General features: G+C 35.0%; 48 protein-coding genes and 2 tRNA genes (2 of these 50 cut by a window edge). 20 read left to right on the top strand and 30 right to left on the bottom strand.

Annotation, left to right across the window (positions count from 1 at the left end; all coding sequences use genetic code 11):
- Together htpG and NBX25_RS12850 are read left to right on the top strand one after the other, a co-directional pair.
- Positions 1-426: the 3' portion of a molecular chaperone HtpG gene (htpG, locus tag NBX25_RS12855; RefSeq protein WP_123910081.1), read on the top strand. The gene continues 1,467 nt to the left of window position 1, outside the view; only the last 426 of its 1,893 coding nucleotides appear in the window; its start codon lies off the left edge, out of view; it ends in the stop codon at positions 424-426.
- 427 nt (positions 427-853) lie between these two features.
- Positions 854-1,255: a helix-turn-helix transcriptional regulator gene (locus NBX25_RS12850; RefSeq protein WP_250253894.1), complete on the top strand. Its 402-nt coding sequence runs from the start codon at positions 854-856 to the stop codon at positions 1,253-1,255.
- A gap of 522 nt (positions 1,256-1,777) precedes the next feature.
- Here NBX25_RS12850 and NBX25_RS12845 read toward each other — a convergent pair.
- Positions 1,778-2,074: an MGMT family protein gene (locus NBX25_RS12845; protein ID WP_068944649.1), complete on the bottom strand. Its 297-nt coding sequence runs from the start codon at positions 2,072-2,074 to the stop codon at positions 1,778-1,780.
- Positions 2,075-2,160: 86 nt separating this feature from the next.
- Here NBX25_RS12845 and NBX25_RS12840 point away from each other — a divergent pair, with 86 nt between their 5' ends.
- Entirely contained in the window at positions 2,161-2,307 is a 147-nt protein-coding gene (locus NBX25_RS12840; RefSeq protein ID WP_250253893.1) for a hypothetical protein, read from the top strand.
- A gap of 504 nt (positions 2,308-2,811) precedes the next feature.
- Here NBX25_RS12840 and NBX25_RS12835 read toward each other — a convergent pair.
- The 5 genes from NBX25_RS12835 to NBX25_RS12815 all read right to left on the bottom strand — a co-directional run bounded on the left by NBX25_RS12835 (position 2,812) and on the right by NBX25_RS12815 (position 7,574).
- Positions 2,812-3,786, bottom strand: coding sequence for a deoxyhypusine synthase family protein (locus tag NBX25_RS12835; RefSeq protein ID WP_045500886.1), 975 nt, complete (start codon positions 3,784-3,786; stop codon positions 2,812-2,814).
- Between the two features lie 941 nt (positions 3,787-4,727).
- Positions 4,728-5,108, bottom strand: coding sequence for a GreA/GreB family elongation factor (locus NBX25_RS12830; protein ID WP_123910079.1), 381 nt, complete (start codon positions 5,106-5,108; stop codon positions 4,728-4,730).
- A gap of 298 nt (positions 5,109-5,406) precedes the next feature.
- On the bottom strand, positions 5,407-6,045 hold the full coding sequence (locus tag NBX25_RS12825; protein ID WP_250253892.1) for an outer membrane beta-barrel protein: 639 nt from the start codon (positions 6,043-6,045) through the stop codon (positions 5,407-5,409).
- Between the two features lie 50 nt (positions 6,046-6,095).
- Positions 6,096-6,488 (bottom strand): alternative ribosome rescue aminoacyl-tRNA hydrolase ArfB, encoded by a 393-nt coding sequence (gene arfB, locus NBX25_RS12820; protein WP_250253891.1) that lies wholly within the window; start codon positions 6,486-6,488, stop codon positions 6,096-6,098.
- A 57-nt stretch (positions 6,489-6,545) separates the two neighbouring features.
- Positions 6,546-7,574, bottom strand: coding sequence for an AMP-binding protein (locus NBX25_RS12815; protein WP_250253890.1), 1,029 nt, complete (start codon positions 7,572-7,574; stop codon positions 6,546-6,548).
- Between the two features lie 99 nt (positions 7,575-7,673).
- Here NBX25_RS12815 and NBX25_RS12810 point away from each other — a divergent pair.
- Together NBX25_RS12810 and NBX25_RS12805 are read left to right on the top strand one after the other, a co-directional pair.
- A tRNA-Gln gene (locus NBX25_RS12810) sits at positions 7,674-7,744 on the top strand.
- 152 nt (positions 7,745-7,896) lie between these two features.
- A tRNA-Gln gene (locus NBX25_RS12805) sits at positions 7,897-7,967 on the top strand.
- 105 nt (positions 7,968-8,072) lie between these two features.
- Here the strand turns inward: NBX25_RS12805 and NBX25_RS12800 are convergent.
- The 12 genes from NBX25_RS12800 to NBX25_RS12745 form a co-directional block, all read right to left on the bottom strand.
- Positions 8,073-8,279 carry a hypothetical protein gene (locus tag NBX25_RS12800; RefSeq protein ID WP_250253889.1) on the bottom strand — a complete coding sequence of 69 codons (207 nt, stop codon included), beginning with the start codon at positions 8,277-8,279 and terminating at the stop codon, positions 8,073-8,075.
- 146 nt (positions 8,280-8,425) lie between these two features.
- Complete coding sequence (locus NBX25_RS12795) at positions 8,426-8,626, bottom strand: hypothetical protein (RefSeq protein WP_123857683.1); 201 nt, start codon at positions 8,624-8,626, stop codon at positions 8,426-8,428.
- Between the two features lie 67 nt (positions 8,627-8,693).
- Complete coding sequence (locus tag NBX25_RS12790) at positions 8,694-9,008, bottom strand: hypothetical protein (RefSeq protein ID WP_250253888.1); 315 nt, start codon at positions 9,006-9,008, stop codon at positions 8,694-8,696.
- A gap of 52 nt (positions 9,009-9,060) precedes the next feature.
- A complete protein-coding gene (locus NBX25_RS12785; protein ID WP_250253887.1) occupies positions 9,061-9,348 on the bottom strand; it encodes a hypothetical protein in 288 nt (95 codons plus the stop codon).
- Positions 9,349-9,468: 120 nt separating this feature from the next.
- The gene (locus NBX25_RS12780; RefSeq protein ID WP_250253886.1) at positions 9,469-9,915 is read right to left on the bottom strand and encodes a hypothetical protein; all 447 of its coding nucleotides are present in this window, start codon (positions 9,913-9,915) and stop codon (positions 9,469-9,471) included.
- Positions 9,916-10,202: 287 nt separating this feature from the next.
- Entirely contained in the window at positions 10,203-10,835 is a 633-nt protein-coding gene (locus NBX25_RS12775) for an HdeD family acid-resistance protein (protein WP_250253885.1), read from the bottom strand.
- Positions 10,836-11,199: 364 nt separating this feature from the next.
- Entirely contained in the window at positions 11,200-12,303 is a 1,104-nt protein-coding gene (locus NBX25_RS12770; RefSeq protein ID WP_250253884.1) for an agmatine deiminase family protein, read from the bottom strand.
- Positions 12,304-12,307: 4 nt separating this feature from the next.
- Complete coding sequence (locus NBX25_RS12765; RefSeq protein ID WP_250253883.1) at positions 12,308-12,922, bottom strand: hypothetical protein; 615 nt, start codon at positions 12,920-12,922, stop codon at positions 12,308-12,310.
- Between the two features lie 102 nt (positions 12,923-13,024).
- Positions 13,025-13,813: an AraC family transcriptional regulator gene (locus NBX25_RS12760; protein WP_250253882.1), complete on the bottom strand. Its 789-nt coding sequence runs from the start codon at positions 13,811-13,813 to the stop codon at positions 13,025-13,027.
- A 126-nt stretch (positions 13,814-13,939) separates the two neighbouring features.
- On the bottom strand, positions 13,940-14,899 hold the full coding sequence (locus NBX25_RS12755; RefSeq protein WP_250253881.1) for a gliding motility protein GldB-related protein: 960 nt from the start codon (positions 14,897-14,899) through the stop codon (positions 13,940-13,942).
- Between the two features lie 85 nt (positions 14,900-14,984).
- Entirely contained in the window at positions 14,985-16,403 is a 1,419-nt protein-coding gene (locus tag NBX25_RS12750; RefSeq protein WP_123910068.1) for an amino acid permease, read from the bottom strand.
- 228 nt (positions 16,404-16,631) lie between these two features.
- Positions 16,632-16,931, bottom strand: coding sequence for a helix-turn-helix domain-containing protein (locus NBX25_RS12745; protein WP_228412743.1), 300 nt, complete (start codon positions 16,929-16,931; stop codon positions 16,632-16,634).
- A gap of 180 nt (positions 16,932-17,111) precedes the next feature.
- Between NBX25_RS12745 and ccoN the strand changes: the two genes are divergently transcribed.
- The 5 genes from ccoN (at position 17,112) to NBX25_RS12720 (ending at position 28,880) form a co-directional block, all read left to right on the top strand.
- Positions 17,112-19,391 carry a cytochrome-c oxidase, cbb3-type subunit I gene (ccoN, locus tag NBX25_RS12740; protein ID WP_250253880.1) on the top strand — a complete coding sequence of 760 codons (2,280 nt, stop codon included), beginning with the start codon at positions 17,112-17,114 and terminating at the stop codon, positions 19,389-19,391.
- A gap of 18 nt (positions 19,392-19,409) precedes the next feature.
- Positions 19,410-20,297: a cbb3-type cytochrome c oxidase N-terminal domain-containing protein gene (locus NBX25_RS12735; protein ID WP_123910066.1), complete on the top strand. Its 888-nt coding sequence runs from the start codon at positions 19,410-19,412 to the stop codon at positions 20,295-20,297.
- A gap of 291 nt (positions 20,298-20,588) precedes the next feature.
- Positions 20,589-25,616 (top strand): translocation/assembly module TamB domain-containing protein, encoded by a 5,028-nt coding sequence (locus NBX25_RS12730; protein ID WP_250253879.1) that lies wholly within the window; start codon positions 20,589-20,591, stop codon positions 25,614-25,616.
- Positions 25,616-27,943 (top strand): translocation and assembly module lipoprotein TamL, encoded by a 2,328-nt coding sequence (gene tamL, locus NBX25_RS12725; RefSeq protein ID WP_250253878.1) that lies wholly within the window; start codon positions 25,616-25,618, stop codon positions 27,941-27,943. Before NBX25_RS12730 ends, tamL begins: the two co-directional genes overlap by 1 nt.
- Position 27,944: 1 nt before the next feature.
- Positions 27,945-28,880: a YihY/virulence factor BrkB family protein gene (locus NBX25_RS12720; RefSeq protein ID WP_250253877.1), complete on the top strand. Its 936-nt coding sequence runs from the start codon at positions 27,945-27,947 to the stop codon at positions 28,878-28,880.
- Positions 28,881-28,937: 57 nt separating this feature from the next.
- Here the strand turns inward: NBX25_RS12720 and argS are convergent, their stop codons facing one another.
- On the bottom strand, positions 28,938-30,698 hold the full coding sequence (argS, locus tag NBX25_RS12715) for an arginine--tRNA ligase (protein WP_250253876.1): 1,761 nt from the start codon (positions 30,696-30,698) through the stop codon (positions 28,938-28,940).
- Positions 30,699-30,861: 163 nt separating this feature from the next.
- Between argS and NBX25_RS12710 the strand changes: the two genes are divergently transcribed.
- Positions 30,862-31,017 (top strand): bacteriocin-like protein, encoded by a 156-nt coding sequence (locus NBX25_RS12710; RefSeq protein ID WP_165602249.1) that lies wholly within the window; start codon positions 30,862-30,864, stop codon positions 31,015-31,017.
- Positions 31,018-31,102: 85 nt separating this feature from the next.
- On the opposite strand, the gene NBX25_RS12705 is transcribed toward NBX25_RS12710, so the two are convergent.
- The 3 genes from NBX25_RS12705 to NBX25_RS12695 are packed head-to-tail and all read right to left on the bottom strand — an operon-like array spanning position 31,103 to position 36,032.
- A complete protein-coding gene (locus NBX25_RS12705) occupies positions 31,103-31,546 on the bottom strand; it encodes a lipocalin-like domain-containing protein (RefSeq protein WP_250253875.1) in 444 nt (147 codons plus the stop codon).
- A gap of 60 nt (positions 31,547-31,606) precedes the next feature.
- On the bottom strand, positions 31,607-33,067 hold the full coding sequence (locus NBX25_RS12700; RefSeq protein WP_250253874.1) for a SusD/RagB family nutrient-binding outer membrane lipoprotein: 1,461 nt from the start codon (positions 33,065-33,067) through the stop codon (positions 31,607-31,609).
- Between the two features lie 4 nt (positions 33,068-33,071).
- The gene (locus NBX25_RS12695) at positions 33,072-36,032 is read right to left on the bottom strand and encodes a SusC/RagA family TonB-linked outer membrane protein (RefSeq protein ID WP_250253873.1); all 2,961 of its coding nucleotides are present in this window, start codon (positions 36,030-36,032) and stop codon (positions 33,072-33,074) included.
- 622 nt (positions 36,033-36,654) lie between these two features.
- On the opposite strand from NBX25_RS12695, the gene rnhB reads away from it, so the two are divergent.
- Complete coding sequence (gene rnhB, locus NBX25_RS12690) at positions 36,655-37,239, top strand: ribonuclease HII (protein ID WP_123910059.1); 585 nt, start codon at positions 36,655-36,657, stop codon at positions 37,237-37,239.
- 79 nt (positions 37,240-37,318) lie between these two features.
- On the opposite strand, the gene yidC is transcribed toward rnhB, so the two are convergent.
- From yidC to NBX25_RS12670, 4 genes are all read right to left on the bottom strand, one after another.
- On the bottom strand, positions 37,319-39,112 hold the full coding sequence (gene yidC / locus NBX25_RS12685; RefSeq protein ID WP_123910058.1) for a membrane protein insertase YidC: 1,794 nt from the start codon (positions 39,110-39,112) through the stop codon (positions 37,319-37,321).
- 255 nt (positions 39,113-39,367) lie between these two features.
- The gene (gene pyrG, locus NBX25_RS12680; RefSeq protein ID WP_123910057.1) at positions 39,368-40,978 is read right to left on the bottom strand and encodes a CTP synthase; all 1,611 of its coding nucleotides are present in this window, start codon (positions 40,976-40,978) and stop codon (positions 39,368-39,370) included.
- Between the two features lie 190 nt (positions 40,979-41,168).
- On the bottom strand, positions 41,169-42,821 hold the full coding sequence (locus NBX25_RS12675; RefSeq protein WP_250253872.1) for a right-handed parallel beta-helix repeat-containing protein: 1,653 nt from the start codon (positions 42,819-42,821) through the stop codon (positions 41,169-41,171).
- Between the two features lie 163 nt (positions 42,822-42,984).
- Positions 42,985-43,554 (bottom strand): YceI family protein, encoded by a 570-nt coding sequence (locus tag NBX25_RS12670; protein WP_250253871.1) that lies wholly within the window; start codon positions 43,552-43,554, stop codon positions 42,985-42,987.
- Positions 43,555-43,695: 141 nt separating this feature from the next.
- Between NBX25_RS12670 and radA the strand changes: the two genes are divergently transcribed.
- The 5 genes from radA to NBX25_RS12645 all read left to right on the top strand — a co-directional run bounded on the left by radA (position 43,696) and on the right by NBX25_RS12645 (position 48,214).
- On the top strand, positions 43,696-45,045 hold the full coding sequence (radA, locus tag NBX25_RS12665; protein WP_123857706.1) for a DNA repair protein RadA: 1,350 nt from the start codon (positions 43,696-43,698) through the stop codon (positions 45,043-45,045).
- Between the two features lie 12 nt (positions 45,046-45,057).
- On the top strand, positions 45,058-46,164 hold the full coding sequence (locus tag NBX25_RS12660) for an AraC family transcriptional regulator (RefSeq protein ID WP_123910054.1): 1,107 nt from the start codon (positions 45,058-45,060) through the stop codon (positions 46,162-46,164).
- A gap of 87 nt (positions 46,165-46,251) precedes the next feature.
- Positions 46,252-46,920: a class I SAM-dependent methyltransferase gene (locus NBX25_RS12655; protein WP_250253870.1), complete on the top strand. Its 669-nt coding sequence runs from the start codon at positions 46,252-46,254 to the stop codon at positions 46,918-46,920.
- Positions 46,917-47,624 carry a VanW family protein gene (locus tag NBX25_RS12650; protein ID WP_250253869.1) on the top strand — a complete coding sequence of 236 codons (708 nt, stop codon included), beginning with the start codon at positions 46,917-46,919 and terminating at the stop codon, positions 47,622-47,624. The genes NBX25_RS12655 and NBX25_RS12650 overlap by 4 nt, the downstream gene beginning before the upstream one ends.
- On the top strand, positions 47,621-48,214 hold the full coding sequence (locus NBX25_RS12645; RefSeq protein WP_250253868.1) for an acyl carrier protein phosphodiesterase: 594 nt from the start codon (positions 47,621-47,623) through the stop codon (positions 48,212-48,214). The genes NBX25_RS12650 and NBX25_RS12645 overlap by 4 nt, the downstream gene beginning before the upstream one ends.
- Here the strand turns inward: NBX25_RS12645 and NBX25_RS12640 are convergent.
- Positions 48,211-48,732: a DUF6702 family protein gene (locus NBX25_RS12640; protein ID WP_250253867.1), complete on the bottom strand. Its 522-nt coding sequence runs from the start codon at positions 48,730-48,732 to the stop codon at positions 48,211-48,213. The genes NBX25_RS12645 and NBX25_RS12640 overlap by 4 nt on opposite strands.
- An 84-nt stretch (positions 48,733-48,816) precedes the next feature.
- Positions 48,817-52,050, bottom strand: coding sequence for a S8/S53 family peptidase (locus NBX25_RS12635; RefSeq protein ID WP_250253866.1), 3,234 nt, complete (start codon positions 52,048-52,050; stop codon positions 48,817-48,819).
- 150 nt (positions 52,051-52,200) lie between these two features.
- Here NBX25_RS12635 and NBX25_RS12630 point away from each other — a divergent pair, with 150 nt between their 5' ends.
- Both NBX25_RS12630 and NBX25_RS12625 read left to right on the top strand, forming a co-directional pair.
- On the top strand, positions 52,201-52,779 hold the full coding sequence (locus NBX25_RS12630; protein WP_123910048.1) for a HupE/UreJ family protein: 579 nt from the start codon (positions 52,201-52,203) through the stop codon (positions 52,777-52,779).
- Positions 52,780-52,846: 67 nt separating this feature from the next.
- The gene (locus NBX25_RS12625) at positions 52,847-55,231 is read left to right on the top strand and encodes a M1 family metallopeptidase (RefSeq protein ID WP_250253865.1); all 2,385 of its coding nucleotides are present in this window, start codon (positions 52,847-52,849) and stop codon (positions 55,229-55,231) included.
- A 112-nt stretch (positions 55,232-55,343) separates the two neighbouring features.
- Here the strand turns inward: NBX25_RS12625 and NBX25_RS12620 are convergent, their stop codons facing one another.
- Together NBX25_RS12620 and NBX25_RS12615 are read right to left on the bottom strand one after the other, a co-directional pair.
- Positions 55,344-56,042, bottom strand: a complete 699-nt coding sequence (locus tag NBX25_RS12620; RefSeq protein WP_123910046.1) for a LytR/AlgR family response regulator transcription factor — start codon at positions 56,040-56,042, stop codon at positions 55,344-55,346.
- Positions 56,042-57,070 carry a sensor histidine kinase gene (locus tag NBX25_RS12615; RefSeq protein WP_250253864.1) on the bottom strand — a complete coding sequence of 343 codons (1,029 nt, stop codon included), beginning with the start codon at positions 57,068-57,070 and terminating at the stop codon, positions 56,042-56,044. Before NBX25_RS12615 ends, NBX25_RS12620 begins: the two co-directional genes overlap by 1 nt.
- A 229-nt stretch (positions 57,071-57,299) precedes the next feature.
- Here NBX25_RS12615 and NBX25_RS12610 point away from each other — a divergent pair, with 229 nt between their 5' ends.
- Positions 57,300-57,671, top strand: partial view of a DUF2490 domain-containing protein gene (locus tag NBX25_RS12610; RefSeq protein WP_250253863.1) — the 5' portion only. Its footprint extends 321 nt past the window's final position; the window shows 372 of its 693 coding nt (coding positions 1-372); the start codon lies at positions 57,300-57,302; its stop codon lies off the right edge, out of view.

Here is a 57,671-nt window from a genome sequence, read left to right as displayed (position 1 = left end):
ATCAACAATCTGATCAAGAAAGATGAGCCCGTTATTTCAAAACTGAATGAAACTGAAAAAGAATCTTTGAAAAAGAATGTAGAAGAAGCCATTCAGGATTCTAAATTCACGGTTCAGCTTGAAGACCTTGACAGCAATGATGCTCCATTTACCATTACTCAACCCGAATTCATGAGAAGAATGAAAGAAATGCAGGCAACTGGTGGTGGCGGCATGTTCGGAATGGGTGGGTTCCCGGAAATGTACAACTTAGTTGTAAATTCCAACAGTGAACTTTCTAATCAGATTTTAAAAACTGAGAATGCTGAAGAGAAACAAAGCTTAATCAAATACGCTTTAGATCTTGCTAAACTTTCTCAAAATCTACTGAAAGGAAAAGACCTGACTGATTTTATACAGAGAAGCTATAAGCAACTTGAAAAATAATTTACTGAAGACTGTTTCGAATGAAGCAGTCTTTTTTTTGTATTAAATGTTGGAAAACGCTAAGGCGCAAGTTTTTTTCATACAGGATACTTTAAGGCGCAAAGATTTTTTCTACGATAAAATTGTATACTGCTGAAGACTGCCACTAATGCACGAATAATTTTAATTACACTTATAACCTATGTATCTATGTGGTAAAAAGATTTGAAACCACATAGGTACATAGAATATAATGTTTCATATCTGAGCATTAAAAAAAAATCGAGTGTTTGTAGCAAAAAAATCAATGTAATTTTTGTTAAAGACGTGTTTTATCATAAAACTTTTGTGGTTTATCTTCCCACAATAGTGAAACTTCATTAGTATTTTTTCAGTTTTTTATTGTATACATTGTGCTTTTTTGCCATTTTTGTATAAAATGTAGGTCATGCAAAAAGAAAAATTACGTATCATCAGAAAGCAAAAAGGCTATACCCAGCAGCAGGTAGCTGACTACATCGCTACGGATGTATCTAATTACAGCAGAAAAGAAAGTGGTGATGTAAGAATCGTCCAGGATGAATGGGACAAACTTGCCCGTTTCTTAGACGTTCCAGTTGAAGATATTTATGAAGATGAGACAGCTGCAGTAGTTGTTAATTATGACCATCCTGTCTTTAACGATAAATCTATTTCTGCAGGGGCCATCACTAACCAGAATAACTATGATAATATTCCAGGGGCTGTTATTGAAAACCTGCAAGGATATATTACTCTATTAAAAGAAGAAAACGAAAGGCTTAAAGAGGAACTAAAGAATTCTCAAGCTCCTACAAGAGCTAAGAAATAATACGGTTTTAAGCTGTAAAAATATTTGTGTCACTCATATCAATGATATGAGTGATTTTTTTTACTTATTTTTTCATGCAAAGAATTAGCGATTCGAATGTTTTATTTTAGAAAACTAAGAGAGTTCAACTTTGTTGCTAATTAAGCTTTATAGTTATGCGTTCGCTTAATAAGAATCAATTCCATTGATTCCCTCTTTGCTTTCTCAAAATATTGCGGGATAAAAATAGAAACTTTGCGTTACAATAGGCACTTATTTTTGACCACGAATGCACAAATCTATTTTGTATCTGATAGTGTTATGAAAAACTTATTATAAAGCCTGATTAAACTTAACCAAAGATTCCACAGATATACACAGATGATTGAGAATCATTTTTTACCCGCCGATCAATACTCAGACAAAAAATCTTTGATTTTTTAACTTAAGTGCTCTTCTCAACATTTAGTTTGTCACTAAAATAGACTAAAGTGTCTAAAATCTTTTGTGCCTTTTGTGGTTTTATAAAAAGTTTAAGCAGCTTTATAGTTCGTTCATCGGGTCCCAAAATAATTTCTTGAAACCTTTTATTCTTAAGTTTTCTACAGTAATTCCTTCCGCTTCCAACTTCTTCTGGAACTCCGGAACAGATAATGTTCCTGAGCTGGAAATGACGCGGTGAGCTGGAACATCTTCAGGACAACCTCCCATCGCTTTTCCTACATGGCGGGAATGATTGGGATAACCTACAGCTTTTGCTATAGCTCCATAGGTAGAAACTCTTCCTTTTGGGATAAGTCTGGCTACTTCGTATACCTGTTGTTTGAAAATTTCGTCCATATCTTAAGATCTTTGGGGAATATTTAATTTTTGCATCATTTTTGAACTCTTACCCCCTCAATGATGTTTCATTAAAAGATAAAGATATGAAAAAATCATTTTTCCGTTTACTGAATGTAATTAATAAAAAGGTTCTTCCGAAGCTGAGTAATAAGGACCCAAACACACTGACAAAGGTTGAAAAGGGAATTCTGGCGTACCGATATTTTGTACTGGTTAATTCTTTGGATTGATTTTATTTCAATCAATTTTCACAGATCTTGATTAGAATAAATCTATTGACTCGCAGATTTAGCAGATAATGCTGAGTTTATTTTATATTAATCTCAGTTTGTTGGAAATCGCTAAGACGCAATTTTTTTTTTACCTACATAATGCTTTAAGGCGCAAGGATTTTATCTACGATAAAATTGTATAATGTCGAATATTGCCACGAATACACGAATAATAATACTTATTACCTATGTGGTTCAATTTTTTTAAACCACATAGGCACATAGAATATTACACTTCATATATTCGTGCATCCGTGGCAAAAATATCTACGTGGTCATTGCTGACATTAATTCTTATACTACTGATAAGATATTTGTGTCTTACAGTTTATAACTTATTAAAGAGAATCTGCTTCATCTGCAAAAGCTGCAAAAGCTAAAAGAGCATCAGAGGTTTAAATAAAAAAAGCGCTCCAAAAAAAATGAAGCGCTCCTATCGTGATCTCGTAAAGAGTTTATTTATTAAGCATTCTCTAGGATATAAGAGAACATTAGTGGTGCACAAATTGTTGCATCACTTTCAACGATAAATTTCGGTGTAGTGATATCTAATTTACCCCAAGTGATTTTCTCATTTGGAACTGCTCCTGAATAAGAACCGTAAGATGTAGTAGAATCAGAGATCTGGCAGAAATAAGACCAGAAAGGAATGTCATGCATTTCCATATCCTGATATAACATTGGAACTACACAGATAGGGAAATCTCCTGCAATACCACCACCAATCTGGAAGAACCCAACTCCTTTTCCAGCTGAATTTTTAGTATACCAATCAGCAAGGTAAGTCATATATTCGATACCTGATTTCATTGTCGTAGCCTTAAGCTCTCCTTTGATACAGTATGACGCAAAAATGTTACCCATTGTAGAATCTTCCCATCCAGGAACTACGATTGGCAAATTAGCTTCTGCTGCAGCAATCATCCAAGAATTTTCTCTAGGAATTTCATAATACTGCTCCAATACTCCTGAAAGAATCATTTTATACATGAATTCGTGTGGGAAATATCTTTCTCCTTTAGCTTCGGCATCTTTCCAGATTTCTACGATGTGCTTTTGTAATCTTCTGAAAGCTTCTTCTTCAGGAATACAAGTATCTGTAACTCTGTTTAGACCTCTTTCTAAAAGATCCCACTCGTCCTGAGCAGTCAAATCTCTGTAATGAGGAACTCTTTCATAGTGAGAGTGTGCTACAAGGTTCATTAAATCTTCTTCAAGATTGGCACCTGTACAAGAGATAAAATCTACTTTCCCCTGACGGATCATTTCAGCAAGAATCTTTCCTAGCTCAGCAGTAGACATAGCTCCTGCCAAAGTAATCATCATTTTTCCGCCATCTTTAAGATGTGCAACATATCCTTTAGAAGCATCCACCAATGCAGCTGCGTTGAAGTGCAGGTAATACTTTTCTATGAATTCAGTTATCGGTTTGCTCATTTTTTTAATTTTTGCAAAGATAAAACTTAAAAACGGAATGCAGCCCAAGCACTTGAAGAAAGTCTCATAGAGGAGTGCTTTTTTATCATTTGTTAAATATTAAAGTTCTTTTATAATATTATGAATGATAAAAAGTCTAATAGAATACAGTAAATAGAGAGATAAAATAATAAAAAATGTTTTTTATCCCAAAATAGTGATAAATTATTTTTTTTCAAAAAGAAAGTATATATTTGTATACTAAAAAATAATCCGCTCTGCAAAGCGGACTATTTAAATTAAAAACTCAATGAAGTGATTGTGTACTATTATTCGCAATCACTTTTTACTTTCCTGGTCTTTTAGAAACAATAATAAAACTTATCATTGCTAAAATAATCAGGAAAAGCATCCCTAGAAAAAGTATAGACTCATTCATAATTAAAAATAAATTTTCTAACATTTATTCACTTAAAAGTGTATAAAAAATTTATTTACAAACATGTAAATTGACTAACTTTATAGCAAATATAATACATACAGAGAAAAAAAACATTAGAAAAAATAAACTCCCTATAAAGAGATATATTATTTTTCATAAAATAGAGATTTAAATAGACAAAAAAACAGTATACTCTCGATAAATAGGAGCTTTTTGAATTCTATTTATTTCATAAAAAAATTGATGATAAATTAAAATATAAAAAATTTATTAATTTTCTTAATAAATCACTACAAATAGAGTTAAAAATATCTTTAATTTGCCAAATTTTGAACTTTAAAACTGTGAAATATAGATCTTGACTAAATAATTATTTAATGTAGTTAATAAGAAAATAAAGATTTATTTATATAGTATAAAATTATGGTCAAAATATTCAAAGGTATTCATTCTAAAAACAGAAAACGCAGCCCAAAATGGACTACGTTTTCTTCGTAAATTCAACCCTATATGACAAAGTTTAGCCTTCCCAGGCTTCCACTTTTACAATTTCAATTTTTCTTTCGCCTTCTCTGAAAGGCCAGTCGATGATATCCCCTACTTTATATCCAACTACAGCCAGAGCTATATTGGAAAGAATGGAATGCTTATTCTTTTTAAGTTTTTCTCTGGTAGAAGGCACAAAAATATATTCGTGTTCAACATCCAGTGTATGATCTTTTAAAGTTACTTTTCTGTTAACTGTTACGATATCTTCCGGCAGGTTTCTTCTCAGTACCTGTTTGGCTTTTCTCAATTCTTCAGTTAATCTTTTCTCTTCCCCGATGCTTACCTTTTTTCTTCTAAGTGTATCTTTTATAGCATCATAAATCCCTGTGGTTACCGTAATATGTTCGGACATTTTTTTAATTTTTAAGATTAAAAATGCAGTACTTCCCAAACGATCCAATGTAGAATCCAGACATCAATCTGCCTCCTTCTATAGAAAACCGCAAAAAAAACAATAAATAAAAAATCCGGAATAATTCCCTGTCTTGAATCCTGACAGGGCTTAATTGATAAAGTCCTTGGAACTTTTAAGAAAAGAATCAGTATGTAAATACAATAATGACAGCAACAATCCTGCTCGTCGGCGATCCTCAGATAAAAAGATGGTTGCTGTCATTATGATGTTGTTTTAATTCTAACAAAGATAGAACTTAAAAATGGAATGTAACGACTCCACTTAAAGAAACTCTGGTTAATCCTTCTTTTGCATCACCTAGCTCAACTGTTGTTCCATTAATTTTCATTTTGGTTAATGTTCCTGCTGTTACACTTAATTTCGGTCCTATAAAAATATGGTCAGACAATGCATATTGATAACCAAAACCTGCATCTAATCCTAGATTAGATCCGGTTCCTTTTACATTACCTGTTTTTGTAGTGTATGAAATAACCCCTAATGCAGCATCAAGAATCAATTTGTGTTTCGTTGGCTCACTATAATTGGAATACATGATAGAAGGTCCAATAAAGGTTATATTATCTGTTGTACTTATAGGTATGTAGATTGTATTCCTCTGAGAATTCTCTACAGATAGCATTCCATTGCTTGATGCGCTATAATTGGAAAATTTCACCCCGATTCCAACGTTGTTCACGTGATAATAAGCAGAAAGATCAAAATGAAGTCCGCTTTTTAATCCTTTGATGCAATCTTTTTCCTGTTTTGAAAGTCCCGAAGGTGTTTCAGCAACTCTCCAACCATATCCTACAGAGGGGATAAATGAAAATTTTTGGGCGTAAGAAAGTAAAGAAGTCGAAATAGCTCCCAGTAGCATTAGTTTTTTTATCATTTTTTAAAAAAATTTCCGGCAAAAATAGGGCTTTCCGTGAAACAGGCAACTCAAAATTTAAATCTTCTATTTTCTTTTTTATCAGAAAGCTTCTTTTTGCTGTCCAACCGCTTTTGTTTTTGAGCTCTGGACGGCTTTGTAGCGGTTCTTTTTTTAGGAACAATAAGGGCTTTATTTACGATCTCCATTATTTTCTCAATAGCTTTGTTTTTATTCATTAATTGAGTTCTGCTTTCAGAAACAGTCAGGAATAAAAAACCTTCAGCGTTGATTCTATTTTTAAGCTTTTCCTGAATCAATGCTTTTTCATCTTCATTAAACAATTCAGAAGCTGTGATTTTCCAAAGTACAGTCACGGATGTCTCTACTTTATTGACATTCTGTCCGCCCGCTCCACTGCTTCGGGAAGTTTTGAAACTGAGTTCTTTTGAAAATTCTTTCATTGTTTAAAATTTTGTTCATTTAGATCCCGAAGATCATAAATCGGGAAACAAACATTCTTAAATATTTTCTATAATAAGTTTATACAATTCCAGCCTGTTTACCTTTCCATTCGGCGTTCTTGGAATTTTACCTATAAAAATAATTTCTTTGGGTTTGTGAAAATTCTTATCAAAAGGAACTGTAGAAATTTTCTGAATAATCGCATCAGACTGATTTCCTTCAATGATTAAGACTAATTTCTGGCCTAAACTTTCATCAGGCAATCCTAAAAAGACGGCTTCATTTGGAATTTCTTTTTTAACTAAGGCCTCTAATTCTTCCGGAAAAATTTTAGCTCCACCTGAATTAATTATATTATCTATTCTTCCCAAAAATTTAAACTGTCTATTATTTTTAATTTCAACTAAATCATTAGTTACCAATACTTCTGCATTCACATCAGGAGCAAAGATAGTCAGACAGCCTCTTTCATCTAAAGAAATGGAAACATTTTCAAAAACGGTGAAATATTCTTCCGGTTCAGGCATCAACTGTTTTAAACCAATATGTGAAAGTGTTTCAGACATTCCATAGGTTTCAAAAATCCGGTTTGAACGGTCCAGATTCATCTGAAGAATTTTATTTTTTAAACTCTCAGAAACGGCTGCTCCACCGATAATCAAATTTTTGATCAGATGTAGTTTATCCAATGAGTTTTCTACCTGAAGCGGAGTCATAGCACAAAAATCTACTTCCTGGTTCAGGTTTTCCACAGGACGTAACGATGGTTCTCTGACTATTAACTGCAATTTCCTTTCCATAGAACGCACCACCATCATTTTACCTGAAATATATTCTACAGGCAGGCATAATAATGCTACATTCCCGTCTTTTAAACCTAAAAAATTGCAGGTCATGACTGCGGAATTCATCATTTTTCTTTTTTCGATCCCGAAAATTTTAGGAACTCCTGTAGAGCCTGAAGTCTGTACTTTTACAGTTTCTCCTTCAGAAGCCCATTCTTCTAAAAAATTTTTAACTTTTTTTTCAAATTCCGAATGAAAGGATAATTGATTAATATTGAGATTATTGAAGTCTATCAGCATGTTTTCCGTAAATAAAATCCTCAGTAAATTTAAAAAAAAAATCAAAAAGTTCTTGCATCTAAAGAAAAAAGCTGTAAATTTGCACCACCAAAATAAAACAGACCTATAGTGTAACGGTAACACTCCGGTTTTTGGTACCGTCATTCGGGGTTCGAATCCCTGTGGGTCTACAAACCATCCTTTTTAAGGATGGTTTTTTTTACTTTATATATCTAATTTTCCTATAAAAATTAGATCCTATTTTAAATAAAAAATCAGAATTTCAAGAAAGAAATTTGTAAATAAGAAAAAAATATATAAATTTGCAAAACCAAAATAAAGCAGACCTATAGTGTAACGGTAGCACTCCGGTTTTTGGTACCGTCAGTCGGGGTTCGAATCCCTGTGGGTCTACAAAACCACTCTTTAAAAGAGTGGTTTTTGCTTTTATCTATGTAATCTGAAAAACAAATAAAAAACAGATACTACAAGCATCTGTTTTGGTTCTCCTTCAAATTTTCAGTTACATTTTCTACAATAACTCTTATCAACATATTCCTTATTTCCTCCGGAAGATAAATAATAACATCCTCCTTTTTCACCCGTATAAAGTGTATGCCCATTATAGGTACAATATCCTGCAGATTCTGATTCCTCGTTACTTTCTCCACAAGAATAAACGACAGTAGCTGACACCAATACCAGCCATAATAAAACTTTTTTCATGTTTCTAGTTTTTAAATTTTCAACAAAACTAGAGTAAGGTTTAAATAAAAAAATACGGAAACCCATAACAAAAATAAACCCGGCTCGTTTTTAGAGTCGGATTTTTATTGATTGTTCGCGGCAGGCAGTATTAATGATAAGTACTTTTATGCAATGAAATCTATAGCATTCTTAAAAAGAGCTGCCAAAGAAACCACGATTAATAAAACAGCAACAACCCATCCTCTATAATAAAGCATTTCATCATACATAGAATCATCATATCTTTTCACGTTAAAGACATTTTCTTTAGAGCTTAATTTAAAATAAATAAGAACTAAACCTATCAATAATGTTATCAATGCCATTGTATTTAATCACTATTTTTTATTCTTGTTGTTTTTGATAATGGGTAATTTTACAAAAAATAAGATACTACTTTTTCTTCATAATATTATTCTTTCCCAGAAACTTTAATATTGAAGCTAATTTATACAAATCATAATCAATCATCTCCCGTCCTCCGCTTCGAAATTTTTGTAAGAATTCCCAATCTTCAGTAAGACTTCCTATTGTAAGTTTTGCAGGTTCATGGTAAGGATTATATAATTCATTATCCAGAATATTCCAATATAAATCATCATGTAATTCTACCCCATCTGCATCATCCAGTTTATTCAATTCATCTGAAAGATGCCTGATAAGATTTTTGATATCTGAAACTTTCAAAACCTGATTATTGTTTTCCATAAATGTATTCTTTTTTAAACAACTTATAAAGCCTTATCATTTATAAATAGGATCACTCACTTTCATCACTATCTGATTGGTCATAACAAGCTAATTGATATAAATATTGACCAAAATCTTCATTGAGATTATTTTCAAGAAAAGGCTTTAATTTCTCAAGCTGCTCCATTGTTAACTCATATTGATCATAAATTTCATTTTCATCATCATCTTCATTGAGTACAAAATCATCTAAAACGTGTATAATTTCCTCTGCTGTAATAGTTAGTGGATAATCTTTATGGATATATCCATCATCTATATTATATTCTTCTATAGCTCTTTGTATTTTATATTTCATCTGCGTTTACCTTATCAACTATTATCATAAAAAATTACTTCAAAATGAGACTGATTTTTTTATTTTCAGATCTGCGGTGAGAAGATACTTTGATAGATCAGATAGTTTATTCTGTAATTATTAATTTTTATAACGAAACGGAATTCTCACAATATCTACCACTTTCTCTCCTTTACTATTCTTTCCTGCAACCCATTTTATTTTCTCTGTCGATTTTGTAGCAGCTATTTTTACTTCATTATTAAATATCTCATTTTTCCCATAAGTTGAAATATTGATAACATTACCCTCACCATCTACTTTTACAATCAGTTCTGTGGTAAGGGCTTTCGACAAGGAGGTCAAAGCATCCTTATTTAAGTTTTGCTCAATCTTTTTTATAAATGCTTTATTTCCATCAGGAAACTGAGCTGGAAAAGGATTAACCGGTGGCGGGGGAACAGAGAAATCCTGAGGCTGTCTTGTTTCATATTTGTTGACCAGTTTAGTTTCTCCTTTACTTGAGGTTTTTTGAGAAAATGCTATTGTAGATATAGCCGTACAGGTTATTAGTACTATTTTTTTCATATTTCTATGGAGTATTTAAAAGTAATTCATTTCTAACACTATCATCAAATAATTAGCTATTTCAGACTAAAGCTAATTTAATAAAAAACAAGGGAAAGAAAAGCCTGGAAAATAAGAATTAAAAATTCCGGCAAATTGCCCTTGAAAAAATATTTTAAGTATAGTGAAGATTCACTAGGAAAGACTCAATAGTCTTGTCAAGGCTATCGAGTTCAAAATCAAATTTTATTCTCATTAAAAACAACAAAGACCTCCCTTGGAGATCTTTGTTATTATTTGCTAATCAGTTATTTTTTAAGGTCATCAATTTCATCCTGAATAGATTTTATCTTATCCCTAAGTTCCTGACTTACTTTTCCAGGAATCTTTTTAACTTTTCTAAGATCTAAAGCTAACATAATAGAAGCAATTCCCATAAAAATAAACGAAACACCAGTTAAGGTTACCAAAGAAATTCCTGTAAACACAGGATTGAATATCAACAATAAAGAAAAAATTATTCCTCCTACACTTGCCAAAGCAACATTTCCCCAGCTCATTATTTTCATACTTTTCAGATCAAAAGCGAATCCCAGTAGCTGAAAAGACCGGAATAAAAGGGTAAATCCTACTACAAACGGAAGAATAGACATTGAAATCTGTGGATAAGCGATCAGATAAATACCAATTGCTGTAGTCAAAAGTCCACTTACAAGAAACCAGCCCCATCCCTGAAGAGATTTGCTGTTTTGTATGGAAAAGAATATTTCCGTAATCCCCGAGAATAGGAATGAAACACTAAAAAAGATAGAAAGTGTTACATACGTTGCAAGCGGTACATTGAATACATAAAAACCACAGATCAAAAAAAGAATTCCAAAGATCAATGGAATATACCAATGTTTAACGGTGTTGGTAAGTGTTTGAAATAGATTAGCCATAGGAGTATTTTTTGGGTCTGCCTACTTTGTGATGCGGTGTTCGGCTTGTCCGCCGGAATTGAAAAAAAGGATTATAATTTTCACTTGAATTTGAATAACCCTTCATTACTAATTTACAAAAAAATAACAGACCAAATCATAAAACATTATGTAAATCATTGAATAACTGACATTATATCTTAATCATACAACCTACTTAGCAACTAATTTCCATATCTTTTTACTAACATTTTCTACAAATAAAGAAAATGAAATAGGTAAATATATATTTTCCATAAAAAAATTAACACAAAAAAAACATTATGATACACCCAAATTCCTAATATTATGGGAGGTATCATAATGCTCTAATGAAGACCTTATCTTACTTCATCAACTTTCCGGCAGGTTGCTGTTGAGTAACACAATGTACCATACCACCATTTTCATATAAGTTTCTTACATCTATCCCTATTACTTTTCTGCCAGGATATTGCTTCTGAATAATCTGATTAGCTACCTGGTCATTAGGATCTCCATAATTAGGAACTAAAACTACGGTGTTGGCAACATAATAATTAACGTAAGACCCTTTTTCATCCAGCTGTTTACCATAAGCTGTCTTTACTTTATTTTTAGTAGCGGGCAAATATACTTTCTTGTACTCTTTCCCTTCAGTATTAGAAGCAGTATAAAGTGTATTAATATCTTTATCGGAAAGTCCGAGTTCTAAAAGGTCATCCTCATTCATGGTTATCATCGTAGAAGCGTTGACAAACTTCATGAAACCATCAATATGCATATCTGTAACATCTAATCCGGTAACACCATCCAGCCATATCACTTTAGATACTCCATAATAGGTTTCAAACATTTCTTCAGCTTCTTCCTGTGTAATCCCTTTATTTCTAGTAGCTCCTTTCTTCTGGCTGATTACTGAACTTTTACAAGCCATCAGAACTCCGTTTCCATCTGTTTCTACTGATCCGCCTTCGTTAACCATTTCTTCATTCAAATTAATAACCTTTACTCCGAGATCTGTCCCTATGCGTTGTGGAATTTCATCACAATTTTCAAAGTCAAACTTTTCGCCCCAGCCATTGAATCCCCAATCTTCAATCAATACATTTCCTTTATTATCCTTTACGAAGATCGGTCCGTTATCCCTGATCCATACATCATCAGTAGGATAAATTCTAAAATCCACATTCTTCATCGGAATCTTTTTTTCTTCTAAAATCTTGATGATTCTTTTTTTCTCATCCTCATTATAAGCAATAATGTGGACCTTTTCCCCTGACTGTAATGCTTTTGTCATATCAACCCAGGTCTTTTCTACTCTTTCACGGTACGTATTACCATGCTGGTAATGATGAGGCCATTGAAGCCAGGTTCCTTCGTGCAGTGAAGATTCTTCAGGAAAATGATAGGTTTGTCCCATAGTATACATAAAACCTAATATAAAAGTAAGTGTGAATAATTTGTTCATATCGTTAAAATTTCTTTCCAATAAATACTCCGAAGTTGACATCAGTCTCATAACTGTTTCCTGTCTGGGAAATGTTACTTCCTATTCCGAACTGCATTTTCTTTTTATTCTCTAATCCCAGACGAATAACCTGGCTGCTGGCTTGATGTTCTTTAAAACTGAAATCAGACTCTACAATCAACATGCTGTAAAAATTTAGCCTTTCATTAATCTTTGGCGTGTATTCCATTAAAGTATATAAACCTAATCCAAGCTCTTTTGCATCCGTAGAATACGTTAATGCTGGAAATACACTTATTCCAAAAACATCATTTGCTTTTCCGTACGCCAACCCAACAGAGGGCATAATATCTTTATCAGAAATATGGATACCCGCAGAAATCCCCAGATTCTTCCCAATTCCATAATTAATATTTTGATAGAGTTCAGGATTTACTTTTTTCAGAGTATAGTCATAACCTATAGTTCCCGATGCAAAATAATTCCATTTATTTCCGAAGTCTTTATCATAAATCCCCAATATCTCAGTTTCTTTATTGCCGGCATACGCCTGGATAGAAATCTGCGATTTGCCACTGAAAGGAATCAGCAAGATGAGGAGAAATACATATTTTTTCATTGTTTTTGTTTTTTAAATTTTGCTTGATAAACTCCCGTTACCGTCATTTACTGATGCAAAATTAAAGACTCAAAAAATCAATTCTTGTCCTAAAAGGACATCTTACTCATACAATGGAAAATAAATATGAGTAACCTCTGCCTCTTCATACTCTTCAATAACATCGGAATTACCCAACAAAAACTGTTTCCCGGAAAGCCATGATTGATAGAATGAACGATAAGTCTCCAAAATATTTCCATAAAGGCCATGGTGGGTGAACTTTACATATTTCCCACCAAAAATTTCGTTTTTTACCAATCCTTTAATCTTGTCATCTGTGATTACTGCCGCACCATATCTACAGTGTGAATGACTGGTTATCAGAGGTTGGTCACGGATGATTCCATAAGCGGCTTCAAATATCTCAGCATCCGGTTCAATTTCTTTCCATAATGCATCAATTTCCTGATTATTATAATCTTTAGCCTTTATAAATTTACAATAAACGGATACTGTATCTTTATATTTGATCTCAATTTTCAGATCTGTACCATGGTTCTCTATAAATTCTTTGAAGATATCCTGTTTCTGTTTCCTTGCTTCTGCCGGAGAAATAGAATATTGTTTTTTAAATGCCTTTGAAAAGGATTGAATATTAAAATATCCCACCTGCCATGCTATTTCAGAAAGAGTATCTTCTGTATAGATCAGTTTTTTATAGGCGTTCTCCAAACGCAGACGTTTTTGAAACCCGGAAATCGTTTCATTAAAAAGTTTAAAAAAAATGCGTTGAAAATTACGGTAAGAATAATGAGACATTGATTCTATCTCATGAGCAGTTACTTCCCTATCAAAATTGGCTTCAATATGGTCGATAATTTTTTGTATCTCATTAAAATTAACCTGCATACCATAAATTTTCGCTATGAAACTGTTTTAATCTCTATGAGGCTATTCATACAAGTATTACTATAGAAATAACAAACAGATCATATTATTCATTTACTAAGGTAAGAAAAAGAGGTGTTTGGTATTTTACTTTGCTTCAGTTTTATATCCTGACTTATCTAAAAACTGCTCTGTTTCAGTTGTATTACTGAAATCCAGATTCATGATAGTATTGATCGCCAATTTTTTATTTCCAGATCTTTCATAAAATCTTTTGGTGATGATATATCCCATAAAATATCCCAGATCCGCAGGTCTGTCTTTGATGACAGCAGTATTGGATAACCAGTTTTGAAAATTATCAGCTTTCATTTCTTTTTGAAAATCATTCCACAGAGAATCTTGATGATGCATTCCATAATCTATATAAGGAGCTTCAACTTTTTTCCCGGTTAATAGCTCTGCTATAAAATCTGCAGATCCCTCTTTCAAGCAAAGCCCTAATAAATTGGTTTTTGTTCCTCTTAAATTTTGTTGAGTATGGACCAGTTCATGGGCAGTAAGAAAAATAATTCCTGAATTGATCTTCATCCTGTCCTGATAGTTTTTGGACAGCTCAGAATAGTCCACTGTCTTATCTGAAGCAGCCAGCTCAGAACCTATGATAAGATTCCCGTTGATTACTGTTCCGCCACCTTTAAGGTTTCCCATCGTAAAATAAATCTTAGGTGGTGAAAAATCAGCATATAGCCAACTGAAATTTTGATAAAGGCTTTCTATATTTTTAAAATCTTTTTGAATTTGCTCTGTTTTACTTCTGATAGATTTCCAGAATTTTGGCTTTGATCCAAAAGATTCAATCCATTGCTCAGAAGTAAAGTTCCTTGATTGAACAAAATCTTTTAAACCGGGAGTTGCTTTATCAACATATAACTTTTGAAATGTGAATATCTTTTCTTCCGGATTATTAAACTTCTCAACCTCATCATAGGCTGTCCAGAAATTCCGGATATCGGAAGTCTCAATATAAGTATTAAAATCATGCTTCTGAGCAACAGCCAAAACTGAAAACAGGCAAGTGAGCAGCAGACAGAATAAATGTTTCATCTAGGGTACTTTTAAAATAAAATATGGTTTCTGTACTACTTAAAAAGTTTCCAAAAACCATATCTTTTATTGTAATTTAAACCTGTTAACTCGGTTTATATAATTTATACATGGCGAATAGAAATCCTATCCAAATTGGAATCAGGATTACCTGGATTTCCATTCCTGTAATGCTCATTAACCCTAAAATCAACACTAAAAACGCAATACAAATGTAATTGGATATTGGGTAAAATATCGATGGAAACTTTGATTGAATTCCTTCTTTAGTGATTGATTTTTTAAATTTCAAATGGGTATAGCATATCATCAGCCAATTGATAATTAATGTAGACACCACAAGAGCCATCAAATACTGAAACGCTTTTTCCGGCACCAGTTTATTAATGATAATACAGATTCCTGCAAAACATGATGAAACAATGATCGCGTTAATAGGAACTGAGTTGTTATTCAATTTCTTCAGAAACTTAGGAGCATTTCCTTGTTGAGCCAATCCGAAAAGCATACGGCTATTGCTGTAAACACTGCTGTTATATACAGATAAAGCGGCAGTTAATACAATAAGATTAAGAACATTCGCAATCAAAGTATTGAATTGAATCACTTTACCGAAAAGACTGAATTCTAATCCATTTAGATTCTGAAATACCATTACAAACGGGCTTGAACCTTCTGTAATCTCTCTCCAAGGGCTTAATGAGAAAAGAATTACTAAGGCTCCTACATAGAAAATCAGAATTCTGTAGATTACCTGATTGGTAGCCTGTGGAATTGTCTTCTCAGGGTTCTTAGCTTCAGCAGCAGTAATCCCGATGAGCTCCAATCCTCCGAAAGAGAACATAATCATGGCCATTGCCGCAAATAATCCGGAAAATCCGGTTTCAGTTTTATTAAATAGTCCTTTCGGAAAAAATCCACCGTCATTCCATAAATTTGAAACGGTAGCTTTTTCTCCTCCGGTTCCGCTAATCAACAGATAAACCCCGAAAACAATCATTGCAATGATTGCAATCACTTTAATAATGGAAAACCAGAATTCAGTTTCTCCATACACCTTTACAGAAGCAAGGTTAAGTGCAGTGATGACTATAAAAAAGAATAAACTGGACACCCAGAGTGGTATTTCCGGCCACCAGAAGTGAATATAATGACCAATGGCAGTAAGCTCGGCCATACTTACAAGAATATAAAGAATCCAGTAGTTCCAGCCTGAGGCAAAACCTGGAAAATTTCCCCAATATTTATAGGCAAAGTGACTAAAACTTCCCGATACAGGTTCCTGAACTACCATTTCACCAAGCTGACGCATGATAAAAAAGGCAATGATACCTGCTAAGGCATACCCTAAAATCACTGAAGGTCCAGCCAATACCGCTGCCGGCCCGATTCCCAGAAATAATCCGGTTCCTATGGCACCTCCAAGGGCAATTAATTGTATATGTCGATTTGTTAATCCTCTAACTAAAGTCTCGTTTTGTCCTGTTTTATTTTCGTTGCTCATTGAATGAATTATTCGGTCGCTAAATATATAAAAACTTTTCAGAGAAATTCACATTCCATGGGGTAAATTGAGAATTCAGGTAAAGCGAAACATGAAAAATAAATAGACTCCCCTTTCTATTGGAGGGGTTATCAGGAAACTGTTATAAAAAATAGCCCTAACATATTGTTAAGGCTTGTATAATAATTTATTGTATTAATTTCTATGGTATATATTTCCCAAAGTATCCTATAAATATTCTTTCGGAACTGAAATATTATTCTTTTTCATATACTCCAGAAGTCCTTGATATTTATCTTCATATCCATCATCAGTTCCACATTTATGGGAGATACTGCAAATATCGGAAGGCTTAATCTCCAAAATATCTGAGATTTTAGTCAGGATTTCCAGATTGATCTTCACTTTGGAATTCTCAATATCGGAATACGCTTTTTGGGAAATCCCCATTTCAAAAGCCATATATTCCTGGGTAAGATCTTTGCCCCTACGGATTTTCCTGATATTTTGTCCACATATTTTCATCATTTCTGTTTTAGTAGTTTTCGGTATATTTTAGAAGATTATCTATTAGCCTCCAACAAAGTTAATAAATACCTTTGGCAAAACATTATACACGTTACATGATATTTACTTTTAACATAGAAAACGGCAAAAAATAAACCTTTTTCAGAGCAAATATCACCTCGGTAAACACTATTGGAATTTATGGAGACGCAAAAATTTAATTATGACAATAATATTGTCAGAGCATTCCTCTATGCAACAATCGCATTCGGACTTGTCGGATTTCTGCTGGGACTTACTGCCGCATTGATGCTTTTTTATCCTGAATTACCTGAATTTTTATTCGGTACAGATGATACAACTATTAAAAGTTTAGCTTCGGGCAATATTCAGGGATTAATCAATACTCAGGGAGCGATGGGCTTCGGAAGAATCAGAATGCTTCACACCAGTGCTGTAATTTTTGCCTTCGTTTGTAATTCATTCTTCTGTGGTGCTTACTATAGCATGCAGCGATTACTGAAAACAAGAATGTATAGTGATACACTTTCATGGATTCACTTCTGGTCATGGCAGTTTATGATCGTTACCGTAGTGATTACCTTCTTAATGGGAATCAATACTTCTAAAGAATATGCTGAACATGAATGGCCTATTGATATATTAATTGCCTTCTCATGGATCGTATTCGGTATCAATATGTTCGGAACGATTGCGAAAAGAAGAGTAAGACATTTATATGTAGCAATCTGGTTCTATCTGGCCACATGGATTGCCGTAGCAATGCTTCACATCTTTAATAACCTTGAAGTTCCGTTATCTTTCACAAGCTGGAAATCTTATTCAGTATATGCAGGTGTAAAAGATGCATTAGTGCAATGGTGGTATGGTCACAATGCGGTAGCATTCGTATTAACGACCCCTGTACTAGGTCTTATGTATTATTTTATGCCAAAAGCAGCTCAGCGACCGGTATTCTCATACAAATTATCCATTATTCACTTCTGGTCGCTGATCTTTGTATACCTTTGGGCTGGGCCTCACCACCTGCAATATACAGCATTACCAGCATGGGCACAAGCAGTGGGAACTGGTTTCTCTATCATGCTGATCGCACCATCTTGGGGAGGGATGCTAAACGGGCTTCTTACCTTAAGAGGAGCCTGGGATAAAGTAAGAGAAAACCCAATCCTTAAATTCTTCGTAGTAGCAGTTACCTGTTATGGGATGGCTACCTTCGAAGGACCATTACTGGCAACAAAATCTTTAAATAAAATCGGACACTATACTGACTGGGTTATTGGTCACGTACACTTAGGAGCTCTTGGATGGAATGGTTTCATGGCATTCGGGGTGGTATATTACCTGGTACCCATTATGTGGAGAACAAAACTTTGGTCTGTAAAACTAGCTAACTGGCATTTTTGGTTAGGAACATTAGGAATTATTTTCTATGCAGTACCAATGTATATTTCAGGATTCACCCAGGGATTAATGTGGAAACAGTTCAACCCGGACGGAACCTTACTATGGAAAAACTGGTTAGATACTGTTACAGCGATCATTCCTTACTTTAAAATGAGATTCTTAGGAGGTATCTTATATCTGTCAGGAGCCATCTTAATGGTTATCAATGTTATCAAGACTATTAAAGTGGGTTCATTCCAAAAAAATGTTCCTGCGGAAGCGCCTGCATTAGCCAATATCGGGGGAACAAGAAAAGAAGGCGAAGGCGTACACCTTTGGTTAGAAAGAACACCTACCCTACTTTCTATCCTGGCTTTCATTACCATAGCAATTGGTGGACTTGTAGAAATTGTTCCCACCTTATCACTGAAGCAAAGTGTTCCTACGATCACTGCAGTGAAACCATACACCCCCTTAGAGCTTGAAGGAAGAGATTTATATATCCGTGAAGGATGTAACTCCTGTCACTCTCAGATGATCCGACCTTTCCGTGATGAAGTAGTAAGATTTGAAGGAAAGAACGGACAGTACTCTAAAGCTGGAGAATTCATCTATGACAGACCCTTCCTTTGGGGCTCTAAGAGAACAGGACCGGATCTTCACAGAGAAGGAGGCCGAAACCCGGATTCATGGCACTTTAAGCACATGTACAACCCAAGAATTACCTCTGCAGGTTCTATTATGCCACGTTTCCCTTGGTTAATTACCAATAAACTAGACCGTACTCAAATGGTGGATAAAATGAAATTAATGAAAAACTCATTTGATGTTCCTTACACAAAAGCGCAGATCGACTCTGCTAATCAATGGGCAGACAACCAGTCAAAAGCTATTGTACAGAGAATTTATTCTGAAGCTACCGATGTAAAAGATCAGATGGCTAAAGAAAAAACCACAAAAGGAGGAGCATATATCCCGCTTGAGCAAAGAGAAATCGTAGCAATGATCGCTTACCTGCAAAGATTAGGTACAGACATTAAAACGACACAGATCCAAACCGCAAGTGCAGAGTAATCATTAAAAATTGATGTAATGAAAACGAGAACCCCAATTTCAATATATATCGCAACAACCATTGGCTTAACAATCATGGCCTTTGAAATGTTCGCCAGTGATTCAGGATATTTTTCCTCCCCATTTTTCTGGGCACTGATATTGATTGCGATTATCCTTCTGATGATTATGAACTCCATTGGAGACATGATTGAAAACGAAAGCTTCAGCAGACTTTCGGAGGAAGAGAAAAAACAATACCTTGAAGAAAAAAGCGTTCCTTATTACCAAAAACTTTGGAATTCTGCCTTCAAAAAGCAATCTGCTACGGAAGAAAAAGATATTCTGATCGATCATGGTTTCGATGGAATTACAGAGCTTGACAACTCACTTCCAAAATGGTGGATAGGCCTGTTCTGGTTCGGATGTATCTTTTGTGTGGTATACCTGATGGCCTTTTCATTCACAGATTATGCCCATCCGGAAGCTGAATACACGAAAGAAGCCAAGACCATGCTGGCATCTATCGCAGAGTATGAAAAAACAGCTCCGCAGATCAATCTGGAAAGCGCAAAATATAGTGCAGATAATATCGCAGAAGGACAGGAATTATTCAAAACCAACTGTGTAACCTGCCATGGAGACGGAGGAAAAGGAGGTATTGGTCCTAATCTTACGGATACTCATTGGATCAATATTAAAGAAAAAAGTTTATTTAAAAATGTTTTCTGGATGCTTGAAAATGGTTCTCCAAATAATCCTACCATGAGACCTTTCATCAAAGAAGGAACCATTACCGGAAGAGATGCAGAAAAAATTGCAGCCTATATTTATCACATCAACCAGGAAACTGCTCCTATTACAGAAGCTCAAGGCGGTGCCGCACCACAGGGAGAAGATGTAAAATGGGAAAACGGAAACAACTAGAAATTTATTATTTCATATAAACCATGCCAAGCCCCCTTTGCAACTACACTAACATTTGAATTTTCATTTTTGCTAACTAACCTTTTCAACATTAAAAAATGATTTAAAAGGGGGCTTTTTTTAAATACAATCCACACCTTGGCTCGTCTTACTCAACTATTCACTTGACAACTACACAACTAAAAATTCCATAATAAGGCAGCCAAGGCAGGATTTTTGCATTCATAAGGGATACCACAACAAAGACAGAATAAAATAGTATTATTATCTTTGTTAGAAACCTTCTCACTTTTGAAACTGAAAATCAACACTAGCAAACTTTTAAGGCGTATTGCAATAACCTTTATTTCAATATTGGTTCTTCTTACCCTGTTGATCCTAAGCCTAAGACTTCCAGCCGTTCAAAACTTCATCAAAGACCGATTGATTGTTTACCTGGAGAAAAAAATTAAAACCAAAGTAAGTCTGGAGAGAGTCTACATTGGCTTTCCTAACAGTCTTGTGATGGAAAATCTCTACCTCAAAGGCCAGGATGTAGATACTCTTTTAGCCGTAAAAAAGCTGGATGTGGGTTTACATATGCTTAAGCTTATCAACTCTACTGCAGATATTACCTCTGTAGATATGGAAGGTGCCCGCGCCAACGTAGTCAGAAAACCGGATGGCAAATTCAATTTTGATTATATTATTGATGCCTTTGCGAGCAGTGATAAAGAAGAAAGTTCTTCCAAGCCTTTCATTATTTCTCTGGATAAAATCAATTTAAAAGATATTGGGGTTACCTTCAATGACCAACAGTCGAAGAATGATATTAATCTCTATTTTAAATCGTTTGATACCAGGGTCAAAAAATTCGACCTTAATAAAAATACCTACGCTGTCAATGATATTAATCTTGATGGGTTAAAATTAAAACTGAAACAGGGAATTGTAGAAGAAGTTTCTAAGAAGGTGGAGAAAAAAGTAGATTCCCTGAATCAAAAAAAACCGATGAATATTGGGTTGAGAGGAATCAAACTGACTCACTTTGATATTGATTATGGTGATGAAAACACCAAAACCTATGCTAAAGTTTTATTCAAAGAATTAAGTACAAAGGTCAACAAACTTGATCTTGAAAATAATGCTTTCAACGTTGGAAATGTATTCCTTTCAGGAGCAGATATCAATGCTAACCTTTATCTTCCTGCTCAGAATGCCAATCCAAAAAATAAAAAAGAACCTGAAGTTTCAAAAGTTTCCGAGCAGGATAAAGCAATGAGCCTTCTGTTAGGAAAACTGGTTTTAAATGATGTAAAGGTAGCCTACAATAATACCGCAATTGCCCCTACCAAACAGGGAATAGATTTCAACCACCTGAATTTCTCCAAAATGAATGTTGAGGTGAGAAGTTTTAAAATGGAGAATAATACTTTCGCGGGAACAGTTAATTCAGCAGAAATTCAGGAAGCAAGAGGACTGGATATTCAAAAATTCAATACGGATTTTGTGTATGCTGAAAAAGAAGCTTATCTGAAAGATCTGTACCTACAGACTCCAAAGACTTTATTACGCGATGAGGTTATTTTAAATTATAATTCCATCGATCAGCTGACTTCAAATTTAGGCGCAGTAAAAATTTCTGCCAATATCAAAGATTCAAAAATCGGATTTTCTGATATTTTAAATCTGGTTCCTACTTTAAAAAATACAGTTCCATTCAATAAATATCCAAACGCCATCCTGAATGTTAATGCCAATGTGAAGGGAAGTGTTAATGACCTTTTCATTCAAGACTTAAAAGTTTCAGGACTGGATCAATTGAGAGTGAATGCATCCGGAAGAGTTAAAAATGCAATGAATCCCGATCAGTTGTATTACGATCTGAGAATCGGAGAATTTTCTTCTAACGCTAAGACGATTTTCAATTTAGTTCCAAAGAATACGATTCCTTCTAATATTTCTCTTCCTTCAAATTTCAGTGTCAAAGGAAATGCCAAGGGAACTACAAAAATGGTCAATACAGACCTTAACCTCTACTCTACCCTTGGAAATGCAGCTATTGTTGCCAATGTGGATATGCGTAGAAAAAATCATGAATTATATGATGTAAAAGCTAACCTTCAGGGTATACAGGTTGGGAAAATCATTCAAAATAAAGACATTGGCCCTATCACAGCTCAGATTTCAGCTAAAGGAGAAAGCTTTGATTTCAAAAATGCCAGGGCTAACTTGAATGGACATGTTGCTTCCGCCGTGTACAAAGGGTATCGATATCAGAATATGAACTTAACAGGTAAGATCAATAAAGGGGCTTATGATGTTATTTTAAATTCAAAAGACCCGAATGCTGATTTACTTTTGACAGCATCGGGAATTTATGATGAAAAAAATCCTACCGTAAAAGTCAATGGGGAGGTGATCAAATTAGATGTCAACAAGCTTGGCTTCTACGAAAAACCAATGATCCTGGCCGGAAAAATAGATGGAGACTTTACAAGTCTTGATCCGAATAATCTGAATGGTTATTTAAACCTTAAAGATTTTGCTTTTTCTGATACCAAAGAAGTCTATCCTGTACAGGAAGTCAACCTGAAAGCCTCTTCTACTACAGATTCTACACAGATTATTTTCAACTCTCAGATTGCAGATGTTGAATTGCAGGGTAAATATAAACTTACACAGATCTTTGGAGCTTTAACGCAGACCATTAATCAGTATTATCAGTTCCAAAAACCGGATAAAACGCAAAAAATTACTCCGGGACAACATTTTACCTTTACGGCAAAGATTAAAAATGATGATCTGATCAGAAAATTTGTACCGGATCTGAAAAGTTTTGAAACCATTAATCTGGCAGGAAACTATGATGCCGATTCTCAAAAAATTGAAATTGATGGTCAGATTCCTCAATTATTATATGGTGAAAATACGATTGAAAAAGGAGCTTTAAAAGTAACTAATGAAAATCAGGCATTACAATATAACCTGAATGTTGCAGCTTTAAAAAGTTCAAGTTTTTCACTGAAAAAAATTAACATTGACGGGGATGTTGCTGATAATACCATCAACTATAATATCACAACTAAAGATGATAAAGATGCTACTCAATTCCTGATTGCAGGACATGCAAAATCACTTAACGACATTACAGAAGTTTCCCTGAATCCAAACGGTTTAAAACTAAACTACAGCGATTGGAATGTTGCTGAAAACAATAAAATCCAGATCAGCAGCAAAGGAATTTTGGCAGATAATTTCACGTTGAGCAATGGTGCAAGTGAAATTTCTATTCAGTCAGAAAGCAATAGCCCAAGTAGCCCTTTGAACATCGCTCTGAAAGATTTTAAAATCGAAACGATTACAGAACTTATCAAAAAAGATACGGTTCTGGCTAGAGGAACCATCAACGGAACAGCCCAACTTCGGGATGTGATGAAAAATATGACTTTCACCTCTGATTTAAATGTTTCCAACCTTATTGTTTATGGAAGTCCTGTTGGAAATCTGGCTGTAAAAGTAAATAATTCTTCACCGAAACTTTTAAATGCTGACATCGCCCTTTCCGGAAACAATAACGATGTAAGAATTCTGGGTGATTACAATACTGCTTCCAGCTCTTTTGACCTGAATATGGCGATCAATCAACTTCAGATGAAGAGTATCCAAGGATTCTCTATGAATGCCATTACCAATACAGAAGGTTATCTTTCCGGAAACCTGAAAATTACGGGAACAACAAGTCAGCCGAATATTCTTGGAAAAGTAAAGTTTAATGATGCAGGATTGGAAATTGCAAAAATAGGAAGCGACTTCAGAAACCTGAATGATGAAATTGATTTTACCAACCGAGGTATTGAATTTAATAATTTCAAGATCAAAGATAAGGATGGAAATGCTCTGGTTGTAGATGGGCAGGTTCTTACTCAAACTTACAGAGATTTCGCATTTAATATGAACGTCAATGCCAAGGATTTCAAGGTAGTGAATTCACAGAAATCAAACGACGCTATGATGTATGGAGTTCTTGCGATTGACGCAGGTCTCCGTATCCGTGGAAACCTGGACTTACCAAAAGTAGATGGAAGACTGAGTGTTGCAGATAATACAGATTTCACTTTTGTTCTTCCTCAATCTAACCCTTCATTACAGGAAAGAGATGGAATTGTAGAATTTGTGGATCAGGATCAGGTGGTTTTAAACAAAACAATTAAAACAGATTCCCTGGATGCCCAAAGCCGTATTAAAGGAATGGACGTAAGCGTCAATATCGAAGTAAGTAAAGAAGCAAAACTATCCATCATCATTGATAAAGCCAATGGTGACTTTGTACAGCTTCAGGGAGAAGCGGAATTAACCGGAGGTATTGATCCATCAGGAAAAACAACATTGGTAGGAGTCTATGAAGTCAACAAAGGAAGTTATGATCTTTCGGTAAGTTTCCTGAAACGGAAATTTGATATCCAGAAAGGAAGTACCATCACCTGGACAGGAGAGCCTACAACCGCTATCATGGATATTACAGCGGTATATAAAACTGAAGCTGCTCCAATTGATCTCGTAGAACAACAGATCAGTGGTGAGAGTGCTTCCACAATGAATCAATATAAGCAGAGAATACCTTTCAACACCCTATTAAAAATGAAGGGAGAGCTGCTGAAACCGCAACTGACTTTCGATATTACCACGGAAGAGAAAAACAATGCGGTATCCTCTAATGTTAAGGATGTTATTGATCAGAAACTGGCTCAACTTAGAACTCAGGAATCTGAATTGAATAAACAGGTGTTTGCTTTACTGCTCCTAAACCGTTTCATCGGCGAGAATCCGTTTGAAAGTGGTGCCGGAATGTCTGCGGAAACTATGGCAAGACAGAGTGTGAGTAAAATTCTTTCTCAGCAATTAAATAATCTGGCATCTGGACTTATTAAAGGAGTAGATCTTAATTTTGGATTGGATTCTTCGGAGGATTATTCCACAGGACAAAAAAATACCAGAACCGATCTGAATGTTGATATCAGTAAAAAATTATTGAATGACAGACTGAAAGTAACCGTCGGAAGTAATTTTGGATTAGAAGGACAGGCCCGTCAGAATGAGAATATGACGAATATTGCAGGAAATGTCTCTGTAGATTATAGTCTGTCCAAAGATGGAAGATATATGTTGCGAGCTTATCGTAAAGATGAATATCAGGTAGCTCTTCAAGGGCAAATCATAGAAACCGGAGTTGGATTTATCATTACTTTAGATTATGACAAATTCCGTGAGATTTTCCAAAAATCCAAAGAGAAGAAGCCTAAAAAGAATCAAAACAACCAAGTGGTAGAATTTAAATAATGAGTACTATATTTCCAACATACTGTAAATATCTGTTGATTTCCGGATTAGCTTCGGCAGTAGTTTCCTGCAGCAATACAAGGTTTCTGAAAGAAAACCAGATGCTGTATACAGGCGCTGAGGTAAAGATTGATAGTGACACTATTTCCAAAAAAGAAAAAAAGGATCTTCAGGCTGCTTTAGAAGCGAACCTTACTCCTAAACCAAATTCTACATTTTTAGGAATGCGTCCCAAGCTTTATTTCTACAATATTGCGAAAGAACCTAAAAAAGACAAAGGGTTTAATTACTGGCTTAAATATAAGATGGGTGAAAAACCTGTATTATTGGGAGATGTAGACCGTGAGTTTAATAAAGACATCATTGAAAACTATTCTGAAAACAAAGGATATTTCAATGCCCGAGCCACCTATGATACTGTTTCAAAAAATAAAAAAGCAAAGGTTATTTATACCTTAAAGCCAGGTGCGAGGTATCTGATTGATGGTGTAAAATTTCAAAAAGACTCTAGTCTTGTTAATCAGGAAATTCAGAATGTAGCCGGAAAAACACTTCTTAAAAATGGAAGACCATTTGACCTGGATGTTATTAAAGCAGAAAGAGAAAGAATTGATAACAGGCTAAAAGAAAAAGGATTTTATTATTTTCATCCGGATAATATCATTGTACAGGCAGATAGTACCGTCAATAAAAACCATAAGGTAGAGTTGAATGTAAAGCTTAAGGAAAACACTCCTGATCTGGCGACTCAACAGTTCAGCATTGATAAAGTTATTGTATTCCCGAATTATAATATTCAGGATGTAAAAGCTGGGAAATACAGCGTTCCTATGAACACAGATTCTTTGAGCAAATATGCATTTGATGATATTTACGTCATTGATCCGCAGCATAAATTTAAACCTAAAATCTTCGACAGAGCTTTATACTTTAAAAAAGGAGATCTTTACAACCGTTCCAATCACAATCTTACCTTAAACAGGTTGATTAGTTTGGGAGTATTTAAGTTTGTGAAGAATGAATTTGTAACTTCGGATTCTTTGAATCATAAATTTGACGCTTATTATTTATTAACTCCAAGACAAATTCAGTCTTTACGTCTTGAAGCATTAGGAAGAACCAACTCCGCCAACTATGCCGGTAGTGAACTTAACCTGAACTGGACACATAGAAATTTCTTTAGAGGGGCAGAACAATTTAAAGCTGCCATTTTTGGAGCTTTTGACTTCCAGATGGGGGGCGCTCAGAATGCGAATAATATCTTCCGCGCCGGAACTAATGTTCAACTTTCCATACCAAGAATTGTGGCACCGTTCCGCTTTCATTCTTCCAGTGAATTTGTTCCCAGAACAAATATTACATTAGGATATGAATTCCAGAACAGAACCCAATATTATACGCTTAATAATTTTACTGGTTCATTTGGATATGTGTGGAAGGAAAATGCCAGAAAGGAACATGATCTGAAAGTAATTGATATCACTCTTGTTTCACCACAAAAGGTTACTGCAGAATATGAAGCCATTGCAGCGACTAATCCTGCAATGAAGCGAATTGTTGAAAAACAGCTTATTTTTGGTCCTACTTATTCGTATACTTATACCAATACTATGTTTCCGAAAAAGAATACCTTTTATTATAAAGGAACTCTTGATCTGGCAGGAAATATCACTGGCTTGGTGACAGGGGCTAATGTAAAAGAAGATAAGCAAAAAAAGATTTTTGGAGTTCCTTTCAGCCAGTACGCTAAGATTGAAAATGACTTCAGATTCTACCATAAATTCACGGAAAAATCGTCATTGGCAACAAGAGTTATTGCAGGAATTGCTTATCCATACGGAAATTCAGAATTTGTTCCTTTTTCCAAGCAATTTTTCTCCGGAGGAAGTAACAGTATCAGGGCCTTCCGTGCAAGAACATTAGGACCGGGAAGTTTTGACCCGAGAACAATACAACAGGGTGCTTATTTTGATCAATCCGGAGATATTAAATTGGAATTAAATGCAGAATATCGCGCCAACTTATATAAATTTTTAAACGCAGCAGTCTTTGTGGATGCTGGAAATATCTGGTTATTGAATAGTGATCCAGACAGACCGGGAGCTAAGTTTTCAAAAGACTTTTTGAATGAAATTGCTGTAGGAGCCGGAGTTGGTCTAAGACTTGATTTCTCTATCCTGATCTTAAGATTAGACCTGGCTATGCCATTGAGAGTACCTTACTATGAGAAGGGAGACAGATGGGCCTTCGATAAAATCAATTTCGGAGATTCAAGCTGGAGAAAAGATAACCTTGTTTTAAATATTGCCATCGGATATCCTTTTTAATATGATTAATAATGCTAAATTTTTCTGGGAAGTTTTAAAAGAAACCTTTACTGAGTGGAACAGTTCTTCTGCATCCAAAGATTCAGCGAGCCTGGCTTATTATGCCATTTTTTCTATCCCGGGATTATTAATTATTATTATCTGGGTATTGGGTAACTTCTTTGGTGAAGAGGCTATCCGTGGACAAATCAGCACTCAGATCAGTGGGATTATGGGACCTGATGTAGCCAAAAGTATCGAAGGAATGCTTGCCGGAGCCTTAATTGACAAAAAAAATATCTTCATGAAAGCTGTAGGAGTAGGAGCGTTGGTTTTTGGTTCTACTACTCTATTCTTCCAACTTCAGCATACCTTGAATTCTCTTTGGGATGTGGAATCTGCACCAAAGAAAGCCTTGCTTAAGTTTTTACTGGATAGAGCCAACTCCTTAGGAATGATCCTGATTCTTGGATTCCTCCTTATGATTACCATGATCCTTTCTTCATTAATCAGCCTTTTTAATACAATCATCACCCAATATTTTGGATTTGAAACGTATCTACTTGTTGAGGTCGTCAATTTTTCCATCGGATTTGGCCTTGTCATGCTTTTATTTGCCCTAATGTTTAAAGTCCTTCCGGATGTACAAATCACCTGGAAATCTGTTTGGCGAGGTGCTTTTTTAACAACAACATTATTTACGCTGGGGAAATTTTTACTGAGTCTTTATTTCAATCAGTTTAAACCTACTTCAGCATTTGGAGCTGCCGGAACAGTAATTTTAATCATGATGTGGATCAACTATTCTTGTATGCTCATATTTTTTGGTGCTAAGTTCACTAAAGTATACACCTATAAAAAAGGTTACAAAGTTATTCTCTCTAAGCATGCAAGATGGACTCCTGCAAAACTCTATGCGGATAGTTTGAAGCAGATGCATGGTGAGAAAAGTGAATGATTATTGTGCACCTATCATTAAAATACAAAAAAGCCTCCTGAAATCAGGAGGCTTTTTTTACATTCTGTTTACTGTTCCAATTCCCAGTAATTCTAACGATTTTTTGATCGTCTTTGCTGTAAGGTCTGATAAATTCAGACGAAATTGTTTAATATTTTTATCATCCTGATTCAAAATAGGATTATTCTGATAGAATGAGTTATAAGATTTTACAAGGTCATACACATAGTTAGCCACCAAAGCAGGGCTCAATGTTTCTGCAGACTTAGCCACTATTGTTTTAAAGTTAGCCAATTGCATAATCAATTCTTTCTCAAACTGATTCAAAGTTACATCAGCAGTTTCTGCGTATGCAAACTCTGCCTTTGTCAACAATGACTGAATACGAGCATAGGTGTACTGAATAAACGGTCCTGTATTTCCATTAAAATCAATACTTTCTGCAGGGTTGAAAAGCATTTTCTTCTTAGGGTCCACTTTCAGCATGAAATACTTTAAAGCTCCCAAACCTACTGTTTCATAAGATGCTTCTTTATCTTCTTCAGAAAGAGATTCAAGTTTTCCTAGTTCCTGAGCTTTAGATTTTGCGGTTTCATACATTTCCTGCATTAAGTCATCCGCATCTACTACAGTTCCTTCACGTGATTTCATTTTTCCTTCCGGTAATTCAACCATTCCGTAAGAAAGGTGGAATAACTGATCTGCCCATTCATATCCTAATTTTTTCAGGATCTTAAATAAAACCTGGAAGTGATAATCCTGTTCATTACCTACGGTATAGATAAGCTTTTGGATATTGTTCTGCTTAAAACGTTCCACAGCCGTTCCTAAATCCTGAGTCATATATACTGAAGTACCATCAGAACGTAACAATAGTTTTTGATCAAGTCCTTCATCTGTAAGATCACACCAAACAGAACCATCTTCTTTTTGGTATAATACTCCTTTATCCAAACCTTCTTGGATAAGATCCTTTCCCAAAATATAAGTATTGCTTTCATACTGAACCTGATCAAAGTCAACCCCTAGTCTTTTATAAGTATCATTGAATCCTTTGTATACCCAGGAATTCATTTCTGCCCAAAGACTTCTTACCTTTTCATCCCCATTTTCCCAATCCAGAAGCATTTTTTGAGCATCTTTCATTACCGGAGCATCTTTTTTAGCTTGTTCTTCGGTTACTCCCTGGTTCACAAGTTCGGCAATCTCTTTCTTATAGTTTTTGTCAAATTCTACATAGTAGTTTCCGACAAATTTATCTCCTTTAGTATGGGTTGTCTCAGGCGTTGCTCCATTTCCAAATTTTTCCCAGGCCAACATTGATTTACAGATATGAATCCCTCTGTCATTAATGATCTGAGTCTTGATAACATCATAACCCGCCTCTTTTAAGATCTGAGCCACGGAAAACCCTAACAGGTTATTTCTGATATGCCCTAAATGCAGCGGTTTGTTAGTATTTGGGGAAGAATATTCCACCATTACGGTAGCATTTTTCTTATCTATTGTTGAAAAACCATTGTGAACAGATCTAAAGTTATCTACAAACAGTTGATTTTTAACTTTAACATTAAGGAATCCTTTAACCACATTAAAGCTTTCGAAAAGATCCGTCTGCTCTGTTAAAGCTTCTCCTAATTCAACCCCGATACTTTCTGGGTTTTTCTTCAATTGTTTTACCAACGGAAAAGTAACGATTGTAAAGTCACCTTCAAATTCCGTTTTATTTTCCTGAATTTCCAGATTGATGTCTTTTAACTGAAATACATTTAAAATGACCTCTGAAAGTTTTTGTTCTATAATATCTTTAATATTCATCTCAAAATTTAAAGTACAAATTTAGTGAAATTAAAAAGACAAGTCTATAATGCAAAGACCTACATTCAATTATTTGATGATTTTTTTGAACAATTATTCTGAAAACCAAAATCTTATCTATATTTTCCATATATTTATTACAGTCATCAAACAAAACTTTATCATGAAAAATCTAAAAAAAATCACTAAAACTGACCTTAAAAAAATTACTGCCGGAAATGCACCATGCTGCGAACCATGGGGAAGATGTCCTGATGGGTACAAACAATGCCAGGAATGGGGAGCTTGTGTGCCTAAATCTGTAAATTGCGGTGGATAAAAAGAGGTCATAAAGATCTCTTTTTTTGTATCGATACAAAAAATAAAAACCGCCCTCGGGCGGTTTTTTAATTATCATAAGATTTTTATCCTTTTCTAAAAACTAAAGTTCCGGTATCATTTCCTGGTACTCCATCTAAATTTTTATTATTATCCCGAATTCTAAGTTCAGTTTCAGAATATGATTCCACTTCTTTTCTCAAAGTTTTAGTTTCAGTTCCTTCTGTATAAGTAAGAATCAGAACATTATACAATTTGTCATAACTCCATTTTCCGCTATAAGAATCTACTAAATTACAATTATCACTAGCCATTTCATATCTCCCATAATTTCCGGAATAATCCGCATTAATTACTAACTGTCCTTTCCCTTCACAGTCATTTAGAGCAATAGGCTTTCCTCTAAATTCATAATTAGAAGGCTTCCAGGACCCAGTTATATTTGTATTATCCACTACTGTAGGAGTATCATCATTACTTGAACATGAGACCATTCCGACCAATAAAAGAATTCTAATAAAATTTTTCATAATTAAGTATATCTATATCCAGATTAATGACAAATGCCAATAACTTGAATAATAATTAGTTTAGTATTTATCCCAGAAGAGTTTTGTTGAAACCTTATCCCCTCCAATTTTTGCAGCTGCCGCATTCACATACTTAGAATTCACAAGATATTCATCCTGAGAATATTTCATTCTGATTGGAACTGCCTCTACTCTTGAATTTGATGGATTTACAAAGACTGGAAAATCTAATCTTCTTGCAAAATTCCATGCTTGGAATCCCTTATTAAACATAGCAACCCATGATTGGAATCCTACAGACTTCTTCCAATTAGTCGCATCATACGGAGTTGCCGCAACAATTGCATCTGCAGCAGTAATATCCATTCCATATTCTGTTACTGAAGCCTGAATGGCCATCTTATACAAATTAGCCGCAGTATCTCCAACATTAAAATTTCTGGCAGCAGCCTCTGTTTTTAAAAACATAATTTCTGTATAGTCCAGTAAGAACCCTTGTGCATTTTCATTGGTAATTGCATCTGTAAAGTGCGAAAATAAACCAAAAGTATTAGTTTTAGCATATTTTCCTCCAACATAATTTCCTTCATATAGTGTAAACCAAACCGCTCTTCTTGGATCGCTCGTTGAGTTCATATAGTTAACTAAAACATCTGAAGGTAAAAAGTCATTTCTACCAGACTGGATTACATCCTGATAAACAGGGTTAGATAACAATCCTGAAGGGAAAGTCTGAAGTCCGAAATTATCACTCTTATCAGTGAATAACCCACCGCTATACGCTGCTTCAGCATAAGTTTTAGCAAGAGCTGGTTCTACGTCTGACAATGTAACAGCCATTCTAAATTTCAAAGAATTAGCCATTTTTTTCCATTTAGTCATATCTCCTTTATAAATCAGATCTTTATCGTATCCTCTTACAGAAGTATCCATCATAGCAAGAGCTGCATCAATTCTTTTGATAAGATCCAGATAGATTGTTTTAGCATCATCATAAGGAATTTCTGCATTACCAGGATTTTCAGCTGTAGCTTTTAATGCTCCAAAATAAGGAATATCTCCAAATGTATCTACTAAATTAGCCCAAGCATACACATTCACTAATTCTATCATGGCTATATTATTCTTTTTCTGAGCAGGACTTACATCTTCTGCATCAAGAAATCTTCTTGCATCTCTCAATGCGGACAAAACTCCCGGAGAATTTACCGTAGCTGATGAAGAAGCCATCATACGATTGTAATGATTGGTAGGAATTGGTCTTGCTACCATATCATATCTTGTTTCGTCAATATATGTTGTTTCTGACCACTGTTGAGTAAAGAAACGAGTAATATTACGGTTAACGTTAGGAGTTAATAATTGGTCAAGAAGGGCTTGTTCAGCACTTGCAAAAAGTACTCCCGAAGGAACTTCTGTTGGGTGTTTTGGGTCTTCATTCAGGGAAGTAATATCTCTTTCACAAGAGGTAAATGTTAACGTCAATGAAGCCAAACCTATCATTAAAAATATTTTTTTCATTTTTCTAGAATTTTAAAGTTACATCAATACCAATATCACGAGTTGTAGGCAGAGATCCAATCGACTGGCCTTTAGCTGCTAAACCATTGCCTGTTCCTGTTTCAGGATCCGCATAAGGTAAGTTTTTGTGAATAATCCAAAGATTTCTACCTACAATAGAAACTTTAGCATCTCTGATACCTGTATTGGCTAAAATTGACTTTGGTAAACTATATCCGATACTTGCTTCTCTTAACTTTACATAAGAAGCATCATATATAAATCTTTTATTTGGCATCACACCATATCCGTCTATACTTCCAGCTCCATTTGGATCTCCTGCAACTGTAGTATTCTGAGCTCCATTTGGATTTACTCCCGGATTTACAACTCCACTTTCTCTGTAATCAGCAGTTTCTACATAAAGTCCGGTTGCCAATCCATACCCCATATCTGGAGAGAATACATCTCCTCCTTGCTTCACATCAATAAGGAAACTAAGTGAAAAATCTTTATAACGGAAACTGTTTCTGATCCCTCCAACCCAATCCGGAGTGACATTCCCTATAACTTGGTTATTGTTTCTAAGATAATTTCCTGATGTAGGGTCTACAATCTTATTTCCGTTGGCATCATATTGATAATCTGATCCTACTAAGGCTCCGAAAGCCTCCCCTACACGTGCATTAAGAGATACGTTGTTCTGATATCTTGCTAATAAATAGTTTTGAGAATTCCCATTCAGTTCAATTACCTTATTTTCATTCTTAGACCAGTTCACATTAATATCCCAAGTAAAATTATCGGTTTTAAACGGTGTACCATTTAACTGTACTTCAACTCCTTTATTATCAATCTGTCCTGCATTCACCAAAAATGTTCTATATCCTGTAGCTGGTGAAACTGGTAGATTAATAATCTGATCAAATGTTTTTGTCTTGTAAATCGCAACATCAAATCCTAATCTGTTTTTGAAAAACTGAGCCTCCATACCAAATTCTGTTTCTTTAGATCTTTGAGGTTTCAGGTTTGGATTAGCAAGAAAGTAAGGTTGATCAAATAGCCCTTCTCCTCTCGCCTTAAATGTATTGACCAATCTATAGTTTACTGTAGAAGATCCAACCTCTGCATAGTTAGCTCTAACTTTCCAGAAACTCAACCATGACTGCTTTACAAATTCAGATAAGATAACAGCTCCAGTAACAGATGGGTATCCATAGCTATTATTTCCTTTTGGTAAGTTTGAAGATTGATCACGACGATAAGTAGCATCTACGAACAAGAAATTTTTATATCCTAAAGATGCTGTTGCATAATAACTTGAAGTAAGCCATTTTGAATAATTCTCATCGGGAGGAAGTATTGTTCTTACTGAATTGGAAATGGCAAACAATCCAGGCTTCGATAACCCTCCTTCAGTACTCATATATACATTATCAATCAAATTTCTTCTAACATTTCCTCCTGCAATACCACTCAAATTTAAATCTTCCGTAATATTAAATTTATAATTTAAGAATACATCGAAGTTTAATTCAGAGTTTTTCAAATTGGTTCTAGCATATCCTGAAGAAACATTCAATCCCGAAGCACCGAATACTTGAGGAATTGATCCATTCATTAATCTTTCTTCTACAACCATCTGTAAATCATCGTAAGATAGTTTACCTGTAATTCCGAAATTTTTAGAAATATCATACTTTAACTGAGCATAACTAAATACCCTCGTTCTGTTATCTGACTGATAGTTTTGATATCTCTGGAAATAAGGATTATTCCAGAATTGAGGAGTTGCCTCTTCTGGTGATGTTCTATTCCATGAAAAATTACTATTTCCATTATTTGCATAGGCATTTCTTAATGCTACCAAGTCTACGTTGGTCTGCCACCATTGTCTGAATCCAGAAACAATATTATCAGAATACCCTGTTTCATTACGCCCCTTTGTATCTTGCAACGTTAAAGTTGTAAAAACTGAAGCATGTAATTTATCCGTAAAGTCGTGATTAAATTTAGCTGATATTGTATTTTTTCTTAACTCTGAATTCGGCATCAAACCATTGGAAAGCATATTGGAATATGATAAGGAAAGATTTGAAGTTTTATTTCCCTTTTCAATAGTGATTGTATTAACATAAGTAACCGGTGTTTCAAAGAATGAGATAGGCCCATTTTTAGCAGCGACCCAAGGTCTTGCCTTTCCATAATTAGGTGAAGATGGGTCATATGAATCCCACTGATAAACCAATAAATTAGGATCAAATTTAGGTCCATAAGAAGCATCATCCTGGAAGTTTGCATAATGATATCCATCCTTACTTAAAGGGAAGTTCCAATCTTCTCCACCATAACCAGCTCCATATTTTGTCTGATATTTAGGAAAAGTAGATTTATCAATAAAGCCTGCTGTAATTCCTGAAGTTAAAGTAACTCCCCAGCTACCATCGTCAGTTCCTCTACCATTTTTAGTAACGATCAAAATAACCCCATCACTACCTCTTTCTCCATACAGGGCGGAAGCTGCAGCACCTTTCAAAACGTTGATAGATTCGATATCTTCCTGATTGATATCTGACAGGAAGTTACCATAATCAAATGGTGCTCCTGTTGAGAGGGATGTGTTATTAACAGGCGAACCATCAATTACAATAAGTGGAGATCCTCCTGATAAGGATTTATACCCTCTGATCAAAAGGTTAGATGATCCACCAAAGTTGTTGTTTGTATTTACCTGTAGCCCGGCTACTTTCCCGGATAGAAGAGATGCTACGTTTCCTGTATTAGTAGTTCCGCCGGTTAATTCTGCTGCTTTTACTTCTTCTGAAGCATACCCCAGCGATTTTTTTTCTCTTTTAATACCAAGAGCGGTTACTACTACGCCCTCGATTTCTTTTGTCTTAATAGTGTCCTTCGTTTGCTGTGCATTTGCTACCGCAATAGAAGAAGTCAATACTAAAACAAGAAGACCTGTTGTTAGTTTCTTCATATCAAATTAATTTTGTACCCTACAAATTTGTAAAACTTTCCTAACAACACAAAGAATTTTTTAAAAAAAATATTAATTATTCAATAATCAAGAATAAAAACAGCTAACAAACTATTAAATTAAGTTAAAAAAACTCTTTTTAACAAAAACAAAAAAAATTAATCGATATTTTTTTTTGAATACATCAATGGTATCAATTATTGATATTTTCTATATATACATTTACCTTACACCGCATTAACACTTTGGTTTACAATAATATAAATCACTTTCATTGGAATAAATTTCATATTATTAACTCACATGCAATGTTGTGCATACTTTTTTTTCACTCCCAAAAAAGACCAAAAACGTCGAGCTAACAACGAAAAACAGTCTACAATTTCGATAAAAAATATGAATAAATTAATATAACAAAAGCATAAATAAACTCCTTTCAAAAAAACAGTTTTATATTTTATAATATCCTTGATTTTTCAGGCATTCACTATAAAATTCAGCTTTTGAATTTACATTCAACAGTCAATACTACTTATCATGAATGTTTTTATAAAAACTTCCAAAATATAAAGCTAATACATTCGTTTTTTTTAATTTTACACCTTGTATATCATATAAAAACATGGAATTATTACAAAAATGGACAGACCATTACCTCGAAGCAGGGTGTGATGAAGTAGGAAGAGGTTGTTTAAGTGGGCCGGTGGTTGCAGCAGCCGTCATTTTAGATGATGATTTCAAACAGAATCTGGTTAATGATTCAAAAAAGCTGACCTTTAAAACCAGAATGGACCTGGATAGCTATATTAAAGATAATGTAAAAAATTATGCCATAGCAGAACTTCCTCCTTCATTTATTGATGAACATAATATCCTTAATGCAAGTATTCATGCCATGCATCGTGCACTAGATCAACTCACCATAACACCAGAACTTATTCTTGTAGATGGGAATAAATTCCATCCCTATAATTATATTCCCCATCAGTGTATCATTAAAGGAGATTCAAAAGTTTTATCTATTGCTGCAGCGTCTATTCTTGCGAAAAATTACAGGGATAGATTAATGATTGAACTCCATAAAGAATATCCTGAATATGGTTGGAATACCAATTTCGGATATGCTACCAAAAAGCATCAGGAAGCGCTTATCAAGCATGGACCTACAATCCATCACAGACAGTCGTTCAGACTGAAATATGATTAATAAAAATCTTTTGACAACTATACAAAACAAAAAAAGAGAAGCAGTTTGCTTCTCTTTTTCGATATATTGACTTAATCAATTATTTCTTTTTATTTTTTTCCTGAGTTTGCTGCTGCTGTTGAGCCTGCTCCATCATTTCTCTCATTTTCTTCTGGAATTTACCTTCTGTTTTCGGTTTTTCCTTGTTAGCCTGAATCTGAGCGTGAATTTTTTTCTCATCCAGAATAACATACTTAATCACTAAAATGATCAGGATATTAATCGCATTCGAAACAAAGTAATACCATGAAAGACCTGATGCTGAAGTGTTCAGGAAGAATAAGAATGTAATCGGGAAGATATACATTAATACTTTCATATTTGGCATTCCCTCCTGCTGCGGCTGTTGCATGTTTCCTGAAGTCATTACTGTATAAATCAAGATAACTACTGTACAAGCCAAAGCAAAGATACTCAAGTGGTCTCCAAGGAATGGAACTTTAAATGGTAATTTAATCAAATCATCATAAGCCGTTAAGTCTTTTGCAAACCAGAACCCTTGTCCTCTCAGATCAATAAAGTTCGGGAAGAAACGGAATAACGCATAGAAGATCGGAATCTGTACCAATGCCGGTAAACACCCTGCCATCTGATTTACTCCCGCTTTTCTATATACTTCCATCGTAGCCTGCTGCTTTTTCATCGGATCAGCATCCTTGAACTTAGCGTTTACCTCATCAATTTCCGGACGAATCACCTTCATCATAGCACTCAACTTGTGCTGTTTGTACATAATGGGTGATAAAATCAATTTTACAATGATCGTCATTGCAAAGATTACCCAACCTGCTGATAATCCCCAGCCAGCAATAATTGCGTATAACCACATAAAGAAATAACGGTTCATTGCTCCGATGAAAGACCAACCTAAAGGAAGAATTTCATCAAAGTTTTTATCGTAAGATTTCAATAATGGCAGATCCAATGGCATAAAATACCATGTAAAATCCTGGTTCAGCTCACTTCCGGTCATCTGAACAAAACCTTCATAGTTGAATTTCTTCAGATATTCTCCTTCTTCTACATTCTCCTGATTCCCTTTACTTTGAGTAAATCCGTTCTTAGCTTCGATAACAGAAGAGAAGAACTGCTGTTTTACTCCGATCCAGTTAAGGGTCTCTTTTTCCTCATCCATTGTGGTTCTTCCATCATAATCATAATCTTTATAATTATTGAAAGCATAAGAGAATTCTGAGTGAGATTGTTCCTGAGCTCTACCTTTTTCAAGGTTTCTTACATTATAATCCCAGATAAAGTCTGCTTTGTTATCAGAAGTAACTGCAGAAAGACCTTGAGTTCTTACTTTAAAGTCAAGAGTATATTTAGGAAGTAAAGTATAAATAAACTGGATTACAGCTCCATTATAGTTTGCTGTCATTGTTACAGCATTTCCATTAACAGTAGGTGAGAAAACTAAATCTTTAGTATTGATAACCTTTCCTGTTTTATCTTTAAACTGGAAACCGTAGTTTGAATTATTTTTATTGATAAGATAAAGCGGAAGGTCAGCCTGATCCGTTTTATTATTGTATGCTTTATATTCTGAAAGCTGAACTTTAGAAACCTGTCCTCCTAAGCTTGAGAATTCAATGTTCAATTCTTTGTTAGACAAATTAGCTGTCTGAATCGCATTCGGAGTTACATTTGGATTGATATTGGTGGCCTGAGTTGGTTTTACGGCATTTTTCACCTGTTCCGTTTTCTGCTGCTGAGCTTTTAACTCTTCTTCCTTCATCTGCTTGTTCTGGAAATAGAACATTGCACCGAAGAGAATCAGGCATAAAACCGCGAAACTAATCATCTGCTTCTTATCGATTCCGTTGTTTTGTTGCATTTTATTTTTGTTATAATTAAAATTTCCTATTTATTGGACCTTATAAGCATATAAAAAGCTTATCCATCTATGGTCAATTTGAGCTGACAAAAATACTGTTTTTTTATCAAAACTCTATACTATAATGCATTAGTATATAATAAACTCAGGCTGAGAAAAATCAACCTGAGTTTATCTATAGACGTTTATGGTAAAAAATTACCTTATTTGTTTTAGTTTGAGTGAATCTTGTACTCTTCCCAAACTTAAAATATCTTACTTAGAAGTTTCACAAGCTTTAATAAAAGCTCTGAATAAAGGGTGTGGTGTAGCTACCGTACTCTTGTATTCCGGGTGATATTGTACCCCAACATAGAATGGATGTCCTGGTAATTCCAACGCTTCTACCAATCCTGTTTCCGGGTTTGTTCCTGTAGCTAAGAAACCATTCTTTTCAAATTCCTGAAGATAATCACTGTTGAATTCATAACGGTGACGGTGTCTTTCAGAAATATTCTTGCTTCCATAGATATCATATAGCTTAGATCCGTTTTTCAAAGCACATTTCCAAGCTCCAAGACGCATCGTACCTCCTTTATCGATTACATTTTTCTGCTCTTCCATCAATGAAATTACAGGATCCGGAGTTGCTGTATCAAATTCTACTGAGTTTGCCTTCGTATGTCCTAAAACATTTCTTGCAAATTCAATTGTCATAATCTGCATCCCTAAACAGATTCCCAACATTGGAATTTTATTTTCTCTTGCGTATTTCGCAGTAAGAACTTTTCCTTCAATTCCTCGGTCTCCAAAACCTGGAGCTACAAGAATACCGTTCACACCTTTCAGTGTATCTTTGATATTTTCTTCTGTAATATCTCCACTGTATACCCATCTTACTTTTACTTCAGTTTCAAGGTCTGCTCCTGCATGTTTGAACGCTTCAGCAATAGAAATATAAGAATCCTGAAGGGATACGTATTTTCCTACTAATGCAATTTCAACTGTTTTCTTAGGATTCTGGAATTTTTTCACAAAGGTTTTCCAGTCTTTCAAATCAGCATCTTTATCACTTTTCAGATCCAGTTCTTTCAGGACTACATCATCAAAATTTTGTTTCTGAAGATACATAGGAACCTCATAAATAGTTTCCATGTCTTTACATTCGATAACGTTTTCTAATGGAACGTTACAGAACTGAGCCAGTTTTGCTCTCTGGTCTTTCGGAATCTTGTGTTCCGTTCTGCAAACCAATACATCAGCCATAATTCCGCTTTCCATCAACTGACGAACGGAATGCTGAGATGGTTTTGTTTTTAATTCTCCACTGGAAGCCAGATAAGGCAATAGGGTAAGGTGAATCACCATAGAATTTTTCTCTCCCAGTTCCCACTTCAACTGACGAACAGTTTCAATGTAAGGTAAAGATTCTATATCCCCAACTGTTCCTCCGATCTCGGTAATGATGATATCGTAGTTCTGTTTAGAAAGGATTTTAATTCTACGTTTAATTTCGTTAGTAATATGAGGAATTACCTGTACTGTTTTTCCAAGGAAGTCTCCTTTTCTTTCTTTTTCAATTACAGTCTGGTAGATTTTTCCTGTAGTAACGTTGTTGTTTTGGGATGTAGGAGCATCAAGGTAACGCTCGTAGTGACCTAAATCCAGATCCGTCTCCGCACCATCTTCAGTCACATAACACTCTCCGTGTTCATAAGGATTCAAAGTTCCCGGGTCGATATTGATATAAGGATCAAGTTTTTGGATCGTTACATTAAAACCGCGTGATTTTAGCAATAGTCCCAAAGAAGCAGAAACGATTCCTTTTCCCAAAGATGAAGTAACACCTCCTGTCACAAAGATGTATTTTGTATTCTTTTTACTCATTAGATTAGGTTTGTGCAAAGTTATGGGAAAAAGAAATACAAAGCAATCTTTTAGATTTTGAAAATAAGAAAACGGGCATCAAACACCCATAAAACCTAGATAAATTTTATTTTTTTCATTCGAAGCCGCCTTAATAAACTCAAATAAAAAGAGAGCATTTCTCAACGGAAACACTCTCTTTTAGTATTAATTATAAGCATGGATCCAACCACGTATCTCCCGGTGAATTCAGGATACATTTATAATTATCCCTCAGCATTCTCAATTTCGTTGATCCATTAACAAACCTGTAGTCAATATATTTCGAATTCAGGACCACATTATTTTCAATCTCATGAGTAGGCTGCCCGACTCCCCCTTCTGAGAAAATTCCCCACGTCATCATTCCGTTTCCTCTGATCTTGTTGTGTCTGATGGCAATTTCATAATTATTTCCTTCCACCAGCTTGATCCCTGCTAATCTTCCTTCATTTCCTTGGTTTTTAATACCCGGATTTTCAACAATATTAAAGGATACGTTCAAAAGATTATTATTGGATTCAATCAGAATACCATTTTCTCCGGACGTCTGAACATTGTTATGAGAAACATCCACCCCTTTGGCATGAGAAACATACAGTCCCACATTCCCGATATCACTGATGACATTATTGGAAATCACCCCACCTTCAACATGCCTGATATTAATTCCGTGCTGCTTTGCATTTCTCACTACATTTCCAGTGACCACCACATTGCTGGCAATAAGTTTATAAGGCGCTACTTTATTGGTATTGTTAATAAGGATACCGTCTCCCCCTGCCGGAATATAATCCTTTAGAGGATCAAGTGTTGCAACGAGCGCTTCATCAATTACTGTTCCTGCATTGTCTACGATATTATTTGAAATCACAATATTATGGCAGACATAATCCGGGTATTTCTCCTGATCATAATTCTGGACTTTGATTCCGATTCCTTTTGTATTGCGAACTCTGTTCCCCAATACCGTCATATTTGAAATTCCGGCATCCAGGTACATTCCGTGTTCCAGGATGGTATTTTCGATATCATTATCAGAAATCATCACAAATTTTGAATTTTCAGCAATGATCATTCCTTGTGATGAATTTTCAAAATAGTTCTGAACAACGCTTATATTTTTTCCGCCAACAGCAATTCCGGCGTTGTCTTTTTTTCCGGTCCCAATCTTCGCCCAGGCTTCTGTGAATTCATTTTCAACACGATTCTGTTTAAAGGTAAGGTTAACCATATTTCTTAAACCTGAAACTCCGGCATAGGTAAAGTTTTTAAACAGGTTTTTTTCGATGTTGATGTTCTGAGTTCCATAGCAATAAATCCCTACAGCTTTAGAACTGGACGCCTGATCATAATCATAATCCTCTTTAAACCCTTCCAGGAAAAATCCTTTTATTGATATATTCTTTTTTTCTTCACAATTAAAAATCTCGGTGTTCTTTTTATTCTGTTTTATTCTACATTGGTCAGATAATACCCTTTGATTATTCTGAAGAAAGAGTACCCCGGAAATTCCAATGTTCATTTTTCCAAAGAAGGTATCATAGCCCAGCTGCAAAATTGTATTGAGGCGGTCTGTTCTTAACTGATCTGAAAGCCCTTGAATACCCCACCATAAGACATTGACATATCCGGTCCATTGTCTTTTATAAAAGTCATTTCCTTTTTTACGGAAAACCGCACCATCTCCGTCTCCAGCAGCAGGCACTCCTACATTTGTCTTTTTATAAATAACAGGTTCAAAGGTGTAACTGTCTATCAAGTTTACCTCATCATCATTAGGGAAAGTACTTCCTTGTGCAAAAAAAGCTTCTGTGTAAATCATATTTTTGTTGTTAAATGGTTAATCAATTCTTAAAAGAATCTGGAACAAAAATATCTATCCACAGCGCCAAACTATGACGTATTTTCTCTCAGAAAAAAAATATTTTCCACAAAAAAAGGCTTCCGCTTAATCGGAAGCCTTTTATTTAGCTATTGCCTGTCAATTATCTTTTAATCAATTCAAAATAAGTATTCATCTCTACCCACTTAGCAATACCTGCTGCTGTAGGATCATAATTCACATTATAATCGAAACGGTTAATCGTAAATTTCGCACGAAGTCCCATAATCTCTTTACCCTCCTTATTTTTTGTAATTCCTCCTAAGGTTACAGGTACACTAAATTCTTTTGTAACATCTTTAATGGTAAGTTTACCCTTAAATACATAGGTTCCATCTTTCTCTTTGGAAACAGAAGTTCCGGTAAATTTAATATTTGAATACTCTCCTGCATCAAAAAAATCTTTGCTTTTAAGATGTTTGTCTCTCATCTCTACTCCTGTATTAATACCTTCAACATCAATATTGATATTAAATGCAGCATTATCAAGACTATTTCCTTTTGTGGTAAGGTCTCCGCCAAATTTATCAAACCTACCCTGAACAAAGCTGATCCCCATATGTTCAATGGTAAAATTTACTGAAGAGTGCATCTGATCTATGTCCCAAGTATTCTGTGCAAAAGAAAACGTACTTAGAAGCGCAAATACGAATGATAAAAATAGTTTTTTCATTATAATTATATTTTAAATTAATATTATTATTTCAGCAAAGCTAAGATATAAAGATATTTCTATCATTGATCTATGATAGTATTTCATATTTAAATCCATTTAAGTCTCGGAAAAAAAATGCTTTTTTTATAACTTCGCAGTATGGCAAAACTGAAAACGGCATATTTCTGTCAAAATTGCGGAACCCAATATTCCCAATGGATGGGACAATGTAAAAACTGTGGACAATGGAATACCCTGGTGGAAGAAGTGATAGAGAAGCCCAACAGCAAGTCGGTGCCCTTCTCTAAAACCAAGCAACATGTTATCAACATTATTGAGGTAGAAACCAGTGAAGAACCGAGATTAAAAACACCTTCCGAAGAACTGAACCGCGTTCTGGGAGGCGGAATTGTCTTAGGTTCCGTCACCCTGATTGGTGGAGAACCGGGAATCGGAAAATCTACCCTATTGCTTCAGCTTGCCTTAAAAATGAAGAAAAAAATCTTCTATGTTTCTGGGGAAGAAAGCGCTTCTCAGATTAAAATGAGAGCCGATAGACTAACGGACATTCAAAATCCGAATTGTTTTCTTTTTACAGAAACCTCCCTGGAAAAAATTCTTCATGAAGCAAAAAAACTGGAACCGGATTTTATGATTATTGATTCTATCCAGACGCTTCAGTCCCAACTGATCGAAAGTTCTCCCGGAACGGTTTCTCAAATCAGAGAATGCTCCAACGAGATCATTAAATACGCTAAAGAAAACAGTATTCCTGTATTTTTGGTGGGCCATATTACCAAAGACGGTCAGATTGCCGGCCCAAAGGTATTGGAACACATGGTAGATGTTGTTTTAAATTTTGATGGAGACCGAAATCACCTTTTCAGATTATTGAGAGCCAACAAAAACCGTTTTGGTTCTACTTCTGAAATCGGAATTTATGAAATGATCTCACAGGGATTGAAGGAAATTAAAAATCCTTCGGAAATCCTTATCACCAAGAAATTTGAAGAACTTTCCGGAAACTCTGTTGCCGTAACCCTGGAAGGAAACAGGCCGATGCTTTTGGAGATCCAGGCATTGGTAAGTACAGCCGTGTATGGAACTCCTCAAAGAAGCTGTACAGGATTTGATTCAAAAAGACTGAATATGCTTCTGGCAGTGCTTGAAAAAAGAGCAGGATTCCAATTAGGAGCAAAAGACGTTTTCCTTAATATCACAGGAGGAATAAAAACAGATGACCCAGCGCTGGATCTGGCAGTCATAGCTTCCGTTCTTTCATCCAATGAGGACATCGCCATTTCAGAACATTACTGTTTTGCCGGAGAAATCGGATTAAGTGGAGAAATACGTCCGATTGCCCAAGTCGAACAAAGAATTACTGAAGCTGAAAAGCTAGGTTATGAGAAGATATTCGTTTCCAATCTTAATAAAATTCCGAAAAGAAAATTTGGAATCAAGATTGAAGAGGTAAGCAAGATTGAAGATTTCCACGAAAGGCTTTTTTAAAAAATGTAAATAATGCAAATCGAAAACATCCAACAGTTTGTCTTGGTACTGCTTTATGGCGGCTTGACTTTGCTTTCATTCACAGTATTAATTAATCCTATGCAGGTTAATAAAAAGGCTAACTTTTATTTTGGAGTGTTTATATTACTCTGGTCCAGCTACTGGCTCCTCGATATTTTACATTTTTGTGGAATTGTGCCCAATTTATGGTTTATCCTTACGTTGTATGCTGCCCAAATCTTTACTCCGATTTTTCTGTTTTTCAGCGTTATCTTTTTTATCAATCCTAATTACAGGTTCCAAAAAAAAGATCTTATTTGCCTTATTACTCCGGTAATTTATTGGATATTACTTTTCAATATGGAAAATAATCCAATCATCCGAAGTACTGTAATGCTCATTGATATCGCTCATAATCTGCCCTACATTGCTCTTATTTATTTTAAAATCAGAAAACATCAGAAAAGGATTGAAACCATTTCATCCAATACAGAAAATATAGACCTCCAATGGTTGATCAGATTAAGCTTCCTTCTTTTCGTAACCATTGTTATTACTGTTGGTTATGAACTATTCAATACTTTCGTGTATAAAATGCATCAGCATTTGGTCATGGATCTGTTATTTTTATTTATTGTTTACAGTACACTCTATTATGTACTCAGACAAAAAGAGATCTATCCTGTAAATAAAAATCAACGTGAAGAACTTCTTTCTATTGAGGTGGAAAGTGAAGTAGAGGAAATATCAAGAAAAAAATTGATTTCCGATGATGAATTTGAGTCTTTAAGACAACAATTGATAATCATCATGGAAACCCAAAAACCTTATTTGGATGGAGACCTGAATCTATTAAAATTATCTGATCTTATTCAAATCAATGCGCATCAGCTTTCTTATCTTCTTAATACCGGTTTTCAGGAGAACTTCTTCTATTTTGTAAATAAGTACAGAGTAGAACATGCTAAAAAAATGCTTACAGAAGGTTCTTTTCACAAGCTTTCCATACTAGGAATTGCATTTGAGTCAGGCTTTAATTCAAAAACTGCCTTCAACACCATATTTAAAAAAATGACCGGCATGACCCCTTCCGAATTCAAGAAAGAACAATCCAGCTAATCTGGACTCATTAAAGGTTCAATAAATCGGAATAAAAATTGTAGGAGTCAATAAAATTAATAATCTTAACAGAAGATTTTTCAAATGATGAAAACAAGCATTCTGGAATATTACAGCAACCTTGCAGAATCCTATGATGAAAACAGATTCGGAAATTCTTACGGCCAATATATTGACCAGCAGGAAAGAACATTTTTAAGCTCTTTTTTCAAAGATAAAAAATATACAAAAGTTCTGGATCTAGGCTGCGGAACAGGTCGGCTATTGAATTTTGCAACTCATGGAACAGACTTCAGTGAAAATATGCTGAACATTGCCCGACAAAAGTATCCTGAAAAAGTACTGGCTGTAGGGGAAATTTCGAAAATCCCTTTTCATGAAGGATTTGACTGTATTTTTTGTCTTCATGTTATCATGCATCAGAACCTGGAAGAAACGAAGGTATTTTTAAATGAATGTTATCAGAAATTAAATAAAAACGGAACTTTGATTTTTGATTATCCTGTAAAAAGCAGAAAAAGATCTGTCTCTCCGCAGGAAGACTGGCATGCGGGCAATAGCTTTTCAATTTCAGATATTACAGAACTTTCAAAAGATCATTGGAAAATTAAAAATACAACCGGAATATTATTTTTTCCGATTCACAGATTACCGAAAGCGATAAGAAAATTCTTTCTGCCTGTTGATACTTTCCTTTGCCACACTTTCCTGAGAAATTGGGCATCATATCACATTACTGTTTTGGAAAAGAGATGAAACAGCAACTGAAAAACTGGATTCCTTATTCTTGGAAACTGCATATGAAACTTTTGCAGCGGTATTTTCATGAACAAAAAAACAATTATGTTTATTCTAAAGAATATTGTTCAGAAAATATTGGAGAATATTCTATTACTCTCCGACAAACTATCAAAACCGGAGCTTTTCATCATAATAAAATTCACAATTTAAAAGTTGTAGGTGATAAGATCAATCATTTGGTCATTCGTCCCGGAGAAGTATTTTCTTTCTGGAAAATGATTGGAAAACCCAGCAAAGAGAATAATTTTAAAGAAGGACGAAACCTCATTAACAATGCTATTTCCAGTGATTTTGGTGGTGGAATCTGCCAGTTCTCTTCTATTCTATATCATCTGGCCCTTCAATCCGGACTAAAAATACTGGAAAGATATCCACATTCTATGGATATTTATAAAGAAGAAGAGCGTTTTACTCCTTTGGGCTCAGACTGTACGGTTGTTTATGGCTATAAGGATCTCCGGATTCAGAATCTTTTTCCGTTTCCTGTACAGTTTAAATGTTTTATTCATGGGGATGAACTTCACCTCAGCTTAATTTCTTCGGAAGAGGTAGTTTTAAATAAAATTGAGTTTAAATATCTTGAAATCGAAAAAGGAGTTTGGGTAGAAACGGTAAGCAATAGTCAAACTTTGTTTAAAAATTTTTATATTCGTTTATGAATTATCTGGCCCATTCTTTTCTCACTTTCACTGATGGACAAATTGTTGGTCAGTTTTTGGAAGACTTTATCCGAAACAGGGATCGTTTTTCTTTTCCTAAGGATATTCAGGATGGAATTACTTTACATAGAGCCATTGATACCTTCACAGACTCCCACCCTGCCATTCATGAGGCTAAAAAAGTTTTTGCCCCTTTGGTAAGACTCTATGCCGGAGCATTTGTAGATGTTTCTATGGATTATTTTGTAGCCAATGATCTTTCTTTGCATTCCCTTGCGGAATGGAAGGCACATTCTTTACATGTCTACAGCGTTTTAAATGCTCATGATGAGTGGTTACCGGAAAATTTCAAAAAAATGCTGGTTAAAATGGAACAGGACGACTGGCTCTACAATTACCGTGAAGACTGGGGTATTAAATTCAGCATTCAAAATGTTTTGAACAAAGCAAAGTATCTGGATAAAGATATTCCTGTTTTTGAAGCTTTTCTAACTCATAAAGAGTTTCTTCAGGAATGTTATGATGATTTTTTTCCTGACTTACTCGCTCATGCAAAAGGAATCAACGCCCTTATTCAACTGGAAGGTTAAAACTGTTTATACAAATAGCGGTTAGGATACGTTAACTTTTCACTCTTTCTATCTCCATTCACAATGATATGCACAATATTTATCTGGTCATCGAAAAGGTTGTACAGGAAACTTACAGCTGTTTCTACTTTTTTAGGATTGACAACAGGTTCTGATTCGAGATAGACATTTACAGATTCCTGGTCTTCCTCATATCCTATATAATTTACTTTAAGAAATTTATTGTCTGTTTTCAATTTAAAATATTCCTGACAATATTTGGACAGCGCTTCATTTAGTTTTGTCTTGTATTTTTCATCATTAAAATGAAAAGTTCCACCATACTTTTTCGCAAGTCCATTTTCCAGATCATCGAGGAAAAACCGGCCTGTAACTTCAAAAGTTTTAGACTTAGAGTTATAGTTGACCTCTACGGATCCTACATGATAAGGATGTACATTCTCCTTATTTGCTTTTGTAAAGCTTAAAAAAATGGTTGTTAATGATAAAAGGAATGTAAAAAAAAATTTATGTGACATGAGTTCTTTTCTAATGACAAATATAAAAAAAGCAGCAGTTATAAAACTGCTGCTTTCTATAATGTGTATGGTAAGCAATTAAAATTATTCTTTAACTACTTTCTTAGTAATTGTAGTATCATTTAGCTTAATTGTAAACATGTATACTCCTTTTACCAATGATGAAACATCCATTCTGTTTAAGTTGGAATTCATAGATTCTGTTTTAATCAACTTTCCTGAAGCATCATAAATAGTAAGTGTACCTTTAGAATACCCTCCCAATGAGATATTTACAACATCTTTAGCTGGATTTGGAGTAATATTCACTCCTGCATTCAATTTTGTTACTTCCCCTGTACCTAAAGTAGCATTTGTTTTAACAAAATATCCACCAAAACCTGTGGTCTGGAAGCTTACTTCCCAATATTGATAAGTATTATTCCAAACAATATCTGCAACATTAGGAGTAATAGCAGTTGGTGTACCTCCAAAAGAAGCTACAGTTCCTACATTTCCAGCACTTGTTCCTGCATATTTTTCAACAACCAGGTTGAATTTATTAGCATCATCAGTAGGAGAGGTAGGAAGTTTAATACCACTTGTTAAATTATAAGCATCAAAATCAGCCTGCTTAAAGTATAATGTTACTTTTCCTGTAGCTGTAGTAGCATCCGCAGCTGGATTAATTTCATATCTTCTTGAAACATAACCAGGCTGTACATTATCAACCCATACTTTTGAAGTTACATTTCCAGTCACAGTACTTGCCGTTTCTTTTTCTACTCTTGAAATCAACTGACAAGCATTTGTAAAATAATTATAACCAGCAGCAACAGCACTAGCTTTTGTTTGGTTGGAAGTTGCTAGGTTTTTCACTTCAGCTACATTTTCGTAAACATTCGCTCTCATTTTAAGATCAAAAGTTCTTGTTGTCCAGCTTGTACCATCTGTTGATGTTTTGCTACGTCCACTTACTGCAGTAGCTTCATTTTTCATAGTCACAGTTCCGCCTAAACCATTGATAACAATATAGAAATCCTTCCCTGTTACCGCCTGAACATTTAAGCTGGATAAATCTACATAGTTCCATGTAAATCTTTGTATATTGGTATCCCATGATGCAATATTTTTTGTAGCAATAATGTCTCCAGGATCTCCGTTAGCATTTACCTTTCTTACTTGAATATCCACTGCTTGGTTGGCAGGAATTACGCCTGAACCTGTTGTGAATGAAATACTTCCCAATTTACCAGTTAGGGTTGGAGTATAACGAACTGCCAATGCCGCATTGGTAAAAGTCGTATTAGCTTCTGCATTAATAGTGATATAAGGTTCATCATAAGTAATAGTCTCAAAATTAGATTCTACACATCCTACTTCCTTAGTCACTGCTTTATAAATATCTAATCTTCCATATCCCCATCTTGTATTAGGAACATTTCCTGTTGCTGCATCTTTTCTTGCAGTGGAAGTAAGACGTGATTTAACCTGTGCAGCGGTCAATGTTGGATTTGCCTGAAGCAATAATCCTACAGCTCCGGCAACTCCCGGAGATGACATACTGGTTCCCTGATTCATCACATAATAGTTAGTATTTTCAATAATATTCGAAGCTGCTGGCGCAGAACTACTAGATCTTGCAGAGATTACAGCCTGGCCTGAACCTGTGATATCCGGTTTTTGGAAATTATCGACTCTAGGTCCTTGTGCACTAAATGAAGAGATCGTTTCCTGTGGAGTATTACTATAGCCATATCCTCCTGCCGGAGCCATCCAGCTTACTCTCCCCAAATAGGAAGCTACTGTAATAGCACTTGTTGCGTTGCCTGGAGATCCAACAATATATTCATTATCCCCATTTACCAGGGTAGTTGCTACTCCCTGACCATACAGCCAGCCATGCGTATTAATTGTCTGCGTTCCGTTATTGGTAATTTCCAGTGTATATGTTCCCTGGCAATTGGCCGTAGATCCCGCTACTCTATTTACAAGTAGCTGAACATATCTTTTATTATTATCATTCCCCCAATAATTATACATAGTAGCAGTGAAACCACCTCCTAATATACTATGAGTTGTATCGGTACTTACATTCTGTATATATTGCTGACCATCGGGAGTTGTTAATTTTGCTGTAACGGCTGTATTATCGTTAGCATACATCAGAAAACCAAATACAGATGCAGCAGAAGTATTACTTGCCACATTAAAAGTATAAGATTGTGTTCCACCTGCCTCTATATCTACTTTTCTATGGAGATTGGCACCATAATCATTACCTGCAGAAATAACGACTACTCTTCCAGGTCCTGACGATGTAAAATTATCAACAGCTACTTCATGAGAGGATGTACCATCATGAGCACTTCCCTGTCCACCAATACTCATATTTACTACGATCGGCTTGTTTAAGGCTGTTGCTACATTTTTAAAATAAGTCAATGCGTTGATTGTATTCGTTGTTGGAAAAGATCCGTTTCCTCCTTTTACAAAAACAATGTCTGCTTCCGAAGAAAATCCTTTATGTCTTTTGTTAGCAAAACCAGCTCCGTTTCCTGCAACAGTTCCTGCCACATGGGTTCCATGACCATTAATATCATTTTCACGGACAAAGTTAGTAGGACTTCCATCCAACTCATCTTCAATCTGTGCTCTGGTATATTCTACGCCAGTGGTAAATCCTGTAGGAGACGTTTCAGCTCCCTGAGGAGTTAAGGTCTGATCCCAAATTGAAACAATTCTACTTTTAGTCTGATCGTTAACTTGTCTGAAATCTGGGTGCTTCCAGTCTATCCCTGTATCAAAAATCCCCACAAGAATTCCTGTTCCGTTATAAGCTGTATTATTAAAAACACCATCCTGTAAAAGGCTTGCTCCGGACTGTGCTCTACTTACATCGTTATGAAGCTCATCAAATGTAGGCCCCATCACAGAGGTTACATAAGGAAGCTCCATCAACCTTTCAATATCTTCAAGGCTCACAAGTGCTGTTGAAAAAGTAGGCAGCTGACTCTGGATTATAAACCCATCAGATTTAAGTTTTTCAGGATTTTTGGTATAAATAATACATGAATACATTGTTTGCGCCCCCTTAGAAGTAACTACTAAATGTTTATCCAATTTCATATCTTCACGTTCCAAATCTTTTAAAACGTTTTCTCTATTCAGGCTCTCCTTATTCTTCAATAAATAGCTAAATCGGGAATCAAGTTTTTGTACCTGGCCATAAAATCCGTACGAATACAACCCCAAGAAAGCAACTGTAGCATTTCTAAGAAGCTTCGTTCCTCCATACGAAATGTTTACTTTTGTAAAAAATAGTTTTCTAATATCCATTGTCTTTTTTTTAAAATACAATTATACAATTTTTATCTAGAATAATAATAAGTAAAATTATTAATAATCAATACAAATAAAAAATAAACAAAAACACTACAATACCCTTATTTTAACACAATATTCAAAAACCAATAATCTATTATCAAAATGCAGGATTTTCTATTTTATTTAAACCTTGGATGGGAACACATTATTTCTCTTGATGCCTTAGATCATCAGCTCTTTGTCCTGGCTCTGATTGCCGTTTACTCTTTTAGTGACTGGAAAAAAATACTGATCCTTGTCACAGCATTCACTATTGGACATTCAATTACGCTAGCTCTAAGTATTCTTGATGTCTTCAGGGTTCCTTCTGATTGGGTAGAATTTTTAATCCCTCTCACCATTGTGCTGACATCTCTGGATAATATTATTATGAAAAACCAGAAGCAGACGCTAATGCGGGCTAACTACTATCTTGCTTTAATCTTTGGATTGGTTCACGGAATGGGTTTTGCCAATACGGCAAGAGTGATGATCGCCAAAAGCCAAGGCATTGCCATTCCACTATTAGGATTTAACATTGGATTGGAACTGGGGCAGATCGTTATTGTAGGTGCCATTTTGATATTCTTATTTATTCTGCTTACTATTTTTAAAGTCAATAAAAAGGACTGGATCCTTTTTGTCTCATCAGGGGTCTTTGCTTTATCTTTAAAAATGACATTAGAAAGAATTCCTTTCTAAATGTGAAATATTTTCATTATTTCAACTGCTTATTATTATCTTTGATAATTATTAAATCATTTCGGTTATGAAACTAAAAGTTATTATACTTTCACTTTCTGTATTTGCCTATACAGGTTTCACCGCACAAAATATTCAGAATAATCCAGGTAGCAACCACGGAAATAAATTTGAGCAACTGGGAAGTATTCTGCCAACACCCAACATTTATAGAACTGCCTCTGGTGCTCCAGGACACGGATACTGGCAAAATAGAGCCGATTACAATATTTCCGCTTACCTTGATGAGGATAAAAGAAATCTGAAAGGTTCGGAAACGGTTACTTATTATAATAATTCTCCTGATGAACTGGATTACATCTGGCTTCAGTTGGATGAAAATGAACATTCCAGTATAAGAAATGCAGGATATGATAACTCTTCTATTCTGCGTCCATCAACAACGGATCAACAGCTTAAGGTAACAGAACTTCCTGTAAAGGATAATGGTTATGGAGTGACCCTTGAAAAAGTAACGGATCCCTCAGGAAGTCCTTTAAAATATACCGTCAATAAAACCATGATGCGTATTGACCTTCCAAAAGCTTTGAAAAAAGGAGAAAAATTCATTTTCAAAGTAGACTGGAATTACAATATTGGAAACAGGATCAAAATGGGTGGCCGCGGAGGTTATGAAAATTTCCCGGAAGATGGCAACGACTTGTACACCATGGCACAATGGTATCCAAGAATGTGTGTATACAGTGATTTCCAGGGCTGGCAAAATCATCAGTTTACCGGAAGAGGAGAATTTGCCTTGGTTTTCGGAAATTTTAAAGTGTCTATGAATGTCCCTGCCGATCACATTGTAGGCGGAACAGGAGAATGTAAAAATTATGATCAGGTATTAACTTCTGATCAGCTTTCAAGATACAGAAAAGCAGAAAATGCTTCTGAACCTATAGAAATTGTCACCTTAGATGAAGCTAAAAAAGCGGAAAAGAATCATTCAAAGCAAAGAAAGACATGGGTCTTTGAAGCAAATGATGTAAGGGATTTTGCATGGACTTCTTCCAGAAAGTTTGTTTGGGACGGCATGCGCGTTACCATTCCTGAAAATAACAATAAGGTAATGGCTATGAGTTTCTATCCTAAAGAATCTTACGGACTTTACAGAAAATTTTCCACAAAAGCAGTAGCTCATACCATTAAAACGTATTCGGAATTCACCATTCCTTATCCATATCCTGTAGCTCAATCTGTAGAAGCAGCCAACGGAATGGAATATCCAATGATCTGTTTCAACTTCGGAAGAACGGAAAAAGATGGAACTTATTCTGAAGGAACTAAAAACGGAATGATCGGAGTAATTATCCATGAAGTAGGCCACAACTTCTTTCCTATGATTATCAATTCAGATGAAAGACAATGGGCATGGATGGATGAAGGACTGAATACTTTCACAGAATATCTTACAGAAGAAAAATGGGATAATAAGTTTCCGTCTAAAAGAGGTCCGGCATGGACGATCGTAGATTATATGAAACTTCCCAAAGATCAGCTCGAGCCTATCATGAGCAACTCTGAAAATATTGTTCAGTATGGTCCGAATGCTTACTCAAAACCTGCTACAGGATTGAATATCCTTCGTGAAACCATTATGGGACGAGAACTTTTTGATAAAGCTTTCAAAACCTACGCAAAAAGATGGGCCTTCAAACACCCTGAACCGGCAGATCTTTTCCGTACTATGGAAGATGCCAGTGGTGAAGACCTTGACTGGTTCTGGAGAGGATGGTTTTATGGAACAGATCCTGTAGATATTGCGATTGATAAAGTAACCGTAGCTACTCCTAACCTTGAAACTAATCCAAAAGTAGCTGAGGAAATAAAATACCAGGTTGATAAGCCTTTAGTGAATAGTTTTGAAGACCTGTCAAAAATCAGAAACAGAGAAGACAAGAACATTACGTTCTATGTTGATAAAGATAAAGAAGCTCAGGATTTCTACTATCGATATGACAGAGGGCAAGAAAAAGTAAGCACTAAAGAATACACTACAAAAGTAGAGGCTACTCTTCCTTTAGATGCTAAGGATAAAGAGAAGTTTAAAAATATTACAGCGTATCAGATCGATTTCCTGAACAAAGGTGGCCTGGTAATGCCAGTCATTCTTGAATTTACCTTTGAAGACGGTTCAAAATTATATGACAAATCTTCAGCACAGATCTGGAGGCTGAATGAACAAAAAGTTTCTAAGACCTATTATTTTGACAAGAAATTGAAATCAATTCAGTTAGATCCAATGAGAGAAACTGCTGATATTGACACTACCAATAACTTCTGGAGCAGCAATGCTTCCGGTGGTGAAACATCAAAATTCCAGCTCTTTAAACAAAAACAGGAAGGAGGTCCTGCAAGAGGAAGCTCCAATGGAAAAGTAAATCCTATGCAGGCAGCCGGAAAAAGCTAAATAGCATAATTATTGGCAATCATTGCTATTAAAATATAATTGAAAAGCTCACTGAATCAGTGAGCTTTTTCTTTTTACATTAGAAATGTTTATAAAGTTTAGCCTATTCTTTTTACCCCAAATATTCTTTCAGGTGTTTTTTGTAAGTTCTTCCCAATGGAAGCTGCTCTCCTCCTTTCAGATAAATTGTATTCGAATCATATGAACTGATATGAGAAGAAAGAACAATATAGGATTTATGAATCCTGATAAATCCTAAATTTTGAAAATTTTCTTCAAAATTAGACATCCGCTCCAAGATCATATATTTTTTCAAATGGGTGATTAAAATAATATATTCTCCAAATCCCTGAACCCATTTTATATCTTGAAGAAGAACTTTATTCATGATATAATTAGACTTGAACATAATGAAATCTTCCTGTTTTTTATCTTCTGCAGATTGTTTAAACTGTAAAAAATCCTTTGCTTTATAGACTGCTCTTTTAAATGTTTCAAAGTCTACAGGTTTCACCAGATAATGCACAACATCCAATTCAAATGCTTTAACGGCATATTGAGTTTCCAATGTAAGAAATATACATAATGGTTTATAGGGAAGTTTAAGTAAAAGATCAATCCCATTGATATAAGGCATATTAATATCCAGAATAACCAGATCTACTCTATTCTTCTGCAAATATTGCAGCGCCTCTTCCGGGTTCTGAAATATCTCCAGCAAATCGATATCTTCTATCCGGTCACAATAGTGCCGGATAAGTTCTAACGCGGGATATTCATCATCCACTCCTACGATAGTGAGGTTAGCCATTATAGTTTAATTTTTAAAGTAGTTTCGTATGTATTATTCATAGCCGCTTCTGATATAAAAGTAAATCTTTCAGGGTAGTATTTTTCCAGAATGCTGATGACTGCTTCATTTCCTAATCCATTATCATTAACGTTATTCACAAGATTCCGGTTCTTTGCCACAGAATTTTTAATTTCAAATGATAGTTCCTGATCCTGTATTTTATAAAATACACTGATAAAGCTATTTCCTTCAATTCCCACGGCTGAATGTTTCAGAGCATTTTCAAATAAGGTAAGGCAAACTGATGGAGGTACTTCAACGAGCTCCAATGTTTCTTCATCTTTTATTTCAAACCTGATATCCAGTAGGTTATTATACTTTAACTGGTAAAGCCCAATTAATGATTTAATCATTGAAAACTCCTGCATAAGCGTAATCTTTTCCTTATTGGTATCATAAATAACATACTGCAACAAGCGGCTTAACTGCAAGATAGACTCCGATGTTTTCTCGGATGGATTAAAGCTTTTCGAATAAATATTATTAAGGGTATTCAGTAAAAAATGAGGGTTTAATTTTGATTTTAAAAGGTCAAGATACAGTTGGTCTTTTTCTTCCCCTAAGTTTTTAAAATCCTGTTCAATCAGAAATTTATCCTTAGTAATTCCCAGAAATGAGGCTACCAATATAACAATACCCTGAGCAGTATACACATTGTAAAGGAATTTTGTGTTGGATAGTGTTTCATCAAATTTCATATTAAACACGGCAGGTTCCAGCAAAATTCTAAACAGGCTTGATACCAAAAAGCAGATAAATGCATACAGAATAAACTCCGGATACTTATTGGAAAGATAAAACCTGGGTACCAGATAAAAATAGACCAGATAGTAAATCCCAACATTGAAAATAATCACAAATAATACGGACCAAATGAGCTCCGGAACATCCAAAAAGTAGTTTTCGGTGAAAAAAGTGATGATAAAGAAGAAGAAAAAGAAGAAAATATGCTGAAACTTCAGCAAAAGCCCCCAATGATATTCCATCAGTCTCTTTAAAATCTTACCACTAAGTAAAACTCTAAAAATCAATAATATAAATACAATATTTATAATAAAAAACATCTAAAATATCCAATTTTCAATCTTCCAAATATAAGACCTTTTTCTCCCCGGATTGCAGTTTACTGATAAAAACTGCCATTGATTGAAAAATAAATTCACGGCTCCTTCTTATAAATATATTTGAGAAAGCAGGATATTAATTCAATTTTACATGAAAGTTAAATTATCATTAATCACCTTTTTTCTACTAGGTGCAAGTCAATTTGTGATGGCTCAAAGCCGGGACAGTTATAATATGTGGTTCCAATACCTTATGTCTGCAAAACTTACAGATAAAAGTACCTTGACAGCCCTTTCCCAATACCGGTCTTTTGACCTGGCCTATGACACCAGACTTTTTCTGGTTTCTGCTTACGTAGATTATGAAGTTGCTAATGAGGTAAGGCCTGCTGTAGGAGCCATGTTTCTTATTCTGGACTCTTACAAGTCTGATAATACCAAAAAAGAAAGGTATGAAAAAAGACCTTTCCAACAGGTGAGCCTGGGGGGCAATATCGGAAGAACTTCTATTTCTCACCGATTT

The sequence above is a fragment of the Chryseobacterium sp. Marseille-Q3244 genome (assembly GCF_940807095.1).
Classification (GTDB): Bacteria; Bacteroidota; Bacteroidia; order Flavobacteriales; family Weeksellaceae; genus Chryseobacterium.
The sequence above is the reverse complement of the archived record's forward strand: the minus strand, read 5'-3'. Positions and strand labels throughout refer to the sequence as shown.

Bases quoted from the DNA above. Each gene is read 5' to 3' on its own strand.
- NBX25_RS12750 (WP_123910068.1), bottom strand. From the start codon at position 16,403: ATGAGCAACGAAAATAAAACAGGACAAAACGAGACTTTAGTTAGAGGA.
- ccoN (WP_250253880.1), top strand. From the start codon at position 17,112: ATGGAGACGCAAAAATTTAATTATGACAATAATATTGTCAGAGCATTC.
- NBX25_RS12765 (WP_250253883.1), bottom strand. From the start codon at position 12,922: ATGAAAAAATATGTATTTCTCCTCATCTTGCTGATTCCTTTCAGTGGC.
- NBX25_RS12790 (WP_250253888.1), bottom strand. From the start codon at position 9,008: ATGGAAAACAATAATCAGGTTTTGAAAGTTTCAGATATCAAAAATCTT.
- tamL (WP_250253878.1), top strand. From the start codon at position 25,616: ATGAGTACTATATTTCCAACATACTGTAAATATCTGTTGATTTCCGGA.
- NBX25_RS12775 (WP_250253885.1), bottom strand. From the start codon at position 10,835: ATGGCTAATCTATTTCAAACACTTACCAACACCGTTAAACATTGGTAT.
- NBX25_RS12795 (WP_123857683.1), bottom strand. From the start codon at position 8,626: ATGGCATTGATAACATTATTGATAGGTTTAGTTCTTATTTATTTTAAA.
- NBX25_RS12700 (WP_250253874.1), bottom strand. From the start codon at position 33,067: ATGAAAAAAATATTTTTAATGATAGGTTTGGCTTCATTGACGTTAACA.
- NBX25_RS12840 (WP_250253893.1), top strand. From the start codon at position 2,161: ATGAAAAAATCATTTTTCCGTTTACTGAATGTAATTAATAAAAAGGTT.
- NBX25_RS12835 (WP_045500886.1), bottom strand. From the start codon at position 3,786: ATGAGCAAACCGATAACTGAATTCATAGAAAAGTATTACCTGCACTTC.
- NBX25_RS12760 (WP_250253882.1), bottom strand. From the start codon at position 13,813: ATGCAGGTTAATTTTAATGAGATACAAAAAATTATCGACCATATTGAA.
- NBX25_RS12615 (WP_250253864.1), bottom strand. From the start codon at position 57,070: ATGGAATATCATTGGGGGCTTTTGCTGAAGTTTCAGCATATTTTCTTC.
- NBX25_RS12640 (WP_250253867.1), bottom strand. From the start codon at position 48,732: ATGTCACATAAATTTTTTTTTACATTCCTTTTATCATTAACAACCATT.
- NBX25_RS12645 (WP_250253868.1), top strand. From the start codon at position 47,621: ATGAATTATCTGGCCCATTCTTTTCTCACTTTCACTGATGGACAAATT.
- NBX25_RS12825 (WP_250253892.1), bottom strand. From the start codon at position 6,045: ATGATAAAAAAACTAATGCTACTGGGAGCTATTTCGACTTCTTTACTT.
- NBX25_RS12695 (WP_250253873.1), bottom strand. From the start codon at position 36,032: ATGAAGAAACTAACAACAGGTCTTCTTGTTTTAGTATTGACTTCTTCT.
- NBX25_RS12845 (WP_068944649.1), bottom strand. From the start codon at position 2,074: ATGGACGAAATTTTCAAACAACAGGTATACGAAGTAGCCAGACTTATC.
- NBX25_RS12705 (WP_250253875.1), bottom strand. From the start codon at position 31,546: ATGAAAAATTTTATTAGAATTCTTTTATTGGTCGGAATGGTCTCATGT.
- NBX25_RS12675 (WP_250253872.1), bottom strand. From the start codon at position 42,821: ATGATTTACACAGAAGCTTTTTTTGCACAAGGAAGTACTTTCCCTAAT.
- NBX25_RS12780 (WP_250253886.1), bottom strand. From the start codon at position 9,915: ATGAAAAAAATAGTACTAATAACCTGTACGGCTATATCTACAATAGCA.
- yidC (WP_123910058.1), bottom strand. From the start codon at position 39,112: ATGCAACAAAACAACGGAATCGATAAGAAGCAGATGATTAGTTTCGCG.
- NBX25_RS12770 (WP_250253884.1), bottom strand. From the start codon at position 12,303: ATGAACAAATTATTCACACTTACTTTTATATTAGGTTTTATGTATACT.
- NBX25_RS12660 (WP_123910054.1), top strand. From the start codon at position 45,058: ATGCAAATCGAAAACATCCAACAGTTTGTCTTGGTACTGCTTTATGGC.
- NBX25_RS12655 (WP_250253870.1), top strand. From the start codon at position 46,252: ATGAAAACAAGCATTCTGGAATATTACAGCAACCTTGCAGAATCCTAT.
- NBX25_RS12720 (WP_250253877.1), top strand. From the start codon at position 27,945: ATGATTAATAATGCTAAATTTTTCTGGGAAGTTTTAAAAGAAACCTTT.
- NBX25_RS12755 (WP_250253881.1), bottom strand. From the start codon at position 14,899: ATGAAACATTTATTCTGTCTGCTGCTCACTTGCCTGTTTTCAGTTTTG.
- NBX25_RS12830 (WP_123910079.1), bottom strand. From the start codon at position 5,108: ATGTCCGAACATATTACGGTAACCACAGGGATTTATGATGCTATAAAA.
- NBX25_RS12670 (WP_250253871.1), bottom strand. From the start codon at position 43,554: ATGAAAAAACTATTTTTATCATTCGTATTTGCGCTTCTAAGTACGTTT.
- argS (WP_250253876.1), bottom strand. From the start codon at position 30,698: ATGAATATTAAAGATATTATAGAACAAAAACTTTCAGAGGTCATTTTA.
- NBX25_RS12745 (WP_228412743.1), bottom strand. From the start codon at position 16,931: ATGATGAAAATATGTGGACAAAATATCAGGAAAATCCGTAGGGGCAAA.
- NBX25_RS12815 (WP_250253890.1), bottom strand. From the start codon at position 7,574: ATGCTGATAGACTTCAATAATCTCAATATTAATCAATTATCCTTTCAT.
- pyrG (WP_123910057.1), bottom strand. From the start codon at position 40,978: ATGAGTAAAAAGAATACAAAATACATCTTTGTGACAGGAGGTGTTACT.
- arfB (WP_250253891.1), bottom strand. From the start codon at position 6,488: ATGAAAGAATTTTCAAAAGAACTCAGTTTCAAAACTTCCCGAAGCAGT.
- rnhB (WP_123910059.1), top strand. From the start codon at position 36,655: ATGGAATTATTACAAAAATGGACAGACCATTACCTCGAAGCAGGGTGT.
- NBX25_RS12635 (WP_250253866.1), bottom strand. From the start codon at position 52,050: ATGGATATTAGAAAACTATTTTTTACAAAAGTAAACATTTCGTATGGA.
- NBX25_RS12630 (WP_123910048.1), top strand. From the start codon at position 52,201: ATGCAGGATTTTCTATTTTATTTAAACCTTGGATGGGAACACATTATT.
- NBX25_RS12710 (WP_165602249.1), top strand. From the start codon at position 30,862: ATGAAAAATCTAAAAAAAATCACTAAAACTGACCTTAAAAAAATTACT.
- NBX25_RS12650 (WP_250253869.1), top strand. From the start codon at position 46,917: ATGAAACAGCAACTGAAAAACTGGATTCCTTATTCTTGGAAACTGCAT.
- radA (WP_123857706.1), top strand. From the start codon at position 43,696: ATGGCAAAACTGAAAACGGCATATTTCTGTCAAAATTGCGGAACCCAA.
- NBX25_RS12785 (WP_250253887.1), bottom strand. From the start codon at position 9,348: ATGAAATATAAAATACAAAGAGCTATAGAAGAATATAATATAGATGAT.
- NBX25_RS12800 (WP_250253889.1), bottom strand. From the start codon at position 8,279: ATGAAAAAAGTTTTATTATGGCTGGTATTGGTGTCAGCTACTGTCGTT.
- NBX25_RS12850 (WP_250253894.1), top strand. From the start codon at position 854: ATGCAAAAAGAAAAATTACGTATCATCAGAAAGCAAAAAGGCTATACC.
- NBX25_RS12735 (WP_123910066.1), top strand. From the start codon at position 19,410: ATGAAAACGAGAACCCCAATTTCAATATATATCGCAACAACCATTGGC.
- NBX25_RS12625 (WP_250253865.1), top strand. From the start codon at position 52,847: ATGAAACTAAAAGTTATTATACTTTCACTTTCTGTATTTGCCTATACA.
- NBX25_RS12620 (WP_123910046.1), bottom strand. From the start codon at position 56,042: ATGGCTAACCTCACTATCGTAGGAGTGGATGATGAATATCCCGCGTTA.